Source organism: Roseburia amylophila (assembly GCF_025567465.1).
Taxonomy (GTDB): domain Bacteria; phylum Bacillota; class Clostridia; order Lachnospirales; family Lachnospiraceae; genus Roseburia_C; species Roseburia_C amylophila.
In genome coordinates, this window is record NZ_JAOQKI010000006.1 from 115,343 (window position 1) to 163,333 (window position 47,991).

Consider the following 47,991-nt stretch of genomic DNA (forward strand, 5'->3'; position numbering starts at 1 on the left):
TGTATTTTCTGCAGTCAATGACACGCTGATTGGAAGAACCTTTGAATTTTAATGTAATATCATATAGCTCTGCCACATAAGGGCCATCCACCAGCACATCGATTAAGGATAATAATTCTTTCGTATCCTCGGTATATCTTCTTCCCTCCGGTACCAAATCCTTATCCAGTACATATCCGGTATATGCCCATATGTCTTTTTCCGGATGTTCCGTCCGCACCCGCTTGATAAACGGAAGCAGTGCATGCTGGTTTTCCGGTTCAAAAGGGTCTCCTCCCAAAAGAGTCAGTCCCTTGATATAGGGAGATTCCAAAGATGCAAGAATTTCATCTTCTACTTCTTTTGTAAATTCCTCTCCATTTTTAAAATCCCATGTTTCCGGCTGAAAACACTCTTTACAGTGGTTCCGGCAGCCGGATACAAACAGCACCGTTCTTACACCGGTGCCGTTCGCAATATCATTATATTTAATCGCTGAATAATGCATTTTCTTTTCACTTTCTTTTTATAAATGAAGTACACGCTCCTTGATTTCCTGGGTTCTTCCCTGATTCCAGAACTGGGAACCAATATAACCACAGGTACGTCTTGCCACGTTCATCTTATCCTGGTCACGGTTGTGACAATGCGGGCACTCCCATACTAATTTTCCATCATCATCTTTTACAATCTGAATCTCACCATCATAGCCACATACCTGGCAGTAATCGCTCTTGGTATTTAACTCTGCATACATGATATTCTCATAGATGAATTTCATTACAGATAAAACAGCATCCAGATTATCCTGCATGTTCGGAACTTCCACATAGCTGATTGCTCCACCCGGTGAAAGTGCCTGGAACTGGGATTCGAATTTCAGTTTGGTAAATGCATCGATATTTTCGGTTACATGCACATGATAGCTGTTGGTAATGTAATTCTTATCGGTAACACCCGGAATAACTCCGAAACGTTTCTGTAAACATTTTGCAAATTTATAGGTGGTAGACTCAAGCGGTGTTCCATATACGGAGAAATCAATATTTTCTTTCTCTTTCCACTCCTTGCAGGCATCATTTAACCGTTGCATTACCTTTAAGGCAAATGGTGTTGCTGCCGGGTCGGTATGTGGTTTTCCAGTCATATATCTGGTACATTCGCAAAGTCCTGCATAACCCAGTGAAATAGTAGAATATCCACCATATAAAAGCTTGTCTATGGTCTCGCCTTTTTTCAGACGGGCAAGTGCTCCGTACTGCCAGAGAATCGGTGCCACATCAGAAGGTGTTCCCTTCAGGCGGTTATGACGCGCCATCAATGCACGGTAGCAAAGATCCAAACGCTCATCAAATAGCTTCCAGAATTTTTCAAAATCTCCGCCGGAAGAGCATGCCAGATCTACCAGATTCAAGGTTACCACGCCTTGATTGAAACGACCGTAGAACTTTGGCTTGCCATCTTCATCATGATATACGGTAAGGAAGGAACGGCAGCCCATACAGGTATAGCAGTTGCCATCTTTTAATTCCTTCATTTTCTTCTCAGAAATATAATCCGGAACCATACGCTTTGCAGTACATTTTGCTGCTTTCTTGGTCAGATAATAGTATTCCGAATCCTCATGGATATTATCCTCTTCCAATACATAAATCAACTTTGGAAATGCCGGTGTAATCCATACGCCATCCTCATTCTTAACACCCTGATAACGCTGGTCTAGCACTTCCTCTATAATCATGGCAAGGTCTTTTTTCTCCTGCTCATTCTTTGCTTCGTTCAGATACATGAACACGGTTACGAATGGGGACTGTCCGTTGGTAGTCATCAGGGTTACTACCTGATACTGGATAACCTGTACGCCCCGCTCGATTTCCGCATGAAGTCTTCTTTCCACAATGTTGTTAATCTTCTCTTCGCTCAGCTCCACATCGCTCTCTTTTAATGTCTGCACCAGCTCTGCATGAATTTTCTCGCGGCTGATCTGGACAAATGGTACTAAATGTGCCAGTGAAATACTCTGTCCGCCATACTGGGAGCTTGCCACCTGAGCAATAATCTGGGTTGCAATATTACACGCTGTAGAGAAAGAATGTGGCTTGTCAATTCTGGTTCCGCTGATAACGGTTCCGTTCTGTAACATATCCTCTAAATTTACCAGATCACAGTTATGCATATGCTGTGCAAAATAATCTGCATCATGGAAATGGATAATTCCCTGTTCATGTGCCTCTACAATATCCTCCGGGAGAAGGAATCTTCTGGTAATATCCTTACTCACCTCACCAGCCATATAGTCACGCTGCACGCTGTTTACGGTTGAATCCTTATTGGAATTCTCCTGTTTTACTTCTTCATTATTACATTCAATCAGACTTAAAATCTGTTCATCCGTAGAGTTGGATTTACGTACCAGGGCACGTTTATAGCGGTAAGTAATGTATTTCCGGGCAACAGAAAAAGCCCTCTTGTCCATTAACTGATCCTCCACTAAGTCCTGAATATCTTCTACATTCAGGGCATGGTTGGCATCCTTACAGGAATCTTCTATATATTGTGCAATCTCCTTAATCTGGTCTGCAGTCAATCGTTCCGCTTCCACCACCTCATGGTTTGCTTTATTGATTGCAATAATAATTTTTGAAATGTCAAAAACAGCCTCTGCGCCGCTTCTTTTAATGATTTTCATTGAAATCCTCTCCCATAAAAAAATAGTCTATTCGCATAAAATCGGCACAAAACTGTACTAGATTTTGTGTCGAATCTCTTCAACGCATATACAGTATACCATATCTTGTGTTTTACGCAAGGGGAATATACAAGATTCATGAAATTTTTTCAGAAAAAATTTTTTAGAATTTAACGCTTTTTTCATAATCTGGACAATTATTTTTCACAAAATCCGGGTATACTACAAATATCAATAGAGAACAGGTTCATCCCCCAATGTCTTGTCTCTCTATTTGATAAAACTTTTTTCATAAATTTTCATAACTCCCCTTTGTACCCCCGCAGTGCTGTGGGGGTATTACCTTTGTAAAACCATTTTTCAGACTGTAAAAACCCCGTCTCAAATATCAATGCGATATCGAAACGGGGCTTACTTCATTTTTAATCTATTTTTTAGAAATCTACTTCTGTGTCATAGTAACAGCATTTCAGCAGTTTTTCCATTTCTTCCTGACTTGGCTGTCTTGGGTTGGAGCCGGTGCAGGCATCCAAAATTGCATTGGCTGCAATCTCAGGCAGTCTCTCTAAGAATACTTCTTCCGGTACAAAGCCCTGCTCAGCCGGATAGCTGTCCGGTCTGTAGTTCTTAATACAGTGCGGAATATTCAAGTCATCATTCATCTTACGCAGGTACTGGATTAAAAGTGCGACTTTCTCGTCCAGTGTCTCTCCGCCAAGCTTCATAAAATCTGCAATCACGCCATAACGTTTCTTTGCAGTCTCATCCTTTGCATTAAATGCAATAACCTTCGGCAGATACATGGCATTAGCTGCGCCATGAATAATATGTGCACCGTAGTCGGCAAATGCGGCACCGGTCTTATGTGCCATAGAATGTACGATTCCAAGCAGTGCATTGGAAAATGCCATTCCAGCCAGACACTGGGCATTGTGCATGGCATCACGTTTTGCCATATCTCCGTTATAGGAATCAATCAGATCATGCTGAATCATCTCAATGGCATGGAGTGCCAGCGGGTCTGTAAAATCACTGTTTGCAGTTGAAACATACGCTTCGATTGCATGTGTCATCGCATCCATTCCGGTGTGGGCTACCAGTTTCTGCGGCATGGTCTCTGCCAGTTCCGGGTCAACGATTGCTACGTCCGGTGTAATCTCAAAATCCGCAATCGGATATTTGATTCCCTTCTCATAATCCGTAATAATAGAAAATGCAGTTACTTCTGTTGCTGTTCCTGAGGTAGAAGAAATTGCACAGAAATGTGCTTTCTTTCTTAATTTCGGAATTCCAAATACCTTACACATGTCTTCAAAGGTAATATCCGGATATTCATATTTAATCCACATTGCTTTTGCAGCATCAATTGGTGAACCACCACCGATTGCTACAATCCAGTCCGGCTTGAACTTCTCCATAGCGGCAGCACCCTTCATCACGGTCTCAACAGATGGATCCGGTTCAATTCCTTCAAACAGTTCCACTTCCATACCTGCTTCTTTCAGATATGCCTCTGCTTTATCCAGGAAACCAAACCGTTTCATGGAGCCTCCACCAACACAGATCATTGCGCGCCTTCCTTCAAAGTTCTTCAGTGCCTCCAATGCACCTTTGCCGTGATATAAATCTCTTGGTAATGTAAATCTCTGCATTCGTAATACCTCCTTGATAATCATTGTATGTTTACTGATATATTTTTATCATAACATAATAATATACAAAAGGTAACTGGATTTTTCTTGTTTTTTGTGAAATTTTTATAAAATTTGGTTATATTTTCCTCTTACTCTGTTATTTCAGCAGCAGCCGCATCCTGCACCAGCGGATTCGTATCCCGGGTGGTATCTGCTGCCGTCTTTCCTGTCCGGTTACTTACTGCCTTGCTGATTTCTTTTACCTCATCTGTCGTTTCATAATCCTCTACATCAAATAAATAGCGGTGCAATAAATCTACATTGGTCTCCAAATCCGTTGGTACAACTACTGCTCCGATGGATTTTTCCATCATCTTGGTGTCTAACTGGAATGGCCAGCCCTGGGTATCTGCAAGCTCATACTCTTTGACATGGGCTGCAAGTCCCAATATTTCTGTGGTAGAAAGGCTGGTAGAAATGTCCGGAAACAGCTTGTCTACCAAATCATTTAAAGTAAGGATGTCTGCCTGCTTTGCTTTTTCTACAATCTTTCCTACTACGATACGCTGGCGCTCGGTCCGGCGGAAATCGTCTCCGCCGCTCATTCGGTCACGGCAATAGGCAAGTGCCTGTATTCCATTGACCTGCTGCACGCCCGGTCCGGAAACCGGCTTGCCATGGGTTCCCATGACTTCATTCATTTCATCAATCCAGATGTGCATATTGCTGGCTTCTTCCCTGGTAATATCCAACTCTATTCCACCTAATGCATCCACAACTTCCATTACCGCATTGAAGTCTACGGATACATATTCGGTAATATTCAAATCCAGATTCTTATTTAACGCCGCTACTGCACCGGTCGGTCCTCCCTTGGCATAAGCTGCATTCAGTTTCCGCAGGCTGTCTTTATCATCTACTGCCAGAAAGGAATCCCGGTATACGGATACAAGTTTCACTTCCTTGGTATCATCATTGATACTGGCAATCATGATACAGTCGCTGTTTCCGCTCTCATAATTTCCACTGTTCCGGTTGTCAATTCCAAAGATAGCTATATTGGTATAATTATCTAACACTTCCTGGGTCTCGCTGTCTATATTAATATTCAGCTTCTTCGCGTCTAAGGAACCGGTATTATTGATTTTATTCAGCTTACTCATTACATAAAATACTACCAGCAAAATGAGTATCACTAATACTTCTACAATAAAAAGTATCAGTTTTCTCTTTCTTCTCTGCTTTTTTCCAACCTTCTTTTTCGGACCTGTCTTCGCCTTCTGCTTTTCCATGCCCATAGTTCCTCCTTACTTTGATATACTTATACTCCTTAATCCGGACTGTTTTTCCGCAGCCCATTAATTCAAATATATCTTACTGGAATTGGTTGGTCAATGTCTCACAGACAACCTTAAGAATCAGTTCCATAAATTTAACGAAATCTTAAGTTTTCGTAGTTTAGTTGTATCGGTTTTAGAGACAAAAGAGACCTGCCACATCACACGATAAAGCGGCAATCCTTTGGACATTTTTATATTCTATTATAACTTTATTTTTCTTGACTTTTCATGTGCATTATGCGTATATATTTATAAATATACTTATGTATTGGAGGACATTTTATGAAACTCATTTATCCCGCAATCTTTACCCCATGTCTCGAAGGCAACGGTTATACGGTTGTTGTACCTGACCTTCCAGGTTGTGTAACCGAAGGAGATTCCCTTATCAACGCTATTGAAGCCGCTACCGATGCCGCCAGTGGATGGATACTTGGCGAATTGGAAACTGGAAACAAAATTCCTCTTGCATCCAAACATAACGCCATTTCACATGATTCAGACAGTTTTGTCAATCTTCTTATCCTTGATATGGATGCTTATACCATAAAATATGGTCAAAAAGCTGTCCGAAAAAATATAACTATCCCAGCATGGCTAAATACATATGGAGAAAAGAATCACCTAAATTTTTCAAAAATTCTTCAGGATGCACTATTGTCTATGATACAAAAATGATTTATGTATACATTCAAGAAAGAACAAGCCAGAGTTTTAGTTTCAGTCTTTTCCTGCATTTTTTCTCACTTCAATTCAAGAATATCATCTGCTGGTGCTTTCAATACTCTGCATATTTCAGCCAGCACTATCGCACTCGGTACTCTTTCTCCATTGAGCGAAACTTCGATACACTCCATATCCTAAAAGTATAATGAAAAGAGTCCCATTCACCAGAAGACCATATGTCTACTGGCTGGAACTCTTTTATGCCTTTAAATAGCGTGATTGAGGGGGTTCGCCTACGTTCACGCACAGTGGACTAGACGGGAGTCGAACCCGTGTCCAAAAACCAATCCCCTGTCCTTCTACGAGCGTAGTTCATAATTTGACATTCCCTCTGCAATTCCGGTATGAACACCGTAACTGTTTCAGTAGCTTCATCATACGCCCACGGGTTCAAAGCTTTGCCCGTGTCGTTTCTCACATAGTCGAAGCCTGGGTCCTAAAGTGTGAGTGCTCTAGGTCAGACTGCTGCCATTAGGCAGCGTAAGCTAATTTATTATCGTTAGCGTTTAATTTTAAGTTTGGAATTTAACGCATCACCCTGCGGCTCGCTTCTCCAGCTTCATAATCCCTGTCGAAACCTTTACTAGCCCTTATATATTTATTCTATTATAACCTGCCTCCGCTATTCCTGCAAGAGGCAAAGATAGAACCACTGTTTGTATTGCCATTAACTGACAATTTTTATCCGCCTATTAACCAAGATTTCTTACTTTGAAATCCCGCTCTGCTTCACGGCGCATATCTTTCTTTGCAATATCATTCCGCTTATCATAAAGCTTCTTACCTTTTGCAAGCGCAATCTGGACTTTTACCAGACTTCCCTTGAAATATACTTCCACCGGAACAATGGTATAACCTTTTTCCTTAATCTTCTGCTCTAATTTACGAATCTCATTTTTGTGCATCAGAAGCTTCTTCGGACGAAGCGGATCACGGTTAAAAATGTTTCCCTTTTCATATGGGCTGATATGCATACCATATATGATGACTTCCCCATGTTCAATGTGTATGAAAGACTCCTTGATACTGCATTTTCCCATACGGAGTGATTTTACTTCTGTTCCATGCAGGCTGATTCCTGCCTCATAAAGTTCTTCCAAGAAATAATCATGTCTTGCCTTCTTATTATTGGCAATCATCTTAATCGATTCTTTTCCCATTCTTCATTTCTCCTGTTCCTGTTGCCTCTGCCAATTCAAAATCGATGGTTCTTACAATTTCATCCACACCGATTACCCGGATATATACCTTCTGTCCCAGCTTGTAATGGCGGTTTGTTACTTCGCCCACCAGTTCAAAAGTGTCTTCAAAATACTGATAATAATCATCGGTAAGACTGGTTACATGCACAAGCCCTTCCACGGTATTTGGCAATTCTACATACATTCCATAGGATGTCACCCCGGAAATAACGCCTTCATAGACTTCTCCGATATGCTCTACCATATACTGTGCTTTTTTCAGCTTCTCAGTCTCACGCTCTGCCTCATCTGCCCGACGTTCTGTCTCGCTGGAATGCTTGGCTACTTCCGGCAGAATCGTTTCGTAATGCGCCATCCGCTTATGATTCATCCTGCCCCGCAATGTTTCCTTGATGATACGGTGTATCTGTAAATCAGGATAACGGCGAATTGGCGATGTAAAATGACAATAGCAGCTTGCTGCCAGTCCGAAATGTCCGGTGTTTTCTGTGGTATATTTCGCCTGTTTCATGGAGCGGAGGGTCAGCCGGCTGATTAATGCTTCCTCCGGTGTTCCTTCGATTTTTCCTAACAGCTTCTGCAATTCCTTCGGGTGAATTTCCTCCTGGCTGATATGCAGTGTATATCCGAAATTTCCAATTAACGTTGCAAGTTTTCGGATTTTTTCTTCGTCCGGTGTCTCATGGGTACGATAGAGAAATGGTATCTCCTGCCAGAAAAATTCCTGCGCCACCGTCTCATTGGCAATCAGCATAAAATCTTCAATTAATTTTGTAGCTGTATTTCTGTCGTATGGCTTGATTTCCAATGGTCTTCCATTTTTATCCAAAAGGATTTTCGTTTCCGGGAAATCAAAATCAATCGAGCCGCGTTTCATACGATTCCCTCGAAGCAGTGCTGCCAGCTCTCCCATTTTTTCAAACATCGGAACCAGTTCCCGATATGCTGAAATTGTTTCTTCGTTATGGTCTTCTAAAATTTCTTTTACCGCTGTATAAGTCATTCTGCGGTCAATTTTTACCACAGACTCTACAATTTTATGGTCAATGACCTTGCCCTTCGGGTTAATGGTCATGATGCAGCTCAATGCCAGCCGGTTCTCTCCTGCATTCAGGGAACAGATTCCATTGGACAATGCATGGGGCAGCATCGGAATCACGCGGTCAACGAGATATACACTGGTTCCGCGGTTCAATGCCTCCACATCCAGTGCGCTGTGCTCCTGCACATAATTGGACACATCTGCAATGTGAACGCCCAGAATATAATTTTCTCCATCCATAGTAAGGGATACCGCATCATCCAAATCTTTGGAGTCTTCTCCGTCGATTGTCACCATCTGCCAGTCCCGCAAGTCTTCCCTGCCTGCCATATCAGCCTCACTGACTTCTTTGGCTACATTTTCCACCTGTTTCATAATCTTCGGTGCAAATTCTGTCGGCAGGTCAAAGCCTCTTACAATGGACAAAATATCTGTTCCCGGGTCATTGATATGACCAAGTATTTCAACAATTTTTCCTTCCGGTTTCTTACCGTTTTTACCATAATCGGTAATCTCAACGACAACTTTGTGTCCATCTACTGCTCCTTTGGAACGTTCGATTGGAATAAAAATATCCTGCGCCAGCTTCTGGTTATCCGGCACCACAAATCCGAAGTTCTTACTGCTCTGATAAGTTCCGACAATCTGATGCAGACCTCTGGATATAATTTTTATAATTCTGCCTTCCCGGCGTTTTCCGGTCTTCTGCGGATTTACTGCAACAGATACGGTGTCCATATGCATGGCTCCGTTGGTATTCTCCTCCGGGATATAGATATCTTCCTCTTCACCCTCTACCGTCACAAAGCCAAAGCCTCTGCTGTTTCCGGTATAAACACCGGTTAAGAATCTTCCGGAAGCCTTTACATATTTGCCCTTCTGGGTCAGCTCTACCTTGCCTTCTTCCAGCAAAGCATCCAAAACCGCATGCAGCTCTTCCCGCTGCTCTTTGGATACCTGCAGAATCATTGCAATCTCTTTGGCTTTCATCGGGACATATAAGTCATCACAGATAAACTCATATACAATTTTCTTTCTTTTTTCCAGTGCTTCTCTATCCATTCTTTTCTTTCCTATTTTTTCTCGCTGCTCATGAAACAAAGAATGTGCCTTGTCACATTCTCGCGGAGCTTTTTTTACTTTACAGGAAAGCAATTCCTGTAAAGTAAAAAAAGCTGTCGTTCACACGACAGCTCTTTGGTTCTTAGAAACTTCCAATATTCAGTACGATGGAAATTAACAGGAATAAGATTACCAGTACTCTGGTTACCTTTACCAACATTCCTTCCATAGAACGACCTTTATTCTTGCCCCAATAAGTATCAGCTGCTCCGCTGATTGCTCCGAGTCCTGCGGACTTACCTTCCTGAAGAAGAATAATTACTGTCAATGCGATACATATAATAATAAATACAACTGTTAAAACCGTTTTTAAAACTGCCACGAATGACACCTCCTGTGGATTTATAATACTCGTAACTTTGACAGTATATCATACACACGAACAAATTACAACCACTTATTTCGCATTTGTATTGAATTTTTGCTGAAATCTATTACGATTCTTCGATCCGAATCAGACGATTATATTTTGCCGTCCGCTCACCACGGCACGGTGCTCCGGTTTTAATCAGATCACTGCCAAGCCCTACTGACAAATCCGCTATGGTCGTATCCTCGGTCTCGCCGCTCCGGTGGGACATGATGGTCTCATAACCATGTTCTTTTGCCATGCGGATGGCTTCCATAGTTTCTGAGAGCGTTCCAATCTGGTTTGGCTTAATCAGAATCGCATTACCGCATCCCATGGAAATTCCTTTATTCAGGCGCACCGGATTCGTAACAAATAAATCATCGCCTACCAGAATCACTTTATCTCCCACTTTTTCTGTCAGACGTTTCCAGCCATCCCAATCCTCTTCGTCCAACGGGTCTTCAATGGAATAAATCGGGAAACGGCGAATCATCTTTTCCCAATGAACAATCAGTTCATCCGTGGTATAACGCTTGCCGGATTTTGGCAGATAATATTCTCCCGGAGCATTGCCTTTCCATTCACTGGCGGCTGCATCCAGAGAAATCATAAACTGCTTGCCTCTGCCACAGCTGTATCCTGCTTTGGTAATGGCTTCCATAATAAGCTGGATGGCTTCTTCCTCATTTGCAATATTCGGAGCAAAACCGCCTTCATCTCCCACTGCCACAGACAACCCACGGTTCTTTAATAATTTTTTCAAATGATGATAGACTTCTGCACACCAGCGGATTCCTTCCGTAATGCTGTCAGCACCAATTGGAAGTATCATAAATTCCTGAACATCCAGATTATTATCGGAATGTGCGCCGCCATTTAAAATATTCATCATCGGCACCGGAATCGTCACTGCATTTACGCCGCCCACATAGCGGTAAAGCGGCATCTGTAATGCTTTTGCCGCTGCTTTAGCACAGGCTAAAGACACACTTAAGATTGCATTGGCACCAAGGCTTCCTTTGTTTTCTGTTCCATCCAGTTCCAGCATCAGCGCATCTAGATTTTCCTGCCGCAATACGTTTCTGCCTATCAGTGCTTTTGCAATTCTTGTATTTACATTTTCTACCGCCTGCTGCACACCATTTCCACCATAACGCTCGCCGCCGTCTCTTAATTCAATGGCTTCAAATTCTCCGGTGCTGGCTCCGGAAGGTGCTGCCGCCCGGGCAGTCGACTTCTTTCCGGTTGTCTCTGTCTCCACAGTTACTTCTGTTTCTATTGTGGGATTTCCTCTGGAATCTAATATTTCTCTTGCATGAATTCGTGTAATCGTCATTTTTACAGCCATAAAAAAATCTCCTTTTGAAAATATTCTGAATTAATAGTTCAGTATCTCCAAAAGAAGATTTTTTATTCTTTCGAAATAATTCGATTATACGTTAATCTCGGCTGTCATACCAAGAATCTCTTTGTTGTCATCCAAAATCGGCTGTACCACATTCTTTAAGAAGGCATCTACCTGAATTGGTGCTCTTCCTACATATTTTGCAGGGTCCATATTCTGCTTCAGTTCTTCTAAGGTTGTATGGAATGCAGGTTCTGCTGCAATCAGCTCAAGAAGGTTGTTCTCTTTACCCTCCTGTTTTACATTTTTGCCTGCTTCCATGGAAAGTACACGAATCTTCTCATGTAATTCCTGACGGTCACCACCAGCTTTTACAGCATCCATCATAATATTTTCAGTTGCCATAAACGGAAGCTCGCTCATCATGTGTTTGTAAATAACTTTTTCATATACAACAAGTCCGTCTACTACATTTAAGCAAAGGTCTAAGATTCCGTCGATTGCAAGGAAGCCTTCCGGAATGGAAAGACGCTTGTTTGCAGAGTCATCAAGAGTTCTCTCAAACCACTGGGTTGCGGATGTAATTGCCGGGTTTAATGCATCAATCATGACATAGCGGGAAAGGGATGCAATACGCTCACTACGCATTGGGTTTCTCTTATATGCCATTGCAGAGGAACCAATCTGGCTCTTCTCAAACGGTTCTTCCACTTCTTTCAGGTGCTGCAGAAGACGGATGTCATTGGACATCTTATGTGCACTTGCTGCGATGCCTGCTAAAATGTTGGCAACTCTGGTATCTACTTTTCTGGAATAGGTCTGTCCGGATACTGCATAGCACTCCTTGAAGCCCATTTTCTGTGCAATCATCGGATCAATCTTATCGATGGTTTCCTGATCTCCGTCAAAAAGCTCCTGAAAGCTTGCCTGTGTTCCTGTGGTTCCCTTGGAACCTAAAAGTTTCAGGCTGCCTAATACATAATCTAAGTCTTCCAAATCCATAATAAATTCCTGACACCACAGTGTTGCACGTTTTCCAACGGTAGTTGGCTGTGCCGGCTGGAAATGGGTAAATGCCAGTGTCGGCTGATTCTTATATTTATCTGCAAATTTTGCCAGTTCTGCAATGACATTTACTAATTTCTTACGAACCAGTTTTAATGCCTCTGACATAATGATGATATCGGTATTATCTCCAACGTAGCAGGAGGTTGCTCCTAAATGGATGATTCCTTTTGCTTTCGGACACTGTACGCCGTAAGCATATACATGGGACATAACATCATGACGGACTTCTTTTTCTCTTGCCTTTGCCACATCATAGTTGATGTCATCCTTGTGTGCCTTTAATTCGTCAATCTGTTCCTGTGTAATATCAAGTCCAAGTTCTTTCTCGGTTTCTGCCAGTGCAATCCAAAGTCTTCTCCAGGTACGGAATTTCATATCCGGGGAAAAGATGTACTGCATTTCTTTGCTGGCATAACGCTCTGATAATGGGCTGTTATATCTATCGGTACTCATATGTGTGCTCCTTTTTCTTAAAATAATATAAATAAATTACACAGTGCTCCGCTCGGCTGTCCGATGCAGTCTGTTTCATGCAGGCATGAACATCCTGCCCGGCAACCGGATGACTGCTGTGTCAGTCTGCTTTATCGCTCATAGTCACCACGAATATCCTCTTTTGGCGGCTCCATCGGATATTTTCCGGTAAAGCATCCTTTACAGATTGGAAGTCCTCCTACCAGCTGCTCCAGACGCTCTATCTTTAAGTATCCCAAAGAATCTGCACCGATTATCTTCCGGATATCTTCGATGGTTCTGTTATAGGCAATCAACTGTTCCCGCTCCGGAATATCGGTTCCAAAATAACATGGCCATAAGAATGGCGGGGAACTGATTCTTACATGCACTTCTGTGGCACCGGCTTCTTTTAACATATTTACAATACGGTCAGATGTGGTTCCACGCACGATGGAATCGTCAATCATAATGATACGCTTGCCACGGACTGATTCTTCCAGTACATTTAATTTTACTCTTACGCTGGATTCTCTGCTGCTCTGCTTTGGTTTGATGAAGGTTCGTCCCACATAACCATTTTTTACAAAAGCAGTTCCATATGGAATTCCGGACTGCAGGGCATAACCCTGAGCTGCTGCATTTCCGGACTCCGGTACTCCTACTACCAGGTCTGCATCTACCGGTGAATCCATTGCAAGGAAACGTCCTGCCTGGATACGGGATGCATAAACGCTGACCCCGTCAATATGGCTGTCCGGTCTCGCAAAATATATGTATTCAAAAATACAACGTGCTTCCTGTTCTTTTGGAAGACACATAGTCATATCAGACTGAATACCGCCTTCCGGTGAAATTGTTACCACTTCTCCCGGCAATACGTCTCTGACATACTCTGCATCAATGGTCTCCAAGGCACAGGTCTCAGAAGTAATGATATAAGCATTGTCACGTTTTCCGATCACAAGGGGTTTGAAGCCATATGGGTCTCTTGCGCCAATCAGCTTACGAGGGCTGGCTACAACCAGAGCATAAGCTCCTTTTAACTTCTGGCAGGCTCTGCGTACTGCTTCCTCGGCTGTCTTGGAATTCAGACGCTCTCTTGCAATGTGGTAAGCAATTACCTCAGAATCAATGGTGGTCTGGAAAATTGCTCCGGTATATTCCAAATCTTTGCGAAGCTCCTTCGCATTGATGAGGTTTCCGTTGTGTGCCAATGCCAGCGTACCTTTTACATAATTCAATACCAGCGGTTGTGCATTCTCACGGGTGGAGGAACCTGCAGTGGAATAGCGGACATGACCGACTCCGATATCACCTTTCATTGCTTCTAACTGTTTTCCGGTAAATACTTCGTTTACCAGTCCCATATCTTTATAGGAAGTAACTTTTCCCTTCGGTCCGTTTGTCTCACTTACTGCAATACCACAGCTCTCCTGTCCTCTGTGCTGTAATGCAAACAGACCATAATAAATACTGGAAGCCACATCATTTCCGTCAAAATCATACATGCCGAAGACGCCACATTCTTCATGCAGTCCGTCCCATGGGCTTTCCTTTAATTCATTGTTATTCATAGGGTTCTCCTGACTATATTTTTAAGCAAATTTCTTACCGGTCAGTAATTCAAATGCTTCTTCGTATTTCTCAATTGTCTTCTTAATTACTTCATCCGGAAGGAGATAATCACTGTCTGGATTTGCTTTTAACCAGTCTCTTACAAACTGTTTGTCATAAGAAGGCTGTCCCTGTCCCGGTTTATATCCTTCTAATGGCCAGAAACGGGAGCTGTCCGGTGTCAGCATCTCATCACCTAAAACTACATTTCCATTCTCATCGAGACCAAATTCAAACTTGGTATCTGCAATGATGATTCCTTTGCTTAATGCGTATTCTGCACATTTCTTGTAAAGTGCGATGGTATATTCTTTAATCTTTTCTGCGTACTCAGCACCCTTGCCCGGGAATGCTTTCTCTAATACGTCAATACTCTGTTCAAAAGAAATATTCTCGTCATGGTCACCAATCTCAGCTTTGGTACTTGGTGTGTAAATCGGCTCAGGTAATTTATCGGATTCTACAAGTCCTTCCGGTAATTTGATTCCGCAGACGGTTCCGTTCTCTTTGTAGCTTGCCCAGCCACTTCCGGTAATATATCCACGAACAATACATTCGATTGGAATCATTTCCAGTTTCTTGCACATCATGCTGTTGCCATCATATTTCTCATTCTGGAAAAATTCCGGCATATCTTTTACATCAACGGAAAGCATATGGTTTGGCACGATATCCTTTGTAAAATCGAACCAGAATCTGGACATCTGTGTCAGAATTGCGCCCTTATTGGTAACCTTATTCTTTAAAATATGGTCAAACGCTGAAATTCTGTCTGTTGCAACAATGATAAGGCTTTCTCCATTATCATATACTTCTCTTACTTTTCCTTCTTTAAATGGTTTAAATTCCTGCATACTGCTTTTGTCCTCCATTTTATGCTTTCGCAAATTTTTGTTGTGATAAAAAACACTACTGGAAAATTATAATACAGTGCCTTTTAGAAAGTCAATGAATTTGGGCGAAGTGCGCCTTTTGCCCCATATAGAAAAATGAGCGAAATTTATTAGTTTTTTTGTCTAATATTTTCTATTTATAAGTATCATTAATATATGTGCTGGAAAATACTTATCTATAGCAAAAGATTCTGTACCTTACACTTGAGATACAGAATCTTTTTATTTACATGAGCACCGTGATAACTTGAGAAACTCGCAAAGCGTGTTTCTCGTAGTTTGCATTTCGCCCTTACGGTCTTATTTTTTGATTAACAAAGATTTCCCTGTCATTTCTTTTGGCTGTTCCATTCCCATCAGCTCGATTAATGTAGGAGCGATATCTGCAAGACATCCACCCTCTCTTAAACCGTATGCAGGGTCTGCATTTACCAGAATGAATGGTACCGGATTGGTAGTATGTGCTGTAAATGGTTCGCCTGTTTCATAATCGATTAACTGCTCTGCATTTCCGTGGTCTGCGCAGATGAACATTTGTCCGTCAACCTCTTTTAATGCTGCAACAGCTTTGCCTACGCACTCATCAACTGCTTCTACTGCCTTGATTGCTGCAGCCTGAACTCCGGTATGTCCAACCATATCCGGGTTAGCAAAGTTGATTATGATTACATCATATTTTTCAGATTTGATGGCATCTACTAATTTATCACATACTTCGTATGCACTCATTTCCGGTTTCAAATCATAGGTTGCTACCTTTGGAGATTTTACCAGAATTCTTTCTTCGCCTTTGTTTGGCTCCTCTACACCGCCGTTGAAGAAGAAGGTTACATGAGCATATTTCTCAGTCTCAGCGATTCTTGCCTGAGTCTTGCCATTGTCTGCAAGGAACTGTCCAAATGTATTGGTAAGTTCTACCTTGTGGAATGCAACAGTTTTGTTTGGAATGGTTCCATCGTATTCTGTGAAACATACATAAGTTACGTTCTTTCTTGCGCCTCTGTCAAATCCGTCGAACTCATCTGCACAGAATGCTCTGGTAATCTCTCTTGCACGGTCAGGACGGAAGTTAAAGAAGATAATGGTATCGTTATCCTGTACGGTTGCAGTTGGAGCACCATTTTTCATAATTACAGTCGGAACTACAAACTCATCTGTTACGTCTTTTGCATAAGATGCATCAATTGCTGCAACAGCGCTGTCTGCTGTCTCGCCAACACCTTCTGTAATTGCTTTATATGCTTTTTCTACACGATCCCAACGGTTGTCACGGTCCATTGCATAGTAACGTCCGTTGATGGTTGCGATTTCACCAACACCGATTTCTTTCATTTTTGCTTCCAGCTCTTCGATAAATCCTTTTCCGGAAGTAGGTGCTGTATCACGGCCGTCTAAGAAGCAGTGTACATATACTTTGTCTAAGCCTTCTTTTTTTGCCATTTCCAGAAGTCCGAATAAATGTGTAATGTGGCTGTGAACTCCACCATCGGATAATAATCCATATAAATGAAGTGCAGAACCGTTGTCTTTTACATTTTTCATGCCGGCAAGCAATGCTTCGTTTTTAAAGAAATCTCCATCTTCGATTTCTTTGGTAATTCTGGTTAATTCCTGGTATACAATTCTTCCTGCACCCATGTTCATATGTCCTACTTCGGAGTTACCCATCTGTCCGTCCGGAAGTCCTACGGCAAGTCCGCTGGCATTTCCTTTTACCCATGGATAATCTTTCATCAGTGCATCAATGTTTGGCTTGTTTGCCTGGGCTACTGCATTACCCTCAGTTTTGTCATTCAGACCAAAACCATCTAAAATCATCAATACGGTTGGTTTTTTACTCATGTTTTTTCCTCTTTTCTTTAAAATCTTCTATTGAAACGGATTACTCCGTTGCTGTCACATATCCATCATCATCTATGGTAATTCCCACGGAAAGGGATTCCATAAAATCAAAAATACGTCTTTTCTCACTTTCATCTGTCACCAGTGAGGTCTTGTAATTCTTCTGTATACACGGCAGAAACCGGAAATCAATAGTTCCGTCATCCCGGATGATTACCTGGGATAAACCGGTATCTAATGTTGAAGCCGAAAACCAGAAATTGCCAAGGCTATAGATAATCGGCACGCCATCCATATATTCCATGCCCTGCAGGCAATGGGTATGTCCGCCGATAATGACATCCACACCGGCTTCCACAAACTGTTTTGCAAGAGCCACCTGGTCGGAACCAAAATAGTTATTTCCTTCTGTTCCCCAGTGTACAAAAGCAATCACATAATCGCTGTTGTCTCTTGCTTCTTCTATTACTTTCAGAAACTTGTCCGGATTTAAGGTCTTTAACACGCCCGGTGTCGTCTCAGTTGCTTCCTTCGTATAATTTAAAGAACGTTCAATCTGTGTAGCTGATACAATTGCTATTTTCTTTCCATTTGCCACAAAATATACCGGACGCATGGCATCCTTTAAATCTTTTCCTGCTCCTACATACGGAATTCCTGCCTCTTCCAGTGTATCTATGGTATCAATCAATGCAGCTTCGCCATAGTCATAGACATGATTATTGGCAAGACTGACAATATCTGTTCCAAATGTTTCTAACAAGTCAACACGCTTTGGATCTGCCCGGAAAGTATAATCCTTACCAGCTAAAGGTTCCCCTCTTGTACTGTAGGTGAACTCATTGTTTATCATCATAATGTCTGCATGATTCATTTCCTGCAATAAATCTTTGGAAAAGCAGTCATTGATTCCATTTGGCTGTCCATCCATGTGTTCCGTTGTGCCCCAGCCTTCTGCAAAATTAATATCGCCGGTAAAATCCAGCACAACCTCATCCTCAGAGCTGCATGTCTTCCAGTAAACCTGCTGCAAATCCTCTTCATTCATGCCGGTGTCCTGACAATAAAGAAGCCACAGCACATGTATGGAATTTCCGGTCTCTTCGTACCAGACATTTACATTCTGGTCTTCCTGAGACTCCTGTGCAATATTTAATACTGCTTCTTTTCCATAATTGGCATAAACCCAGTTTAAGAAACTTTCGTCAATCCGATAATCCCCGATAAATTCTTTGCTGCAGGAATCCAGCAGTGCTTCGTATGCATCATCCAAATCTTCTATCACCAGCTTCTTCGTCTCTGTAGAGACTTCTTCTGTTTCCGTCACTACATATTCTATTTTCTCGCTGCTTTCCGGTTCTGCATTTACCTGCGCTTTCCTGTCACATCCACTGCAAACCATTCCAAACAACAATATTCCTATCCCTGCCATCCGCAAAGCTTTTCTTCTCAAATCGGTATCCTCGCTCAACTCCTCTTTCGTCTCTTGTGTCCTGCTTTATTGCCGATAACATTATACACTATCTTTCTTTTTCTAACAATCCTTATTTTGCAAGCGTATTCTGTTATATCAAACCTCATCATTTAACATTTCTTCTAAGGTATGCCAGCCTAATACAGCGCACTTTACTCTTGCCGGCATATGGGAAATATCCTTTAATGCCGAAGCTTCTTCCAGCTCGTCAATCTCTTCATCCGAAGCTTCTCCTTTTATCATTTTTAAGAATAATTCTCCTAAATGCAGCGCTTCCTCTTTCTTCTTTCCGACAATCATGCCCAGCATAATATCGGCAGATGCCTGGGAAATAGCACAGCCATCTCCTACAAATGCACCGTCTACGATTTCATCACCATCTAATTTTAACTTCAAAAAAATATCATCCCCGCAGTTTGGATTCACGCCCTCTAATACCAGGTCGGCATCCGGAAGGTCATGCTTGAACTCCGGGTGAATATTGTGTTCGGTAAGGATTTCATTATAAAAACTTCTACTCTCCATATCCCATTCTCCTTCTGACTCCTGCTACGCTTTTTACCAGCGCATCGACTTCTTCTTCTGTATTGTAGAACATCAGGCTTGCTCTTGTAGCGGAGCGGACGCCCAGATACTCTAACAATGGCTGTGCACAATGATGACCTGCCCGGACAGCCACACCATCGGATTCCAATACTGCACTGACATCATGCGGATGCACGTCTTCAATGGTAAATGTCAGGATTCCGGTATGTTCTTCTGCCAGTTCCGAACCCAGCACATGAACCTTCGGAATTGCTTTCAGTCCTTCCAAGGCTCTTTTCGTAAGTGTAAGTTCACGCTCCTGCATGGTTTCAAAACCGATTTTGTTAATATAATCAATGGCGGCAGCCAGTCCCACTGCGCCTGCTGCATTGACGGTTCCTGCTTCAAACTTATGCGGAAGCTCTGCATATTTTGCACCGTCTCTTGTTACAGAATCTATCATTTCTCCGCCGGTAAGGAATGGTGGCATTGCCTTTAAAAGTTTTTTCTTTCCATATAAGACACCGATTCCCATCGGTCCCATTAACTTGTGACCGGAAAATGCCAGAAAATCCACATCCAGCTTCTGCACATCAATTGGCATATGCGGGGAACTCTGGGCTGCATCCAGCACGACTACTGCATTGCTCTTTCTTGCTCTTCGCACAATTTCCTCTACCGGAGTCGGACGTCCCAGCACATTGGATACTTGTGTGATTGCCACCAGTCTTGTTTTATCGGAGAAAGCTTCGTCTAGCTTTGCTTCGCTTAAACTACCATCCTTTTCACATTCCAGATAAATAAGCTTTGCGCCGGTCTGTCTTGCCACCATCTGCCACGGCAACATATTGCTATGATGTTCCATAATGGAAACCACAATTTCGTCCTCTGGACAAAGATTATTTAAGCCATAACTGTACGCTACTAAATTCAGGCTCTCTGTGGTATTTCTGGTAAGTATAATTTCTGTCTCAGATGCAGCATGGATAAAATGCTGAACTGTTTTTCTCGCTGCCTCATAAGCATCGGTTGCTTCCAGACTCAAAGGATAGAATCCACGCAACGGATTGGCATTATGTTTTTCATAAAATTCCTTTTCCGCTTCAATGACGCATGCCGGCTTCTGTGCGGTTGCCGCATTGTCAAGATAGATGACATCCCGGTCTTTAAAAAGAGGAAAATCCTTCTTAAAATCGTACATTCTAAATCACCTCTTCCAGCGCTTCCTTCGCAATTTTTTCTGCTGCTTCATCCTTCATCAAATCACAGATATGCTCCAATTTTGCACCTGTCACAATACGTTCTGCAGCTTCCTTATCAATACCTCTTGCTCCAAAATAGAACATGGTATCTTCATCTAATTCTCCAATGGTTGCTCCGTGATTTCCTTTTACGTCTTCCTGTGCACATAAAATCAGCGGAATGGTCTTATTTTCCACATCATCACCCAGCAGAAGTACGCTTTCCTCTTCCTGTCCTTCTGCGCCGGAGGAACCACGTTTGAAATCAATGGTTCCGCGGAAAACCTTATGTGCCTGTCCGCGAAGAGCTCCGTCAGAGTTGATATAGCTCATGGTTTTCTCGCCAAAATGATTGGCTACCATATTATAGTCTAAAATCTGCTGCGCCTGACCAAGATATCCGGTCTCTGTGGCAAAATTACTTTCTTTTCCATTCAAATCCATGCGGCATCCGGAATAGAGATTCCCTTTTCCAAGGAACAACTGGATATATTCTACCTTTGCTCCTTCGCCAATTAAATTACCGCCTATATCACTTAATAAAGTCTCATGCTCCTGCGGCATCTGAACCTGAACTAATCTTACAGATGCACCGCTCTCGACTTTCATCCTGACACGGACTGCCAGAGATGCTTCTGCGGTACTGTCTTCCTCTTTTGTGGCATCCGGAGCCACACGGCTGTCCATCACAACAGTAAGTGTACTGTTTTCTTTTGCAACTATCTCTACACAGCCTGCCGTATGTGCATCTTTTTTACCGGAAATGTGCAGTCTTACGGTTTTATCCTGTCCTGCATTATCTGCAAGAATCTGATATTTTGCAGTATTTTCTGTTGCAAAGATTGCATCTGCTTCTCTTCCGGCACCGGTTTCAATGTCCGAAAGCTGCTCTGTTTCAGTAGCTACTGCATCTCCCTCTGCTGCAATCTCACAGGGTTCTATCTTATTGCTCCATTTTATCGGAGTTTCATTTACCTTCAGCCAGTTCCAGGTAGGAGAAGGCAATTCATTGATTTTCATACTTACATTTTGTTCCATGCTCTTTCCACATCCCTTCTGCTATCCTATGCTGCCCTTCATCTCAAGGCGAATCAAATTGTTCATTTCCAGTGCGTACTCTAAAGGCAGTTCCTTGGAAACATTATCCGCAAATCCGCTGACGATGCAGGCTCTTGCGTCCTCTTCGCTCATGCCTCTTGACATCAGATAAAAAATTGCTTCATCACTGATGCTTCCAATCTGGGCTTCATGTCCCACATTAGCATCCTTGGTACGGATGTCCATTGCCGGAATGGTATCGGAACGGGACTCAGAATCTAACATCAGAGACTGACAGGATACTGCTGACTTCGTGCCTTTCGCTTCCTTCGTTACCACAACGGAACTACGGAAAGTACTGATACCACCATCCTTGGAAATGGAACGAGTATTCATATAGGAGCTGGTGTCCGGTGCGCAGTGTACCACTTTGGCTCCGGTATCAAGGTTCTGTCCTTTTCCTGCAAAAGTTACACCGGTAAATTCCATGCGGGCGCCCTTTCCTTTTAAGACGCTCATCGGATACAGATAAGATACATGGGAACCGAAGGAACCGGATACCCATTCAATGGTTCCGCCCTCTTCTACCAGTGCCCGCTTGGTATTTAAGTTATACATATTCTTTGACCAGTTCTCGATGGTGGAATAACGAAGTTTTGCATTCTTGCCAACATACAATTCCACGCATCCTGCATGCAGATTGGCTACGTTATATTTTGGTGCGGAACATCCTTCGATGAAATGAAGGGATGCTCCCTCATCTACGATAATCAGTGTGTGTTCAAACTGCCCGGCACCTTTGGCATTCAGTCTGAAATAGGACTGCAGCGGAATCTCTACGTCCACACCCTTTGGCACATAAACGAAAGAACCGCCGGACCAGACTGCACCGTGCAGTGCTGCAAATTTGTGGTCATTTGGTTTTACCAGCTTCATAAAGTGCTTCTGTATCATATCTGCATATTCGCCATGCATTGCACTTTCCAAATCCGTATAAATAACGCCCTGTGCGGCAACTTCTTCTCTTACATTATGATAAACCAGTTCGGAATCATACTGTGCGCCAACACCTGCCAGTGACTTTCTCTCTGCCTGTGGAATTCCAAGACGTTCAAAGGTATCTTTAATGTCCTTTGGCACCTCAGACCATTTTCCCTTCATCTTTGTGTTTGGGCGGACATAGGTTACGATATGGTCCATGTCCAGTCCTTCAATCGATGGTCCCCAGTCTGGCACTTCCATTTCATTGTAAATCTGTAAAGACTGTAAACGGAAATTCTGCATCCAGACAGGGTCATTTTTCTCTTTTGATATCTGCTCTACGATTTTAGGAGTAAGACCTTCTTTCAGCTTATAAGCATCCTTCTCATCGTCCCGGATATCATATATGCTTCTGTCGATATCTTCTACATAGCTTTTCTCTTCCATTCCTTACACTCCTTACTCGTATTTTGCAAAACCATTCTCGTTTACTTCATTAATCAGGGATGCATCTGCGGTCTTAACAATGTGTCCTTCCACCATGATGTGTGTGTAATCTACGTGTAATGCCTCTAAAATCTTGGTGCTGTGTGTAATAATCAAAAGGCTTCCCTTACTGCTCTTCTGGTATTCTTCGATTCCTTTTGATACGGTTCTTACCGCATCTACATCCAGCCCGGAATCGGTTTCATCCAGAATCGCAAGCTCCGGCTTTAACATCAACATCTGTAAAATTTCAGCTTTCTTTTTTTCGCCGCCGGAAAATCCTACATTCAAATCACGTTCTGCATAAGACGGATCCATCTGTAAAAGTTCCATTTTCTCTGCCAGTTCTTTCTTAAAATCATAGAAACGGACTCTCTTTCCAGTCTTCTGTTCCAATGCACTACGGATAAAGGAACTTAAGGTAACGCCCGGTACTTCCAGTGGGTTCTGGAAAGATAAGAACATGCCGCTCTTTGCGCGTTCATTCACCGGCTCTCCGGTAATATTTTTTCCCTGGAAAAAGATTTCTCCGCTTTCTACCTGATAACGTGGGTTTCCAACCAGTGTATAACCCAGTGTGGATTTACCGGTTCCGTTTGGTCCCATCAGTACATGTGTCTCATGTTTTCCTATTTCAAGATTTACGTCATGTAAAATATGTTTTTCTTCTACACTGACATTCAGATTTTTAACCTCTAAAAGTAGTTCTTTGCTCATTTTTCTTCCTCCTGCATCTATTGTTTCTTCTTCGCTGCTTTCTTCTCCGCTTCCTGCTTCGACTGCAGAACATCCGCCAGCGTCATTTCATCAAAATATTTATCTATCAAATCTGCCAGTCCCTTCCAGATTGGAAGTGTACAGCAGGAATCTGATTTTTCACATGGCTCCTGGTCTTCTCTTAAGCAGGATACCGGTGCAAGCGTTCCTTCTGTCAGCCGCAGGATATCACCAACCCTGTATTCTTCCGGTTTCCGGTTCAGACGATAACCGCCCTTCTTGCCGCTGACTCCTTCTATCATATGTCCCTTGGAAAGAATGGTCGAAATGCTCTCTAAATATTTCTGGGAAATATTCAGTTTCTCGGCAATTCCTTTTAACGGAATATATTCTTCCGCATCATGCTCCGACAGCTCGACCATGACCTTTAATGCATACCTTCCTTTGGTTGAAATCATGCTCTGCATTCCTCCTTTTCTGGTTCATTCGCATCATATACCCATTCGCCTACTATGTCAATGGGTGAATCAGTTTTCGTTTGTTCTTTTCGGGAAACAAAGAAAACGTCACCAAATGCATTTCACCGGTAAATTTTACCAATGCCATAATGCATTTCGTGACGTTTCTTATGAAAATATTCTATTTTCCGAAAAGCTTATTTATTGTAATTTACAATCTTTCCGAAGTCAGCCTTTAAGGAAGCTCCTCCTACCAGACCACCATCGATATCAGCTTTTGCGAACAGCTCTGCTGCATTTCCTGCATTTACAGATCCGCCGTACTGGATACGGATAGACTCAGCTGTTGCTTCATCATATACTTCACGGATGCAGGCACGGATTGCGCCACAAACTTCTTCTGCCTGATCAGAAGTAGCTGTTTCACCGGTTCCGATTGCCCAGATTGGCTCGTAAGCAATAACTGCTGTTGCAGCCTGCTCTGCTGTTACGTTCTGGAATGCAATCTTAATCTGCATACGGATCCAGTCAAGGTAGATACCCTGTTTTCTCTGTGTTAAAGTCTCTCCACAGCAGATGATTGGTGTAATACCATGTTCGAAAGCTTTTAATACTTTCTTATTTACAGTCTCATCTGTCTCTGCGAAGTATTCTCTTCTCTCAGAATGTCCTAATACAACGTATTTTACGCCAGCGTCTGTAAGCATTGCCGGAGAGATTTCTCCTGTGTATGCTCCGCTCTCTTCAAAATACATGTTCTCTGCACCGATGCAGATGTTAGAACCTTTTGCTGCTTCCATTGCTGGAATAATATCAATTGCTGGTACGCAGAATACTACATCTACGTCTTCGTTTGCTACTAATGGTTTTAATTCATTTACCAGTGCAACTGCCTCGCTAGGAGTTTTGTTCATTTTCCAGTTGCCGGCAATAATTTTCTTTCTTGCCATTTTAAAATGTCCTTCTTTCTTAAATATATAAGCGTTTGCCTGCATACAGGCATGTGCTTTGATTACTTATTTATCGTTTGCTGCTGCAACGCCTGGAAGCTCTTTACCCTCTAAGAACTCTAAGGATGCTCCACCACCTGTTGAGATGTGGCTCATCTTGTCACCGAATCCAAGCTGGTTAACTGCTGCTGCAGAATCTCCACCACCGATAATGGTTGTTGCATCTGTATCAGCTAAAGCTTTTGCTACAGCGATAGTACCTGCTGCAAGAGTTGGGTTCTCGAAGACACCCATAGGTCCGTTCCAAACAACAGTCTTAGCAGTCTTAACAGCATCTGCGAAAAGTGTCTGTGTCTTAGGTCCGATATCACAGCCTTCTCTGTCTGCCGGCATCTTGTCTGCATCATAAGTTTCTACTTCAACTGGAGCATCGATAGGATTTGGGAAATCTTTGATTGTTACAGCATCTACCGGAAGAAGAAGTTTCTTTCCAAGTTTCTCTGCCTTCGCCATCATTTCTTTACAATAATCGATCTTAGTATCATCTACTAAAGAGATTCCGATTTCATATCCTTTTGCTTTTAAGAATGTGTAAGCCATACCACCACCGATGATTAAGGTATCACATTTCTCAAGTAAGTTGTTGATTACATTTAATTTATCAGCAACTTTTGCACCACCAAGAATTGCAACGAATGGTCTTACCGGATTCTCTACTGCATTTCCAAGGAAGTCGATTTCTTTCTGCATTAAGTATCCAACTACTGCAGTGTCAACTAACTGTGCAACACCTACGTTAGAACAATGTGCTCTGTGAGCTGTTCCGAATGCATCATTTACAAATACATCACAGATAGAAGCAAGGTCTTTAGAGAAAGCTTCTCCGTTCTTTGTCTCTTCTGGTCTGAAACGTGTATTCTCAAGTAAGATAACATCGCCATCGTTCATAGCTGCTACTGCTGCTCTTACGTTCTCACCAACAACTTCAGGGTCAACAACGAATTTAACTTCCTGTCCTAATAACTCTGTAAGTCTTGCTGCTACTGGTGCAAGAGTTTTGGTCTGTTTGTCTTCTTCTGTTTTTACTTTTCCTAAATGGGAGCAAAGGATAACCTTTCCACCATCAGCGATTAATTTCTTGATTGTAGGAAGCGCTGCAACCAGACGGTTCTCGTCTGTAATCTTTCCTTCTTTTAATGGTACGTTGAAATCACATCTGCAAAGAACGCGAAGTCCTTTTACATTAATATCATCTATAGATTTTTTATTTAATGACATATTAAGTAGTCTCCTTTAAATTTTATTTCTAATAGCAAGAAAGAGCCCGGTCCTAAAAGACCGGACCCTTTTCCTGAGTCTTATCTGCACTCTGGCAGCCTGTCGCTTAAAAAAGTAGTCTACCGTGCAGTGATTGTTCGTTAAACTACGGGAAACACGCTTTGCGGGTTTCTCTCGTAAATTATGCTAACTCGCTGAAGTATTTGATTGTACGAACCATCTGAGATGTGTAGCTGTTCTCGTTATCATACCAAGAAACAACCTGTACTTCGTACAGATCATCAGATACCTGGTTAACCATGGTCTGTGTTGCATCGAACAGAGAACCGAATCTCATTCCAACGATATCAGAAGATACGATTTCGTCTTCATTGTATCCGAAGGACTCATTAGCTGCTGCTTTCATAGCTGCATTGATATCTTCTTTTGTAACGCCAGCTTTCTTAACAACTGCTGTTAAGATTGTTGTAGATCCTGTAGGGGTTGGAACACGCTGAGCAGATCCGATTAATTTTCCGTTCAGTTCTGGGATAACAAGTCCGATAGCTTTTGCTGCACCAGTGCTGTTTGGAACGATGTTAACTGCTGCCGCACGAGATCTTCTTAAATCACCTTTTCTCTGTGGTCCATCAAGAGTCATCTGATCACCTGTGTAAGCATGGATTGTTACCATGATACCAGACTGGATTGGAGCATATTTATTTAATGCATCAGCCATAGGTGCTAAGCAGTTTGTTGTACAAGAAGCTGCTGAAATGATTGTATCAGATGCTTTTAATGTCTCATGGTTTGTGTTGTATACGATTGTAGGAAGGTCATTACCTGCTGGAGCAGAAATAACAACTTTACGAGCACCTGCATTGATGTGTGCCTGTGCTTTTTCTTTGCTTGTATAGAAACCTGAACACTCTAATACAACGTCAACTTTTAATTCACCCCATGGGCAGTTGTTTGCATCTGGGAATGCATAGATTTTGATTTCTTTTCCACATACGATGATAGAATCATCTGTGCAGGATACTTCATCAGCATGCTCATATTTACCCTGAGAAGAATCATATTTTAACAAGTGTGCTAACATTTTAGGGCTTGTTAAATCGTTGATTGCTACTACTTCGTATCCTTCAGCACCAAACATCTGTCTGAATGCCAGACGACCAATACGGCCGAATCCATTAATTGCTACTCTTACTGCCATTATTAATTCCTCCTAGAAATTTAATATAAAATATCTTTATTTGGGATTGTACCCAATCTGGTATTATTCTAACCAATTTTTGTCGAAAGTTCAAGTAGTTCCCATCACTTTGTTAATTTTTTCACTATTTTTATTTCTTCTTTCTCATTTTCAAACAAATGTTACAATAGCTTTTCCATTTTTCATACTGTCTTTTGACAGATTGTCAAATTTCTATTATAGTATTCTGTGTATTATATACAAAGATTTTACTATACTTGTGAAAATGTAACATTTTTCTTAGTAGAAATGTGTAAACACCGGGTAAGGTTTGTGCAATATGTAGGCGAAGGGAATGGGAAAGCTTCTTCCCGAAAACACTGGAACAGTTATGATGTGAGAATCCGCAGCACTTCACGGGCAGTATTTTTCTTGAAATTAGGCTGTCTTTCCGGCTGCTTTGACCATATACTGCTTTTGTCTGCCAGCAGCGGATACCACACTTTGTCTGAAGGGACTCTAAGAGTCCCTAACAGACGCTGTTCACGGTATCCGCACGCCGGCAGACAAAATGCAGTATACTGTCAAACATTGGAAAGACTGCTTATTATAAAAGAAAGAAAAATACTGCAGGTTGAAGTGCCGGCTTCTTACATACAAACGTTCCGGTGCTTTTGGGAAGAAGCTTTCTCATCCAGTTCCCCACCTGCACAACCTTACCCGCCATACACCCCACAGAAAGGAGTACACTATGCTTTGGGACACACATATGCACACTGCTTTTTCTACCGACAGTGAGGCCTCACCGGAATCCATGATTAAAGCCTCTATCGAACTGGGACTTGGCGGAATCTGCATTACCGACCATATGGATTATGATTATCCAAAAGAACATCCGGAGGATGAACCGGAATTTATCTTAGACACTCCGGTCTACTTCCCAACTATCCAGAAGCTGGGACAGCAATACAAAGATAAAATAAAGGTGCTGACCGGCATTGAGCTTGGATTGCAGCCTCATCTTGCAGCGAAACATCAGGAACTGATAGGCCGATATGACTTTGATTTTGTCATCGGCTCTTCCCATGTAATCCACGGCAAAGACCCTTACTACTCCCGCTTTTTTGAAGGAAAAACCGAACAGCAGGCTTACCAGGAATATTTTGAATCTATCCTGGAAAATCTTGCGGTATTTGATAATTTTGATGTATATGGACATATCGATTATGTGGTACGCTACGGTCCAAACCGGAACCTTGAATATTCTTATCAGAAATATGCCGATGTCATTGATGCGATTTTAGAAAAGCTCATTGATATGGGAAAAGGAATTGAAATCAATACCGGTGGTTTCAAATATGGTCTGGGACATCCGAATCCAACAGAAGATATTATAAAACGTTATCACGAACTAGGCGGTGAAATCATTACCATCGGTGCCGATGCCCACAAACCGGAGCATGTTGCATTTGATTTTGCAAAAGTACCGGATATTTTAAAGGCCGCAGGCTTTCAGTATTTTACTGTATTCGAAAAGAGAAAACCGGCTTTTCTTCCGTTGTAAACTATGGGAATCACGCTTTACGAATTTCTCATCTTATTGCGGTGTTCACCAAATCTGTATGCAGGCATGCAATTTTTCCTGTGTATGTAAAAGTAACGGCGCGGTTCGTCAACTACAGAGACAACATAAATACAGTAAAGGGCACTAAGAATTTCGATGAATATAGAATAAGTTCCGGCAACCGGTGCAAATTCACATCCATGTTCATATGCACCTCGCTGACACATCCCTGTGCCAGCGTTGCCTGATATTATCTGAAATTCCAAGTGCCCCTAACTGTACTTATCATGTCTCCTAAGTTGACAAACCACGCCGCCTTTTTCTATCATAAGAAAATTGTTTTTACTTCAAATCCTACCCCAGCAGATGCAGCCGTTCGAATGCATGATACAGTCCGTCTTCATCAATCTTATCTGTAACCATATCCGCATACTGTTTTACTGCCGGAATCGCATTTCCCATTGCCACTCCTGTTCCTGCAAATTGCAGCATTTCCACATCATTTGGTCCATCACCAAAAGCAATGGTATCTTCCCTGCCTATCTTTAACTCATCCATAAGCCGCTGCATTCCGGTTGCCTTGTTGACTCCCATCTTCGTCATTTCACCGGACATCTGACGATCCTTGCCAAAGCTTGCTCCGGTTATCTTGATATAATTTCCGACTTCCTTCTGCATCACATCCACCGGAATATCGGCATCAAAATACATTCCACTTTCAAGAGCCGGCATCTGTTCCGGATGTTCAACAAGCGTCATCCCGTTTAGAGCACCGTCAATATCAAGTCCAAGCCGCATACAGCGTTCTCTCATTTTCTTTGCATTCTCTTCATCCACATAACGTCCGTTGATTCCCTGCAGCATAAAGCATGCACCGTGCTCCTTCAGCACCTCTACCATATCCTGCACCTTATCATTTGCCAGAACGCTATGGTAAATCACCTTATCATTTGCAGACACATAAGCACCTGCCGAAGCCACAATGGCATCAAATCCAAATTCTAAAAGCCATGGATACACATTCGTTACAGTTCTTCCGGTACATAACGAAATCAGATGTCCCCGCTTTCTGGCAATGCTTAATGCTTCCCTGGCAGATTCCGGCATGTGCATGGTGAAATCCACCAGAGTTCCGTCTACATCCAAAAAAATCAGTTTACGGCTCATTATTCTGCATCCCGAATCGCTTTTCGAACCGGAAGAACACAGCCAGGAGAAACAGATAATTCATCTACCCCCATCTCTAAGAAACGCTGGGTCAGAGTTGTATCTGCCCCAAGTTCTCCACATATTCCTGCCCAGATGCCTGCCTTGTGTGCATTTTCCACGGTCATCTGAATCAGCCGGAGCACTGCTTCATGATGCGGATTATAGAAGCTGTCAAGCTTCGCATTCTGACGGTCAATTGCCAGTGTATACTGGGTCAGGTCGTTGGTTCCGATACTGAAGAAATCAACCTCTTTTGCCAGTTCATCACTCATTACTGCTGCTGCAGGAGTTTCAATCATGATACCCTGCTCCACATTTCCAAAAGGAATCCCTTCCTTTGTAAGTTCTTCTTTCACTTCTTCTGAAATTGCTTTAATCTTACGCACTTCATCTACCGAAATAATCATCGGATACATAATTGCAATATTTCCGTAATTGCTTGCGCGGAATAAAGCACGAAGCTGGGTCTTAAAAATTTCCGGCTGGGTCAGGCATATCCGGATGGCACGATATCCCATTGCCGGATTATCTTCTTTGTCGAGGTTAAAGTAGTCCACCTGCTTATCGGCTCCGATATCCAGGGTTCGGATAATAACCTTCTTTCCTGCCATGGTCTCTGCGACCTGCTTATAAGCCACAAACTGTTCTTCTTCTGTTGGGAAGGTATCTTTTTCAAGATAAAGAAATTCACTACGGAAAAGTCCGATTCCACCGGCATCATTTTTAAGTACTGCCGCTAAGTCAGAGACATTTCCGATGTTGGCATAAAGATTGATTTTCTGACCACTCTTTGTCACATTTTCTTTTCCCTTTAAAGTCAGCAGTAATTCCTTCTGCTTTGCATCCTCTTCTGCTTTTTTCTTATATTCTGCCAAAGCTGCTTCATCCGGTTCAATGATAAGAGTTCCGGTATAGCCATCCACAATTGCCTGTTTTCCGTTCCACTCTTCCTTGATTTCCACACCAATCAGTGCCGGGATGCCCATAGTTCTTGCTAAAATTGCAGTATGTGAATTCGTAGAGCCCAGCTGTGTTACAAATGCCAGCAGCTTACTTTTATCCATCTGTACGGTTTCACTCGGAGCTAAATCCTTTGCTACGATAATAACCGGCTCATCTCCAAGGTCGCTTCCCATATCATTTCCACATAATACATTGATGACACGCTCAGAAATATCCTTCATATCAATGGAACGGGCTTTGAAATACTCGTCATCCATATTTGCAAATACTTCTGCAAAGTTATCTCCGGTAACACCTACCGCATACTCTGCATTTACGCTCTGGCTCTCAATAAGATTGTGAACGGAATCATTATAATCTCCATCCTCTAACATCATGGCATGCACATCAAAAATCTGTGCATTTACTTCACCCACTTCTTTTAATGCTTTCTTGTAAAGCTTGTGGAGCTGTTCAATTGCAGTCTGCTTTGCTGCTTCATAGCGGGCAATCTCTGCTGCCGGGTCTTCTATTCTCTTTCTTACCACCTGATTTTCAGCTTTTACAAGGAGTTTTACCTTTCCAATTGCAATACCGCTGAATACCTTTTTTCCATTAAACTTTTCCATAGTCCATACCTTCTTTCTTTTATAAGTTTTCTCCATTTGAAGCAATTACTTCTTTATACCAGTCGAAGGATTTTTTCTTTCTTCTTGCAAGAGTTCCGGTTCCATCATCATATTTTTCTACATAGATGAAGCCATATCTCTTTGCCATTTCTCCGGTGGATGCACTTACTAAATCAATGCAGCCCCATGGTGTATATCCCATCAGGTCAACGCCATCTTTTACCGCTTCTTTCATCTCTTTGATATGATCCCGCAGATAGTCGATACGGTAATCATCCTGAATGCTTCCATCTTCTTCTAATTTGTCATAAGCGCCAAGGCCATTTTCTACTACCATAACCGGAATCTGATAACGGTCATAAATTTCATTTAAGGAATAATGTAAGCCCTGTGGGTCAATCTGCCAGCCCCAGTCACTTGCCTTAAGATATGGATTCTTAAGACCGGCAATCAGGTTTCCATCCGTCTGCTCGCCATTTGGATCTTTTGATACACAACTGCTCATATAATAGCTGAGGGTATAGAAATCCACACAGCCTTCCCGCAGAATTTCTTCATCGCCCGGTTCCATTTTAACATGAATATTATTTTCTTCAAAATACCGCTCCATATACGCCGGATATTCTCCTCTTACCTGCACATCGGAACAGAACCAGTTCATAATCCGCATTTCCTTCTGTGTTGCTAATACATCCTCCGGATTGCAGGTAAATGGATACTTGGTCATAAAGACATTCATATCACCGATAAGATATTCCGGATATTTTTCATGTGCTAATTTTACTGCTTTTGCGCTGGCAACAAACTGATGATGCAATGCCTGGAAACGAACCTTCGGGTCATCCGGAATCTCTGTAATTTTTCCCTCATAGCCTTTTACAGTTCCAAGGGAAAGCAGGTTGCCAAGCGGTGTGGTTCCGCCATTGATTTCATTGAAGGTCAGCCAGTATTTTACTTTGCCCTGATATCTTTCGAAAATTGCCTTGCAGTAATTTAAAAAATAATCAATACATTCTCTGGCTTCCCAGCCATTGTATTTTTCAATCAGTGCATATGGCATTTCATAATGGGAAATGGTTACCAGCGGCTCAATGCCATATTTTAAACACTCATCAAATACTTTATCGTAGAATGCCAGTCCTGCTTCGTTTGGTTCATTCTCCATTCCGGTCGGAAAAATTCTTGTCCATGCAATGGATAAACGGAATACTTTAAATCCCATTTCTGCAAATAATGCAATATCCTCTTTGTAATGATGATAGAAATCAATTGCTTCGTGGCTCGGATAGAGATATTCCGGATGAATGGTTCTTGTTACCTTTTTCGGCTCGGTATGGGAACCATTCGTACACATATCAGAAACAGATGCTCCTTTTCCATCTACATCCCATGCTCCCTCAAACTGATTGGCCGCGGTTGCACCGCCCCAGAGAAAATCTTTACGAAATGTCTTCATTGCTTTTTCCTCCTGCTTCTTATTATTTTTATTTTTGAAAATTTATAATTTCTGTTTTTATATTTTTCTTTTCTCATTCTGCCCTGCAATAAGGCTTCTGATTTTGTTGGATAGAGCACGAGCCCTTTATCAGAGCCCGCACCCTTAGGTATAAAAAACTATGGAAAACTAATTTATAAAACGGTAATCAATGTGTCCAACGCTGCAACTTTCTTTGCATCTGTCGGAACTACATCTGCGTAATCTGCTGTGTTGCTGATGATAACCGGAGTCAGAACGGAATATCCTGCTTCTGTAATCTTTGCAATATCAAATTCCAATAAAAGGTCACCTTTCTTTACTTTGGCTCCCTGTGCTACCTTCGGTGTAAATCCTTCTCCATCTAATTTCACGGTATCCATGCCCACATGAATCAGGATTTCTGCTCCGCCATCGGATACTATTCCAATGGCATGACCGGTTGGGAAGAAGGTTACTACTTCGCCATCACATGGTGCATATAATTTGCCTTCGGACGGGAGAATAGCAACACCCTGACCTAATGCTCCGCTTGAAAATGCTTCATCTTCTACTTCTTCCAAGGCTTTTACTTCTCCGGTAAGAGGAGATGCAATTACCTGGTTTGCTGCGGTTTTTGTGCCTTTCTTTTCTATTTTTGCTTCATCATTCTGTGGAGCATCATCATGATAGGTAATGTAAGTTGCTACGAACGCAACTACCATAGCTACTGCCATACCGATTAATACCCAGATCAAACTGTAAACGCTCTTTGACTCACCATCGATGAATGCCGGAAGTCCGAAGAATCCAAGACCACCCATCATATAAGTTTTAACTCCGGCAAATCCTATGATTCCACCACCAATAGCGGATGCAATACAGGAAATTACGAATGGTTTTTTCTTTGGAAGTGTAATACCATAAATACATGGCTCTGTTACACCAAAGAGTCCTGAGATAAACGCCGGTAATGCAATATTTCTAAGTTGCTTATCTTTCGTCTTTAATACAATAGCCAGTACAACCATGGACTGCGCAAAAGATGCTGCGAAATATGGAGAAAGGATGAAGTCATATCCTAAAGTTCCATAATTAATCATTGCCAGTGGAACAAGTCCCCAATGTAATCCGAAGATTACCAGTACCTGCCAGAATGCTCCGACTAAGATACCTGCTACAAGACCTCCTACAACCGGAAGGTTATAGATTGCTCCGAAAATAATACCGATAATGTTGCAAAGGAAAGTAGATACCGGTCCGATTACCAGATAGGTAAGTGGAACCATTACTGCCAAAGTTACAACCGGAACGATAAATGTTTTAATAACGTCCGGAATTACTTTCTTTAATCTCTTTTCCAGCCAGGCAGCACAAGCCACTGCAATAACAATTGGTACTACCGAAGAAGTATAACCACTGGATGGCATAATAACAGGAATTCCAAAAAAGGTTGTATAATAATTCATTTCAAAGGAAGTTCCTGCAAACAGGGAACCTATCAGTTCTCCTGAAGTCAGATTAACCAGTGCCGGATAGGTAAGTGATATACCAAGTGCCATTCCGATAAATTCATTCATCTTAAATTTCTTTGCTGCAGTATATCCTAAGATAATCGGCAGAAAATAGAAGAATCCGTCTCCAATGGAATACCAGAGCTGATATGCTCCGCTTGTGGTAACATCAATTCCTGACTGACTTGCGATAAAAGACCACAGTGCCAAAAGACCTTTGATAATACCTGCTGCACAAAGCACACCAAGGAATGGCTGGAATACACCGGAAATCAAATCAATGAGTCTTGCACCAAGCCCCATCTTCTCTCCGCCGTCTTCTGCATCCTCGGAAACAGCTCCGTTTCCGACCAGATGTGCATGTTCACAAACCACATCATAGACATCCGGTACATGATTTCCGATTACTATCTGATACTGTCCGCCAGATTTCATTACTGTCACAATTCCTTCCGTTGCTTTTAATACTTCTGTGTTAGCCTTGGACTCGTCTTTTAATTTAAAACGAAGTCTGGTAACACAGTGTGCAAGGCTTATGATATTCTCCCTGCCGCCTACGTTCTGGATAATAATTCTTGCCAGTCCATCATACTTACTTGCCATAACAATCCCTCCATTTTTATTTTTTATAGCATGTTCATTTTTATCTAAAACACTCTTGTGTTTTATTCATTTTGTTAAAAACAACGAATGTGCCTTGGCACATTCTCGCGCCTGCGGCGGTCGCTTGCGACATCTACCTTATACGCCGCAGTGTGCATCCTCGCGGAGCGTTTTTTAATTTACAGGAAAGCAATTTCCTGTAAATTAAAAAAGCCCAAACAAATAAAACTCTTCCTATGAGTCTTATTCGTCTGGGTTTTGCCGTCTTAACGTAACAATCCCTTGCCGAAAGGGTATTTACTTATTCATACTGTGAATCACACGATGAATGTGTACTGCCAGATAGGAAATCTCTACATCCGAGACTTCATAATCAAGCTTCTTCTTCATGTAACTCTTTATCTTCTGTGCACATTCGTAGGAATGTGGGAAACGATCCGCAATCAACTGGTCAAATTCTTCATCATTACGTTCACTGTCTTCCCGACTGATTACCCGCTGTACAAAGAATCTTAAATGCGTTACAAAACGCTCATAGGACAGGCTCTTTTCATCCAATTCCACCTGAAAGGTATATCTGACTATATTGAGTATATCCTTTATCATTGCCGGCATGTTCCTGGACTGATTCATCTGACCGCCCATCTGTGCATTTACCAGATGCATCGCAATAAATCCAGCTTCATCCTCCGGCAGCTCCACGTCTAGTTCCTGTTTTACAATATCTAAGGCTTTCAATCCCACCTGAAATTCTGCATTGTAGAATTTCTTCATCTCCCAGGAAAGCTCATTTGCAACAACGATGCCCTGCTGCTTTCTCTCTATAGCGTATCCCAAGTGGTCTGTTAATGTCACATAAATATTTTTACTTAAATGATAACCTAATGTTTCTCTGGCATATGCGATAACCAGCTCGGCTGTCCGGATATATTCATACGGCATGTCCTTTACCACCTGCATGAACTGGCTGGTACTTTCGTCCGGAAGGGAGAATACTTTTTCTATCTTTGTCTCATCTATTTCTTCTCCGGCTTTCTTTCCGAAGCCTATGCCCTTTCCCATAACGATGATTTCTTTACCTTTATCGTCCTCGGAACTGATTACATTATTGTTAATTACTTTGATAATCTGCATTACGTTTCACCTGTTTATGATATAAAAAAAGCTGCATTACACTCTAAATAATCCGACCTAACAATTATCTTAAAGTGCAATCCAGTCTTGCCTATCTCTAGTAACAATCCGGTTTGCGTCCCTGCTTATTACATTACAAATGTACTATATTTTATCAGAAACGTCAAGTCCGGAATGTAAACTTCGTATATAATATATAATTTTACCATTTCATTTTTGTGCACAATTCACTATTTTCCTATAATAATTCCACCGCCTGCGACAAATTCCCCATCATAAAATACCACCGCCTGACCCGGTGTCGCAGCACGGACCGGTTCTTCAAAATGACAGCGGATCCTGCCCTCTCCGATATTTTCCACGGTACACATGGCTCCTGCATGTCCATAACGGATTTTACCTAAGAGACGTCTGCCATCAAAATCGGTAAGTCCCATATAATTGACATGGTCTGCAACCAGTGTATCCGTAAATACATCCTCTGGCGAACCTACCACTACTTCATTGGTTTCCGGTCTGATCTCTGTTACAAAAATCCGTTTGCCATATGGTATATTCAAGCCACGGCGCTGTCCTACGGTATAGTGGGTAATTCCTTTGTGCCGTCCGATAATTTCACCATCTTTTGTCACAAAGTTTCCCTCTCCCGGAACTGCATCTCCAACCTCACGGTCAATAAAACCTGCATAGTCATTATCCGGAATAAAGCAGATTTCCTGGCTGTCTCTCTTATGAGCCACCGGAAGTCCCACCTCTTCTGCGATTTTGCGGATTTCATCTTTATGATAAGCACCTACCGGCATCAATGTATGGGATAACTGCTCCTGTGTCAGGTTATATAATGCATAGGTCTGATCCTTGGCTGCTGTTACAGATTTTGCCACTGCGAAACGTCCGTTGTCACATTTTGCAATTCTTGCATAATGTCCGGTTGCAATATAATCTGCTCCGATGCTTAAGCTTCTGGCAAGAAGTGACTCCCATTTCACATAACGGTTACAGGCAATACATGGATTCGGCGTTCTTCCTGCCAAATATTCTGCCACAAAATAATCCATTACATACTGTTTAAATTCCTGTTTAAAGTTCATCACATAATATGGTATTTCCAACCGGTCAGCCACTCTTCTGGCATCATCCACGGCACTGAGGCCACAGCAGCCACCATTTTCCTGCTGCTGTGTTTCTTCCTCATCCTGCCAGATCTGCATGGTTACACCAATCACATCATAGCCCTGTTCCTTTAAAAGATATGCCGCAACGGAAGAATCCACTCCGCCGGACATTCCAACTACTACTTTTTCCTTCATATATTTAATCCTATCCTACAGGCAAATTTTTAGCTGCACTCACAGTTTACCCACACTGTCAGCATCCGTCAAGTGAATTTTACGGTTTCCTTCTGTCCCCTTAGGATTGTGACATTCTTTTTGATGCAGGCAGTCACATAATCAATCTGCTCTGCCGTAATTTTTTCATTTAAAGTAAGCCGCAATGCTCCCCTTGCAATTTCCGGCGGTACACCGATGGCTGTTAACACATGGGATGGCTCATGTTCTCCGGAAGAACACGCTGAACCTGCCGATGCACAGATTCCATCCATATCCAGCATAACCAAAAGATTCCCACCTTCTAACTCATCAAAACAAAAGTCCACATTATTCGGAAGGCGGTTGTTCCATTCCCCATTCAGCCTTACCTTCGGCACCTGCTTTAATACTGAATAAATCAAGTAATCCCGCATCCTTGTCTCGATTTCCATCCGCTCTTTTAAGCTTTCCATTGCCATAGCTGCCGCTTTTCCCATGCCTACAATTCCCGGCACATTCTCAGTTCCCGCCCGGACACCGCTTTCCTGGCCTCCTCCATGGATAAAAGGAGGTATCCTCTTTTTCTTTCGCACATATAAAAATCCGGTTCCCTTAGGTCCGTTGAATTTATGTGCGCTGGCACTCATCATATCAATATTCATTCTGTTGACCTCAATGGGAATATGTCCATATGCCTGTACGGCATCCGTATGAAAACAGATTCCATATCTCCTGGCAAGCATACCGATTCTTGCTATAGGTTCTATGGTACCAATCTCATTATTTGCCATCATAACAGAAATCAATATGGTATCCGGCCGGATTGCCCGCCGCACCTGCTCCAAGGAAACCGTTCCCTTGTCATTTACCGGAAGGTAAGTAATCTCATAACCATTCTGTTCCAGATATCCGCAGGTTCTTAAAATGGCATGATGCTCTATTTTCGTGGTAATGATATGCCGGCCACGCATAACCATACTTTCTGCGGTACATTTCAATGCCCAGTTATCAGATTCACTTCCTCCGGCTGTGAAATATATTTCCTCCGGCTGCGCCCCGATGCTCTGCGCAATTATCTTCCGGCTTTCTTCTATGGCATCATGACTTTTTTGCCCCAGATCATACAGGGCAGATGGGTTTCCATAACGACGCTCATAAAAGGGCAGCATTGCTTCGATTACTTCCGGTGCTGTCGGTGTTGTTGCTGCATTATCAAGATAAATCATTTTCTTCATGCTTCTTTCCCTCTGAGAATAGTTCTTTCTGCCTCTGATTTATCATATACTTTTGACAAATCTGCTTTTTCATGGAGGCTCCAATTGAAACCGTTGAAATCCATTTCAAATCCACTGATTGCCGGTACTCTCCTGCTTACTGTGACCGGACTTTCCAACAGAGTAATCGGTTTCTTCTATAGAATATTCCTCTCCCGCATAATTGGTGCAGAAGGTCTTGGAATTTATCAGCTTATTTTTCCGGTTTTTGCCCTCTGTATTGCCTTCAGTTCCTCAGGCATCCAGACCGCTGTCTCCCGCTTTGTTGCTGCAGCCGACCATAAAAATACCGGCATGAGTTACCTCTATGCCGGTCTGGTTCTTTCTGTGGGAATTGCACTCTCACTTACTGTTATTCTGATTTCTTATTCTGATTTTATTGCCATTCATATTTTAGATGAATCCCGTTGTGCTCCACTCCTAGTTATTCTTTCCTACTGCCTGATTCCTGCCAGTGTCCATGCCTGTATCAATGGTTATTATTATGGGAAGAAGAAAACTCTGGTGCCATCCGTAAGCCAGCTTATGGAGCAGGTTGTCCGGGTCTTAAGTGTCTATATACTTTATCTTATCTGCCTGGAAAAAAGTTATCCCATCACCCCATCCATTGCTGTCTGGGGTGTTGTCTGCGGTGAACTGGCCTCTTCACTCTTTTCCGTAAGCTGCCTTCATTTCCAAAAGTGCAGCAGGCATATAAAAAGAATTTTTAAGGAGCTTTCCCTCTTTGCGCTGCCCCTTACCACCAATCACGTAGCATATCACTTATTTTCCAGTATTGAAGCCATTCTGATTCCCATCTGCTTAAAAAAATATGGCTACAGCAATCAGGATGCCTTGAGCGTCTTCGGCATTTTTACCGGAATGGCAATGCCAATGATTCTTTTTCCCAATGTCCTTGTAAATTCTGTCTCGGTGCTGCTGATGCCTGCTATTTCAGAAGCCTATGCAAGAAAGGATTTTCACTTAATCCGCCGTACTATTAAAAAAACGGTGTTTTATTGTCTGCTTCTTGGCTTTTCCTGTACCTTCGGTTTTCTTCTGACTGGGAAATGGATTGGACAATTCGTTTTCCAGAACACATTAGCCGGCAGTTTCATACTCATATTAAGCTGGATCTGCCCTTTCCTCTATCTGTCCACCACCCTTACTTCCGTTCTTCACGGTCTAGGGAAACCGGGACGTGCGTTCTACATTAATATGAGCGGCTGCACTTTACGCATTTTCTTTATCTATGCACTGATTCCAACATATGGCATCCGCTGCTACCTCTATGGCATGCTTGCAGGCGAACTGCTGACTACTTTTTTATCCTTTCTTGCGCTCCTTCGGTTTGCCAGAAAGAAATCGCCAGAAAACAGCCTGCTTTAGTCTATTGATTTTAAGGATTCTGCCATGTTGATACGTTCTAATTTGCCTGTCATCATACAGTTTACAATCCATGCAAAGCCCATCGTCAGCAAAACACTAAAGAGATAACTTACTGCATTAATCTGTACATTAAAGGATACCATATCAATCTGTATCTCACCCATTACAAAACGATGGAACCATTTTCCTAAAATCAGTCCCAGTCCGCAGCCGATGGCAGTTAAGACCATATTCTCCCGAAACACATAAGATGCCGTTTCCTTTGGATAGAAGCCTAATACTTTAATGGTAGCTATCTCTCTCACCCGTTCCGTAATATTGATATTATTAAGATTATATAATACGATAAATGCCAGTGCTCCGGCACAGATAATAATGATAATGACAATATAATTCATACAGGACATCATCTGTGAAATCCGGCTTAACATATCGGAATTAACGGTTACTGCCGTCACACCATCTGCTTTCATCAGTGCCGCACTCACTTCATGAATATCTGACGCATCCGGCAGTCTCACATACACATTTTTAAATACCACATCCCCAATCTGTTTTTCATAGGATTCCGGTGCAATGTATACATAATTATAAATATGATTCTCACAGATTCCGGTGACTTTTAAGTGCATCTCATTGTTGTCACTGTCACGCAGCAGAATCGTATCGCCTTTTTTGACTGCATAGGTTTCTGCCACTTTCTTCGAAAGTACTGCTTCTCCTTCTTTTGGATAAGCAATCGGCTCCTGTTTCTTTGTATGCAGTGAAATAAAGTCTCCTACTTCATCCGGATTTTCCACTGCCACCATATGAATCGACTTAGTTCCTTTATCTGTCACCAGGTCAATGGTCTTTTCCATGGCATACATGCCTGCTGCATTTTCCTTTTCCAATACAGAATCTAAAGATTTAAGGTCGGCCTCTCCCGGCATCTTTCCAGCTTTTAATGTAACTCCGATGTTGTAAAGCTGGATTTCTTCATACTGCTGGTCTGCCACTGCCACTACAGAATCTCTTACACCAAAGCCCATCACCAGCAATGCCGTACAGCCGCTGATTCCGATTACCATCATAAAGAAACGCTTCTTATAGCGGACAATATTTCTTACGGATACCTTCTGCAAGAATTTAAGTCTCTTCCAGATAAATGGTACATGCTCTAAGAATACACGTTTTCCGGCTTTTGGTGCTTTCGGCCGCATCAAATCTGCCGCCACTTCTTTTAACTCTTTATGGCAGGACAGCCAGGTCGTCCCAACGGAGCAAAGTACTGCAACGGTAAGTGAAACCAGTACTAATGGCAGGTCAGACACATAATAAATCCCACCCATTTTATAGACAATTCCATAGGCGGTTATGATGACTAACGGGAAGAAATGGATTCCCAGCACATAGCCGATTAACGTTCCGCTGATGGCTGCAGAGCCGGAATAGAAAAGATACTTTCCCATTATCTTTCCTTCACTAAAACCCAGTGCCTTTAGCACACCAATCTGTGTCCGCTGTTCTTCCACCATCCGGTTCATGGTAGTCATACAGATTAACGCTGCCACCAGAAAGAAGAATACCGGAAATACATTGGCAATTCCTTTTACTACACCGGAATCATTTTTCAGGCACACATAACCTACATTGGTATTCCGGTCCAGTACATAAGTCTCCGGTTTCTCGATTTCATCTATCTTACTCTGTGCATCTGCTATCTGGTCATCCGCATCCTGCATCTGCTCATCAAATTCACTCTGCTTCTCCTGATACTGCAGTAAGCCGTCTGCCAGCTCTGTTTCTGCAGCCTCAAGCTGATCTTCTTTTTCTTCTATCTGTTCTTTTGCTGCCGCAAGCTGGTTCTCCCCATCCGTAAGCTCTGCCTCGGCAGCTGCCAGTGCATTTTTTCCATCTTCTATCTGCTGCTTTGCGGCTGCCAGCTGGCTTTCCGTAGAAGAAAGCTGACCTGCGGCTGCTTCTAATTCCGCATTCTTTGCATTTAATTCTGCTTCTGCACCGGCAACCTCCGTTAAACCGGCTTCAATCTGTGCCAGCATCTCTTCATAGCCCGGAGTATTTTCCATCAACTGCGCTTTTGCGGCCTCAAGGCTGTTTCTCTGATCCGTCACCTGCTGCTTTGCTGCCAAATAAGCATTCAATCCCTGCTCATACTCTGCCTTTTTTGCTGCCAGTGCACTTTCCTGCCCGGAAATCTGCTGCGATGCGCTCTCTAATTCTGCCGCCTTAGAAGACAATGCATCCTTCCCGGACTGCAGCTCCGATGCTTTAGCAGAAAGTTCGGTCTTTGCAGAAGCAATCTGATTTTTTCCATCGGAGATCTCTGTTTCTCCATCCGTAAGCTGCTGCTTTGCCGATTCTAATTCCGCTTCCGCTTCTGCCCGCTTTTCCTCTAACTCTTCCTTCTTCTCATCCAGTTCGTCCTGTGCGTCTTTTACAATCTTTTCATAACGGATATCTGCCTGTTCCTTTGTATAGGCCTCCCAGTCTGCTTCCTTTGCGTCCATATAGGAATCATACTCATCGGAATAGATGTCATAATCTTCATCAAATTTAATATAGATTTCTGTGTCATAATCTACTGCAAATCCATCTTTTAATATATAGGCAAATCCGCTGATTCTGCCATTTCCAATGGATGTATTGCCACGTTCAAACTGGATATAGCACGGTGACTGTACTAGTCCGGTAATCGTATATTCTTTGTATGCAAATTTATCTAAATCATCTGTTGTATTATTTTCCGAAAGAACCAGCTTGCTTCCAATGGCATCTTCTGAAAAAAGTACGGAATCTACCACACATTCATCAGCAGACTGCGGCATTTCTCCGGCAACCAGCTTCAGTTTATTGACCTTCTCTGTGATGGAATGCATCTTGATAACGCGCTCATTTTCTCCGGCATCCTTATAAAGAACCTCTGCCGATATGGCACCCTCTGCCGCCCGGACATCTTCTTTTTCTGCCAGTGCTTCTACATTTTCTTCTGTAAAGCCAAGTGTGGATACCAGACGATAATCATAGAATTGCAAATCCTTTAAATAGACATCCGCAGAATGCACCATGACCGACTGGGTAATCTTAAGGCCGGAAAAAAATGCAACACCCAGTGCAATAATGGCAAGGATAGCAAAATATCTTCCAAAGCTTTTCTTTATCTCACGAAATGTATTTCTCTTCATCATGGATTTCATATTTCAAACCCTTTCTTTTCCACATGGACTACCATTCAATCTCATCGACATCCACGATATGTTCATTTTTCTCTATCTTTTGAATGGTTCCGCTCTTTACGGTAATGACACGGTCTGCCATTGCGGTCAGTGCCTGATTATGTGTAATTACAATGACTGTTTTTTCCTGTTTTCTGCAGGTGTTCTGCAACAGTTTTAAAACGGCTTTTCCGGTATTGTAATCCAGTGCGCCTGTCGGTTCATCACAAAGCAGCACCTTCGGATTCTTTGCCAGTGCTCTCGCAATTGCTACTCTCTGCTGTTCTCCACCGGATAGCTGTGCCGGGAAATTGGCTTTCCGTTCACTTAAGCCCACCTCATCTAAAACTGTTGCTGCATCTAACGGTTCCTTGCAAATCTGTGCTGCAAGTTCAACATTTTCCAATGCTGTAAGATTCTGCACCAGATTATAAAACTGGAATACAAATCCCACATCATATCTCCGGTAACTGGTAAGCTGCCGCTTATTATATGCAGAGACTTCTTCTCCATCCAGATATACTTTTCCGGTGGTCAGATAATCCATTCCTCCCAATATATTTAATATTGTTGTCTTTCCCGCTCCGGACGCTCCTACGATAACGCAAAATTCTCCCTTTTCTATCTCAAAATTCACATCATGTAATGCTTCTATCGTAACTTCTCCGGTTTTATATACTTTACTTACATTCTGAAAGGATACAAATGCCATTTGATAGCTTCCTCCTTTTATTCTGGTTATTCAAGTGATTGTGCAAACGGAAAGTTATAAAAACCGTCTTTCCGGTTGCTTTGGCTGAATCGCTGCACTGTCCGTCGAAGACAGATGCCACATAATGCCTGCAAGGGACACTGGGAATTTCGTTATCGTATTAATTTCATCCGGCAACCGGCACAAATTCACATCCATGTTCAGTTGTGCCTCGCTGGTACATCCCTGTACCAGCGTTGCCTGTTTCCTGATGAAATTCCCAGTGTCCCTAACAGCCTTTATCAGGCATCTGTACTTCGACGAACCATGCAGCAATTCTTACAAACATCAGAAAGATAGTCCTGATAACAAAATCTATCTCCTTCACAATCACCTGTTACCTGCTTATTGTAATGGTAGCACAATCTTTTCACTTTTTGAAATTAAATTTTTCTAAAGTCAAAAAATCCACTTTCTTAGAATCACAGTCAGAATCTGCTATTCTAAAAAAGCGGATTATACATTCAAATATCCGAAAAATTTTTTCTTATAACAACGGAGCTATCACTGCATCAAACATACAATTTAAACTCTCTTCATATATCTCCTGATACGTGCGGTGAAAAGTCTCAGTAATTGCCATTGCCTGCTTTGGTACTTCTTCGTAAAGTCCAAATGCCGCCTCATATACTTCCGGATTCTTATCGTAAAATGCTTCTGTCATGGCATTTTCAAATTCAAATCGTGCGCCCTTGGAAAGATGCTCTTTAAAATCCTCTTTCCGTACATTTTTCACATAATCATCCTGAAATATATTTAATCCTTCTGCCTTGACTAATTCCTCTAAGCCTTCTTTTACATCTTCGTAAGTCATAGTCTTGAAATTCTCTACAAAGAATTTGTCAAAGGTCTCCTTATCCGGAAACTGCTTTGTTAAGCTCTCCATCTCTTTTTCCTCCTGTCTTATACCGCATGCAAAATCATGCGTTCCCGATATACCACTTCCATATGGTCTAATACTCTTCTCGCCCGCTGATACTGGTTATAATGTGTACTGATAACGCAGACTTCCTTCGCCCCATTATAAGCAACTCTCTTATAAAATGGAACTCTCACCCAGTTCTGTGTAAATGGAATCTCATGGCTTACCAGTGTCCGCATCATCTGACTGCTGACTCTGGCATTGGTAGTTCTGCATAATTCCACATCCCGGTCAATATTTTTCCCCATGGTCTTCGGTTTGTTCTTCTTCATAATAATACCCTGTCTCCTTCTATTTGTCCATAATCTGAATCTCTACGGTCTTCCCCAGACAGCCTGCTACCTTCACCAGAAAATCCAGACTTGGATTATATCTTCCGCTCTCCAATCTGGAAATATTGGATTTCTTCGTGCCCGCCCGCTCCGCAAGCACTTCCTGGGTAATATGCTGTTCCTTGCGCACCGCCTTCAACTGACGCACCACATCCGAACGCGTCGACTGCTCCCTGCTCTTATTCTTCTCCATTTCTCACCTCAACAACTATCTCAATGTTATCATATATGATAACTTTTTGTCAACGAAAAAGTACTCTTTCAAAACTTCCAAATCAACTATGCGAAACGCATTTTTCTTGCTACTCGCGTAAATAAAAAATGAGCCATTTCATACGTTTCTGTTAATGAAACAGAAGACATATTCATAATGACTCATTTCGGGAAATAAGTGGGATTTCCCAATTATTCAATTGCTACGCAGTTTACTTTTATTTTGCATATCCATCCAAAAATGGTTCTGCAATAAAATATATGGAATTTGTTGTAAATTCATCCTCGTTCGGGTGTGTTATATCTATGCGTTCTTTTATTAACCCATTACGTCCCTTGCTGACATCGACATTATATCCGGCTACTTTAAAAGTTTTTATCATATTTTCGTTTTCTTCATAAGTGCCGGAAAATGTTGGCAAAAAAGAATATTGCAAGCGGATAAGATTTATCAACGCAGTTGCTATAGACTGTTCCCGATATTGCGGATCTACTAACTCTGTACCAATTTCTATTCCTGAAATCCAAGTGATTTTATAATCGATATATCCAATTAATCTATCACCATCAAAGCAACCATAAGCAGTCCAAATACCAGAATTCAATCCCTCTTCACACAATTTAGAAATATTATATTCCGGCCAAAAACTTTTTGGTCTGAATTCACTCTTATATAATTCAAGGAAGTCAAGCGCCACGGGAAATTCCTTCAACGTAAGTTTACGAATTTCATAATTTGATTTTTGCACATAAACGATATGTGCCGTAGATGACAATGATAATAAATAGTTAATAAGATAATTATTCTTTGTGCAATATAAAATTGCATCATCTATATTATGAAAAACAATGTCATTTGGAAGTTCTGTGCCAGCTATTGTAATTGTAATAGAATGTGTCGGAGATATTTTATCACAATTATTCTTATTTTTTTGATTAAAAGCGAGCACAGTCTTTTCCTTTTTCTTTTTATTTTCCTGTTTTAAATATTGCATATGTAGACGAGCGTTCATTGTAATGCCTAATGCCTTACTAAGCAATACAGTAACATCTTTTTCCTCTAAAAGAGTGTTTTTCCAACTGTTATCCGGAACATTATTAATGAGTTCACACAGTTCTTCCTTAAATGCACCGGGATTTTCCATATTATCAATAAAAGTTTCTTTTATATATTTATGTAATTCGTTTTTTTGGGATTCATCACCGTATGCATTCCGCACTTCTATCGGAATTGGAGTTTTTCCATTTTTGTACTGGCTTAAACTTGGATGAAAACTTCTGAAACTCTCTTTATCATCAAGCATTATGGAATACATATATTTATCCCTGAATCCCAGAATAAGTCCAACAATTTCAGCCTGATTAAGTTTTAAGATTTCTTTTTTCCCGTTATTGTCAGTCAACAATATTGACAATGGCATTTCTTTTTTAATTAAGTCACATAAATTTGAAAAAGTTAATGTGCTCTGTAATTCTTCAATACTCATACAGGTTCCTCCTTTGTTTAGCAAAACGTTTTTATTTGATAATTCTATATTATAGGATAGTTAAACAAATAACCATTAAATATTTGTTTAGCAAATATTTCATTAAGCGTTTGAATAAATATTAAAGGATAAATGCGGCTGTATCCCGTTTTATTGACTATAAATTATGAGGTAATATAATTAAGCTGTAAAAAAAAGAGAGTTTAATATTCACCATATTAAAGGAGGTATAATCATGAAAAAAGCAGGCAAAAAAATGTTATATCCAGAAGTTCTCATCTTACTATTATTACTCGCAAAAGCACAGCCACTCATCCAGTTTTGTTTTTATTTCACATTATCGTAAAAGAAAAGGGGCTGTAAAATAAGTCCCTAATTAAGAAACGCCAACTCCGGCAAATGTCGGTTTTGGCGTTTCTTTGTATGAATTTTTCTATTTTTG

General features: G+C 41.9%; 38 protein-coding genes and 1 other RNA gene (1 of these 39 running past the window's edge). 3 read left to right on the forward strand and 36 right to left on the reverse strand.

Going from position 1 to position 47,991, the window contains the following annotated elements:
• The 4 genes from nrdG to OCV43_RS05365 all read right to left on the reverse strand — a co-directional run.
• On the reverse strand, positions 1–487 hold the 5' portion of the coding sequence (nrdG, locus tag OCV43_RS05350) for an anaerobic ribonucleoside-triphosphate reductase activating protein (RefSeq protein ID WP_117698216.1). The gene continues 32 nt to the left of window position 1, outside the view; the window shows 487 of its 519 coding nt (coding positions 1–487); the start codon lies at positions 485–487; the stop codon falls past the left edge of the window.
• Between the two features lie 18 nt (positions 488–505).
• A complete protein-coding gene (gene nrdD, locus OCV43_RS05355; protein WP_262623583.1) occupies positions 506–2,668 on the reverse strand; it encodes an anaerobic ribonucleoside-triphosphate reductase in 2,163 nt (720 codons plus the stop codon).
• Between the two features lie 434 nt (positions 2,669–3,102).
• Positions 3,103–4,320, reverse strand: a complete 1,218-nt coding sequence (locus tag OCV43_RS05360) for an iron-containing alcohol dehydrogenase (RefSeq protein ID WP_262623584.1) — start codon at positions 4,318–4,320, stop codon at positions 3,103–3,105.
• 131 nt (positions 4,321–4,451) lie between these two features.
• A complete protein-coding gene (locus OCV43_RS05365) occupies positions 4,452–5,594 on the reverse strand; it encodes an LCP family protein (RefSeq protein ID WP_262623585.1) in 1,143 nt (380 codons plus the stop codon).
• Between the two features lie 330 nt (positions 5,595–5,924).
• Here OCV43_RS05365 and OCV43_RS05370 point away from each other — a divergent pair, with 330 nt between their 5' ends.
• Positions 5,925–6,320 (forward strand): type II toxin-antitoxin system HicB family antitoxin, encoded by a 396-nt coding sequence (locus tag OCV43_RS05370; RefSeq protein WP_262623586.1) that lies wholly within the window; start codon positions 5,925–5,927, stop codon positions 6,318–6,320.
• 294 nt (positions 6,321–6,614) lie between these two features.
• On the opposite strand, the gene ssrA is transcribed toward OCV43_RS05370, so the two are convergent.
• From ssrA to gap, 19 genes are all read right to left on the reverse strand, one after another.
• Positions 6,615–6,958, reverse strand: a transfer-messenger RNA (tmRNA) gene (gene ssrA, locus OCV43_RS05375).
• A gap of 102 nt (positions 6,959–7,060) precedes the next feature.
• Positions 7,061–7,528: an SsrA-binding protein SmpB gene (smpB, locus tag OCV43_RS05380; RefSeq protein WP_022242388.1), complete on the reverse strand. Its 468-nt coding sequence runs from the start codon at positions 7,526–7,528 to the stop codon at positions 7,061–7,063.
• Positions 7,509–9,674: a ribonuclease R gene (gene rnr, locus OCV43_RS05385; protein WP_262623587.1), complete on the reverse strand. Its 2,166-nt coding sequence runs from the start codon at positions 9,672–9,674 to the stop codon at positions 7,509–7,511. Before rnr ends, smpB begins: the two co-directional genes overlap by 20 nt.
• Positions 9,675–9,816: 142 nt before the next feature.
• Positions 9,817–10,056 (reverse strand): preprotein translocase subunit SecG, encoded by a 240-nt coding sequence (gene secG / locus OCV43_RS05390; RefSeq protein ID WP_022242390.1) that lies wholly within the window; start codon positions 10,054–10,056, stop codon positions 9,817–9,819.
• A gap of 112 nt (positions 10,057–10,168) precedes the next feature.
• Positions 10,169–11,434: a phosphopyruvate hydratase gene (gene eno / locus OCV43_RS05395; protein WP_022242391.1), complete on the reverse strand. Its 1,266-nt coding sequence runs from the start codon at positions 11,432–11,434 to the stop codon at positions 10,169–10,171.
• Positions 11,435–11,518: 84 nt separating this feature from the next.
• Positions 11,519–12,952 (reverse strand): adenylosuccinate lyase, encoded by a 1,434-nt coding sequence (gene purB / locus OCV43_RS05400; RefSeq protein WP_022242392.1) that lies wholly within the window; start codon positions 12,950–12,952, stop codon positions 11,519–11,521.
• A gap of 131 nt (positions 12,953–13,083) precedes the next feature.
• Positions 13,084–14,529 carry an amidophosphoribosyltransferase gene (gene purF, locus OCV43_RS05405; protein ID WP_117946738.1) on the reverse strand — a complete coding sequence of 482 codons (1,446 nt, stop codon included), beginning with the start codon at positions 14,527–14,529 and terminating at the stop codon, positions 13,084–13,086.
• A gap of 21 nt (positions 14,530–14,550) precedes the next feature.
• Positions 14,551–15,423 (reverse strand): phosphoribosylaminoimidazolesuccinocarboxamide synthase, encoded by an 873-nt coding sequence (locus tag OCV43_RS05410; RefSeq protein ID WP_022242394.1) that lies wholly within the window; start codon positions 15,421–15,423, stop codon positions 14,551–14,553.
• Between the two features lie 339 nt (positions 15,424–15,762).
• A complete protein-coding gene (gene gpmI, locus OCV43_RS05415; RefSeq protein ID WP_117840785.1) occupies positions 15,763–17,304 on the reverse strand; it encodes a 2,3-bisphosphoglycerate-independent phosphoglycerate mutase in 1,542 nt (513 codons plus the stop codon).
• 40 nt (positions 17,305–17,344) lie between these two features.
• Positions 17,345–18,775, reverse strand: a complete 1,431-nt coding sequence (locus OCV43_RS05420) for a CapA family protein (RefSeq protein WP_262623588.1) — start codon at positions 18,773–18,775, stop codon at positions 17,345–17,347.
• 99 nt (positions 18,776–18,874) lie between these two features.
• Entirely contained in the window at positions 18,875–19,303 is a 429-nt protein-coding gene (gene sufU, locus OCV43_RS05425; RefSeq protein WP_022242397.1) for a Fe-S cluster assembly sulfur transfer protein SufU, read from the reverse strand.
• A complete protein-coding gene (locus OCV43_RS05430) occupies positions 19,293–20,504 on the reverse strand; it encodes an aminotransferase class V-fold PLP-dependent enzyme (RefSeq protein ID WP_262623589.1) in 1,212 nt (403 codons plus the stop codon). The genes sufU and OCV43_RS05430 overlap by 11 nt, the downstream gene beginning before the upstream one ends.
• Position 20,505: 1 nt before the next feature.
• Entirely contained in the window at positions 20,506–21,582 is a 1,077-nt protein-coding gene (locus OCV43_RS05435; RefSeq protein ID WP_262623590.1) for a SufB/SufD family protein, read from the reverse strand.
• Positions 21,583–21,603: 21 nt separating this feature from the next.
• A complete protein-coding gene (gene sufB / locus OCV43_RS05440) occupies positions 21,604–23,010 on the reverse strand; it encodes a Fe-S cluster assembly protein SufB (RefSeq protein ID WP_262623591.1) in 1,407 nt (468 codons plus the stop codon).
• A gap of 12 nt (positions 23,011–23,022) precedes the next feature.
• A complete protein-coding gene (gene sufC, locus OCV43_RS05445; protein ID WP_262623592.1) occupies positions 23,023–23,766 on the reverse strand; it encodes a Fe-S cluster assembly ATPase SufC in 744 nt (247 codons plus the stop codon).
• Between the two features lie 17 nt (positions 23,767–23,783).
• Complete coding sequence (locus OCV43_RS05450; protein ID WP_262623593.1) at positions 23,784–24,224, reverse strand: RrF2 family transcriptional regulator; 441 nt, start codon at positions 24,222–24,224, stop codon at positions 23,784–23,786.
• 197 nt (positions 24,225–24,421) lie between these two features.
• Positions 24,422–25,174, reverse strand: coding sequence for a triose-phosphate isomerase (tpiA, locus tag OCV43_RS05455; RefSeq protein WP_022242403.1), 753 nt, complete (start codon positions 25,172–25,174; stop codon positions 24,422–24,424).
• A gap of 66 nt (positions 25,175–25,240) precedes the next feature.
• Positions 25,241–26,452: a phosphoglycerate kinase gene (locus OCV43_RS05460; protein ID WP_022242404.1), complete on the reverse strand. Its 1,212-nt coding sequence runs from the start codon at positions 26,450–26,452 to the stop codon at positions 25,241–25,243.
• Between the two features lie 181 nt (positions 26,453–26,633).
• Positions 26,634–27,650, reverse strand: coding sequence for a type I glyceraldehyde-3-phosphate dehydrogenase (gap, locus tag OCV43_RS05465; protein WP_022242405.1), 1,017 nt, complete (start codon positions 27,648–27,650; stop codon positions 26,634–26,636).
• A gap of 730 nt (positions 27,651–28,380) precedes the next feature.
• Here gap and OCV43_RS05470 point away from each other — a divergent pair.
• Positions 28,381–29,193 carry a histidinol-phosphatase HisJ family protein gene (locus OCV43_RS05470; protein ID WP_262623594.1) on the forward strand — a complete coding sequence of 271 codons (813 nt, stop codon included), beginning with the start codon at positions 28,381–28,383 and terminating at the stop codon, positions 29,191–29,193.
• Positions 29,194–29,547: 354 nt separating this feature from the next.
• Here OCV43_RS05470 and OCV43_RS05475 read toward each other — a convergent pair whose 3' ends face one another.
• The 7 genes from OCV43_RS05475 to OCV43_RS05505 form a co-directional block, all read right to left on the reverse strand.
• Positions 29,548–30,360 (reverse strand): HAD family hydrolase, encoded by an 813-nt coding sequence (locus OCV43_RS05475; RefSeq protein WP_227710135.1) that lies wholly within the window; start codon positions 30,358–30,360, stop codon positions 29,548–29,550.
• On the reverse strand, positions 30,360–31,973 hold the full coding sequence (gene ptsP, locus OCV43_RS05480; RefSeq protein WP_022242408.1) for a phosphoenolpyruvate--protein phosphotransferase: 1,614 nt from the start codon (positions 31,971–31,973) through the stop codon (positions 30,360–30,362). The genes OCV43_RS05475 and ptsP overlap by 1 nt, the downstream gene beginning before the upstream one ends.
• A 19-nt stretch (positions 31,974–31,992) precedes the next feature.
• Positions 31,993–33,429 carry a glycoside hydrolase family 1 protein gene (locus OCV43_RS05485; RefSeq protein WP_022242409.1) on the reverse strand — a complete coding sequence of 479 codons (1,437 nt, stop codon included), beginning with the start codon at positions 33,427–33,429 and terminating at the stop codon, positions 31,993–31,995.
• Between the two features lie 173 nt (positions 33,430–33,602).
• Complete coding sequence (locus OCV43_RS05490) at positions 33,603–35,543, reverse strand: beta-glucoside-specific PTS transporter subunit IIABC (RefSeq protein WP_227701341.1); 1,941 nt, start codon at positions 35,541–35,543, stop codon at positions 33,603–33,605.
• 297 nt (positions 35,544–35,840) lie between these two features.
• A complete protein-coding gene (gene licT / locus OCV43_RS05495) occupies positions 35,841–36,677 on the reverse strand; it encodes a BglG family transcription antiterminator LicT (protein WP_227701342.1) in 837 nt (278 codons plus the stop codon).
• Between the two features lie 230 nt (positions 36,678–36,907).
• Entirely contained in the window at positions 36,908–37,987 is a 1,080-nt protein-coding gene (mnmA, locus tag OCV43_RS05500) for a tRNA 2-thiouridine(34) synthase MnmA (protein WP_262623595.1), read from the reverse strand.
• Positions 37,988–38,055: 68 nt separating this feature from the next.
• Complete coding sequence (locus OCV43_RS05505; protein ID WP_262623596.1) at positions 38,056–39,222, reverse strand: cysteine desulfurase family protein; 1,167 nt, start codon at positions 39,220–39,222, stop codon at positions 38,056–38,058.
• Positions 39,223–39,306: 84 nt separating this feature from the next.
• Here OCV43_RS05505 and OCV43_RS05510 point away from each other — a divergent pair, with 84 nt between their 5' ends.
• The gene (locus tag OCV43_RS05510; RefSeq protein WP_227701344.1) at positions 39,307–40,629 is read left to right on the forward strand and encodes a polysaccharide biosynthesis protein; all 1,323 of its coding nucleotides are present in this window, start codon (positions 39,307–39,309) and stop codon (positions 40,627–40,629) included.
• Here OCV43_RS05510 and OCV43_RS05515 read toward each other — a convergent pair.
• The 6 genes from OCV43_RS05515 to OCV43_RS05540 all read right to left on the reverse strand — a co-directional run bounded on the left by OCV43_RS05515 (position 40,626) and on the right by OCV43_RS05540 (position 47,549).
• On the reverse strand, positions 40,626–43,826 hold the full coding sequence (locus OCV43_RS05515) for an FtsX-like permease family protein (protein WP_262623597.1): 3,201 nt from the start codon (positions 43,824–43,826) through the stop codon (positions 40,626–40,628). The two genes, OCV43_RS05510 and OCV43_RS05515, sit on opposite strands and share 4 nt — an antisense overlap.
• Positions 43,827–43,854: 28 nt before the next feature.
• Complete coding sequence (locus OCV43_RS05520) at positions 43,855–44,556, reverse strand: ABC transporter ATP-binding protein (protein WP_262623598.1); 702 nt, start codon at positions 44,554–44,556, stop codon at positions 43,855–43,857.
• 526 nt (positions 44,557–45,082) lie between these two features.
• Complete coding sequence (locus OCV43_RS05525) at positions 45,083–45,481, reverse strand: hypothetical protein (RefSeq protein WP_022242417.1); 399 nt, start codon at positions 45,479–45,481, stop codon at positions 45,083–45,085.
• Between the two features lie 17 nt (positions 45,482–45,498).
• Positions 45,499–45,789 carry a hypothetical protein gene (locus tag OCV43_RS05530; protein WP_022242418.1) on the reverse strand — a complete coding sequence of 97 codons (291 nt, stop codon included), beginning with the start codon at positions 45,787–45,789 and terminating at the stop codon, positions 45,499–45,501.
• Positions 45,790–45,808: 19 nt separating this feature from the next.
• Positions 45,809–46,042: a helix-turn-helix domain-containing protein gene (locus OCV43_RS05535; protein ID WP_022242419.1), complete on the reverse strand. Its 234-nt coding sequence runs from the start codon at positions 46,040–46,042 to the stop codon at positions 45,809–45,811.
• A 238-nt stretch (positions 46,043–46,280) separates the two neighbouring features.
• A complete protein-coding gene (locus tag OCV43_RS05540; protein ID WP_262623599.1) occupies positions 46,281–47,549 on the reverse strand; it encodes a GNAT family N-acetyltransferase in 1,269 nt (422 codons plus the stop codon).
• Positions 47,550–47,991: the final 442 nt, after the last annotated feature.

Bases quoted from the DNA above. Each gene is read 5' to 3' on its own strand.
- purF (WP_117946738.1), bottom strand. From the start codon at position 14,529: ATGAATAACAATGAATTAAAGGAAAGCCCATGGGACGGACTGCATGAA.
- mnmA (WP_262623595.1), bottom strand. From the start codon at position 37,987: ATGAAGGAAAAAGTAGTAGTTGGAATGTCCGGCGGAGTGGATTCTTCC.
- OCV43_RS05475 (WP_227710135.1), bottom strand. From the start codon at position 30,360: ATGAGCCGTAAACTGATTTTTTTGGATGTAGACGGAACTCTGGTGGAT.
- OCV43_RS05460 (WP_022242404.1), bottom strand. From the start codon at position 26,452: ATGTCATTAAATAAAAAATCTATAGATGATATTAATGTAAAAGGACTT.
- sufC (WP_262623592.1), bottom strand. From the start codon at position 23,766: ATGAGCAAAGAACTACTTTTAGAGGTTAAAAATCTGAATGTCAGTGTA.
- OCV43_RS05525 (WP_022242417.1), bottom strand. From the start codon at position 45,481: ATGGAGAGCTTAACAAAGCAGTTTCCGGATAAGGAGACCTTTGACAAA.
- tpiA (WP_022242403.1), bottom strand. From the start codon at position 25,174: ATGGCAAGAAAGAAAATTATTGCCGGCAACTGGAAAATGAACAAAACT.
- ptsP (WP_022242408.1), bottom strand. From the start codon at position 31,973: ATGGAAAAGTTTAATGGAAAAAAGGTATTCAGCGGTATTGCAATTGGA.
- OCV43_RS05450 (WP_262623593.1), bottom strand. From the start codon at position 24,224: ATGATTTCAACCAAAGGAAGGTATGCATTAAAGGTCATGGTCGAGCTG.
- rnr (WP_262623587.1), bottom strand. From the start codon at position 9,674: ATGGATAGAGAAGCACTGGAAAAAAGAAAGAAAATTGTATATGAGTTT.
- OCV43_RS05515 (WP_262623597.1), bottom strand. From the start codon at position 43,826: ATGAAATCCATGATGAAGAGAAATACATTTCGTGAGATAAAGAAAAGC.
- OCV43_RS05490 (WP_227701341.1), bottom strand. From the start codon at position 35,543: ATGGCAAGTAAGTATGATGGACTGGCAAGAATTATTATCCAGAACGTA.
- OCV43_RS05485 (WP_022242409.1), bottom strand. From the start codon at position 33,429: ATGAAGACATTTCGTAAAGATTTTCTCTGGGGCGGTGCAACCGCGGCC.
- eno (WP_022242391.1), bottom strand. From the start codon at position 11,434: ATGGCTGTAAAAATGACGATTACACGAATTCATGCAAGAGAAATATTA.
- OCV43_RS05410 (WP_022242394.1), bottom strand. From the start codon at position 15,423: ATGCAGGAATTTAAACCATTTAAAGAAGGAAAAGTAAGAGAAGTATAT.
- gpmI (WP_117840785.1), bottom strand. From the start codon at position 17,304: ATGAGTAAAAAACCAACCGTATTGATGATTTTAGATGGTTTTGGTCTG.
- purB (WP_022242392.1), bottom strand. From the start codon at position 12,952: ATGAGTACCGATAGATATAACAGCCCATTATCAGAGCGTTATGCCAGC.
- OCV43_RS05360 (WP_262623584.1), bottom strand. From the start codon at position 4,320: ATGCAGAGATTTACATTACCAAGAGATTTATATCACGGCAAAGGTGCA.
- licT (WP_227701342.1), bottom strand. From the start codon at position 36,677: ATGCAGATTATCAAAGTAATTAACAATAATGTAATCAGTTCCGAGGAC.
- OCV43_RS05520 (WP_262623598.1), bottom strand. From the start codon at position 44,556: ATGGCATTTGTATCCTTTCAGAATGTAAGTAAAGTATATAAAACCGGA.
- gap (WP_022242405.1), bottom strand. From the start codon at position 27,650: ATGGCAGTAAGAGTAGCAATTAATGGATTCGGCCGTATTGGTCGTCTG.
- smpB (WP_022242388.1), bottom strand. From the start codon at position 7,528: ATGGGAAAAGAATCGATTAAGATGATTGCCAATAATAAGAAGGCAAGA.
- OCV43_RS05365 (WP_262623585.1), bottom strand. From the start codon at position 5,594: ATGGAAAAGCAGAAGGCGAAGACAGGTCCGAAAAAGAAGGTTGGAAAA.
- OCV43_RS05505 (WP_262623596.1), bottom strand. From the start codon at position 39,222: ATGAAGAAAATGATTTATCTTGATAATGCAGCAACAACACCGACAGCA.
- OCV43_RS05535 (WP_022242419.1), bottom strand. From the start codon at position 46,042: ATGGAGAAGAATAAGAGCAGGGAGCAGTCGACGCGTTCGGATGTGGTG.
- OCV43_RS05470 (WP_262623594.1), top strand. From the start codon at position 28,381: ATGCTTTGGGACACACATATGCACACTGCTTTTTCTACCGACAGTGAG.
- sufB (WP_262623591.1), bottom strand. From the start codon at position 23,010: ATGGAAGAGAAAAGCTATGTAGAAGATATCGACAGAAGCATATATGAT.
- OCV43_RS05435 (WP_262623590.1), bottom strand. From the start codon at position 21,582: ATGGAACAAAATGTAAGTATGAAAATCAATGAATTGCCTTCTCCTACC.
- OCV43_RS05530 (WP_022242418.1), bottom strand. From the start codon at position 45,789: ATGAAGAAGAACAAACCGAAGACCATGGGGAAAAATATTGACCGGGAT.
- nrdD (WP_262623583.1), bottom strand. From the start codon at position 2,668: ATGAAAATCATTAAAAGAAGCGGCGCAGAGGCTGTTTTTGACATTTCA.
- OCV43_RS05370 (WP_262623586.1), top strand. From the start codon at position 5,925: ATGAAACTCATTTATCCCGCAATCTTTACCCCATGTCTCGAAGGCAAC.
- OCV43_RS05540 (WP_262623599.1), bottom strand. From the start codon at position 47,549: ATGAGTATTGAAGAATTACAGAGCACATTAACTTTTTCAAATTTATGT.
- OCV43_RS05430 (WP_262623589.1), bottom strand. From the start codon at position 20,504: ATGTACGATTTTAAGAAGGATTTTCCTCTTTTTAAAGACCGGGATGTC.
- sufU (WP_022242397.1), bottom strand. From the start codon at position 19,303: ATGGAGAGTAGAAGTTTTTATAATGAAATCCTTACCGAACACAATATT.